General features: G+C 67.2%; 46 protein-coding genes and 5 pseudogenes (1 of these 51 running past the window's edge). 8 read left to right on the top strand and 43 right to left on the bottom strand.

Annotated features, from left to right (window positions below; translation table 11 throughout):
* Positions 1–2: 2 nt before the first annotated feature.
* The 18 genes and pseudogenes from HPA01S_RS03415 to HPA01S_RS03340 form a co-directional block, all read right to left on the bottom strand.
* Positions 3–736 (bottom strand): annotated as a pseudogene (locus HPA01S_RS03415) (tripartite tricarboxylate transporter substrate-binding protein).
* A gap of 419 nt (positions 737–1,155) precedes the next feature.
* Positions 1,156–2,055 carry a LysR family transcriptional regulator gene (locus HPA01S_RS03410; protein ID WP_066266657.1) on the bottom strand — a complete coding sequence of 300 codons (900 nt, stop codon included), beginning with the start codon at positions 2,053–2,055 and terminating at the stop codon, positions 1,156–1,158.
* An 804-nt stretch (positions 2,056–2,859) separates the two neighbouring features.
* The gene (locus HPA01S_RS23675; RefSeq protein WP_281192866.1) at positions 2,860–2,985 is read right to left on the bottom strand and encodes a hypothetical protein; all 126 of its coding nucleotides are present in this window, start codon (positions 2,983–2,985) and stop codon (positions 2,860–2,862) included.
* Positions 2,986–3,009: 24 nt separating this feature from the next.
* Positions 3,010–3,126: a transposase gene (locus HPA01S_RS22975; RefSeq protein WP_066266652.1), complete on the bottom strand. Its 117-nt coding sequence runs from the start codon at positions 3,124–3,126 to the stop codon at positions 3,010–3,012.
* 89 nt (positions 3,127–3,215) lie between these two features.
* A complete protein-coding gene (locus HPA01S_RS03395) occupies positions 3,216–4,229 on the bottom strand; it encodes a porin (protein ID WP_066266649.1) in 1,014 nt (337 codons plus the stop codon).
* A gap of 87 nt (positions 4,230–4,316) precedes the next feature.
* The gene (locus HPA01S_RS03390) at positions 4,317–5,210 is read right to left on the bottom strand and encodes a LysR family transcriptional regulator (RefSeq protein WP_066266646.1); all 894 of its coding nucleotides are present in this window, start codon (positions 5,208–5,210) and stop codon (positions 4,317–4,319) included.
* A complete protein-coding gene (locus HPA01S_RS03385) occupies positions 5,207–5,542 on the bottom strand; it encodes a hypothetical protein (protein WP_066266644.1) in 336 nt (111 codons plus the stop codon). The genes HPA01S_RS03390 and HPA01S_RS03385 overlap by 4 nt, the downstream gene beginning before the upstream one ends.
* A 51-nt stretch (positions 5,543–5,593) precedes the next feature.
* Positions 5,594–6,340 carry an enoyl-CoA hydratase/isomerase family protein gene (locus HPA01S_RS03380; RefSeq protein ID WP_066266642.1) on the bottom strand — a complete coding sequence of 249 codons (747 nt, stop codon included), beginning with the start codon at positions 6,338–6,340 and terminating at the stop codon, positions 5,594–5,596.
* Positions 6,333–6,482, bottom strand: a complete 150-nt coding sequence (locus HPA01S_RS22970) for a hypothetical protein (protein WP_169801490.1) — start codon at positions 6,480–6,482, stop codon at positions 6,333–6,335. The genes HPA01S_RS03380 and HPA01S_RS22970 overlap by 8 nt, the downstream gene beginning before the upstream one ends.
* Positions 6,479–7,021, bottom strand: coding sequence for an FAD binding domain-containing protein (locus tag HPA01S_RS03375; protein ID WP_084360431.1), 543 nt, complete (start codon positions 7,019–7,021; stop codon positions 6,479–6,481). Before HPA01S_RS03375 ends, HPA01S_RS22970 begins: the two co-directional genes overlap by 4 nt.
* Positions 7,022–7,026: 5 nt before the next feature.
* Positions 7,027–8,373, bottom strand: a complete 1,347-nt coding sequence (fahA, locus tag HPA01S_RS03370; protein ID WP_066266638.1) for a fumarylacetoacetase — start codon at positions 8,371–8,373, stop codon at positions 7,027–7,029.
* Positions 8,370–8,903, bottom strand: a complete 534-nt coding sequence (locus HPA01S_RS03365; protein WP_066266633.1) for a VOC family protein — start codon at positions 8,901–8,903, stop codon at positions 8,370–8,372. Before HPA01S_RS03365 ends, fahA begins: the two co-directional genes overlap by 4 nt.
* Positions 8,900–10,087 (bottom strand): FAD-dependent monooxygenase, encoded by a 1,188-nt coding sequence (locus HPA01S_RS03360; RefSeq protein ID WP_066266629.1) that lies wholly within the window; start codon positions 10,085–10,087, stop codon positions 8,900–8,902. Before HPA01S_RS03360 ends, HPA01S_RS03365 begins: the two co-directional genes overlap by 4 nt.
* A gap of 149 nt (positions 10,088–10,236) precedes the next feature.
* Positions 10,237–10,582 (bottom strand): annotated as a pseudogene (locus tag HPA01S_RS23305) (IS3 family transposase); the annotation flags it as partial.
* 79 nt (positions 10,583–10,661) lie between these two features.
* Positions 10,662–11,588 carry a LysR family transcriptional regulator gene (locus tag HPA01S_RS03355; RefSeq protein WP_245638559.1) on the bottom strand — a complete coding sequence of 309 codons (927 nt, stop codon included), beginning with the start codon at positions 11,586–11,588 and terminating at the stop codon, positions 10,662–10,664.
* Positions 11,589–11,620: 32 nt separating this feature from the next.
* The gene (locus tag HPA01S_RS03350; RefSeq protein ID WP_066266624.1) at positions 11,621–12,604 is read right to left on the bottom strand and encodes a Bug family tripartite tricarboxylate transporter substrate binding protein; all 984 of its coding nucleotides are present in this window, start codon (positions 12,602–12,604) and stop codon (positions 11,621–11,623) included.
* Between the two features lie 65 nt (positions 12,605–12,669).
* The gene (locus HPA01S_RS03345) at positions 12,670–14,820 is read right to left on the bottom strand and encodes an acetate--CoA ligase family protein (RefSeq protein WP_218005317.1); all 2,151 of its coding nucleotides are present in this window, start codon (positions 14,818–14,820) and stop codon (positions 12,670–12,672) included.
* Positions 14,817–15,653, bottom strand: a complete 837-nt coding sequence (locus tag HPA01S_RS03340) for a p-hydroxycinnamoyl CoA hydratase/lyase (protein WP_066266771.1) — start codon at positions 15,651–15,653, stop codon at positions 14,817–14,819. The genes HPA01S_RS03345 and HPA01S_RS03340 overlap by 4 nt, the downstream gene beginning before the upstream one ends.
* 165 nt (positions 15,654–15,818) lie before the next feature.
* On the opposite strand from HPA01S_RS03340, the gene HPA01S_RS03335 reads away from it, so the two are divergent.
* The 5 genes from HPA01S_RS03335 (at position 15,819) to HPA01S_RS03315 (ending at position 21,026) form a co-directional block, all read left to right on the top strand.
* Positions 15,819–16,655: an alpha/beta fold hydrolase gene (locus HPA01S_RS03335; RefSeq protein WP_169801496.1), complete on the top strand. Its 837-nt coding sequence runs from the start codon at positions 15,819–15,821 to the stop codon at positions 16,653–16,655.
* On the top strand, positions 16,636–18,081 hold the full coding sequence (locus HPA01S_RS03330) for an NAD-dependent succinate-semialdehyde dehydrogenase (RefSeq protein ID WP_066266620.1): 1,446 nt from the start codon (positions 16,636–16,638) through the stop codon (positions 18,079–18,081). The genes HPA01S_RS03335 and HPA01S_RS03330 overlap by 20 nt, the downstream gene beginning before the upstream one ends.
* A gap of 29 nt (positions 18,082–18,110) precedes the next feature.
* Positions 18,111–18,650, top strand: a complete 540-nt coding sequence (locus HPA01S_RS03325) for a MarR family winged helix-turn-helix transcriptional regulator (RefSeq protein ID WP_169801495.1) — start codon at positions 18,111–18,113, stop codon at positions 18,648–18,650.
* A 77-nt stretch (positions 18,651–18,727) separates the two neighbouring features.
* Positions 18,728–19,930: an acyl-CoA dehydrogenase family protein gene (locus tag HPA01S_RS03320; RefSeq protein WP_066266613.1), complete on the top strand. Its 1,203-nt coding sequence runs from the start codon at positions 18,728–18,730 to the stop codon at positions 19,928–19,930.
* Positions 19,920–21,026: an acyl-CoA dehydrogenase family protein gene (locus HPA01S_RS03315; protein ID WP_066266606.1), complete on the top strand. Its 1,107-nt coding sequence runs from the start codon at positions 19,920–19,922 to the stop codon at positions 21,024–21,026. Before HPA01S_RS03320 ends, HPA01S_RS03315 begins: the two co-directional genes overlap by 11 nt.
* A 54-nt stretch (positions 21,027–21,080) precedes the next feature.
* Here HPA01S_RS03315 and HPA01S_RS03310 read toward each other — a convergent pair whose 3' ends face one another.
* From HPA01S_RS03310 to HPA01S_RS03275, 10 genes and pseudogenes are all read right to left on the bottom strand, one after another.
* Positions 21,081–22,070: a Bug family tripartite tricarboxylate transporter substrate binding protein gene (locus HPA01S_RS03310; RefSeq protein WP_084360428.1), complete on the bottom strand. Its 990-nt coding sequence runs from the start codon at positions 22,068–22,070 to the stop codon at positions 21,081–21,083.
* A gap of 28 nt (positions 22,071–22,098) precedes the next feature.
* Entirely contained in the window at positions 22,099–22,851 is a 753-nt protein-coding gene (locus HPA01S_RS03305) for an enoyl-CoA hydratase/isomerase family protein (protein ID WP_066266598.1), read from the bottom strand.
* Between the two features lie 16 nt (positions 22,852–22,867).
* Entirely contained in the window at positions 22,868–25,237 is a 2,370-nt protein-coding gene (locus HPA01S_RS03300; RefSeq protein ID WP_066266595.1) for a xanthine dehydrogenase family protein molybdopterin-binding subunit, read from the bottom strand.
* Entirely contained in the window at positions 25,234–25,722 is a 489-nt protein-coding gene (locus HPA01S_RS23440; protein ID WP_066266768.1) for a (2Fe-2S)-binding protein, read from the bottom strand. The genes HPA01S_RS03300 and HPA01S_RS23440 overlap by 4 nt, the downstream gene beginning before the upstream one ends.
* A gap of 114 nt (positions 25,723–25,836) precedes the next feature.
* A pseudogene (locus tag HPA01S_RS23495) lies at positions 25,837–26,256 on the bottom strand (SRPBCC family protein); the annotation flags it as partial.
* 2 nt (positions 26,257–26,258) lie between these two features.
* Positions 26,259–27,086 carry an FAD binding domain-containing protein gene (locus tag HPA01S_RS03290; RefSeq protein ID WP_066266593.1) on the bottom strand — a complete coding sequence of 276 codons (828 nt, stop codon included), beginning with the start codon at positions 27,084–27,086 and terminating at the stop codon, positions 26,259–26,261.
* A 9-nt stretch (positions 27,087–27,095) separates the two neighbouring features.
* Complete coding sequence (locus HPA01S_RS03285) at positions 27,096–27,851, bottom strand: alpha/beta fold hydrolase (RefSeq protein ID WP_066266589.1); 756 nt, start codon at positions 27,849–27,851, stop codon at positions 27,096–27,098.
* Entirely contained in the window at positions 27,848–29,038 is a 1,191-nt protein-coding gene (locus tag HPA01S_RS03280; protein WP_066266587.1) for an FAD-dependent monooxygenase, read from the bottom strand. The genes HPA01S_RS03285 and HPA01S_RS03280 overlap by 4 nt, the downstream gene beginning before the upstream one ends.
* Positions 29,039–29,223: 185 nt before the next feature.
* A pseudogene (locus HPA01S_RS23490) lies at positions 29,224–29,553 on the bottom strand (IS3 family transposase); the annotation flags it as partial.
* Between the two features lie 49 nt (positions 29,554–29,602).
* The gene (locus HPA01S_RS03275) at positions 29,603–29,878 is read right to left on the bottom strand and encodes a 2Fe-2S iron-sulfur cluster-binding protein (RefSeq protein WP_066266583.1); all 276 of its coding nucleotides are present in this window, start codon (positions 29,876–29,878) and stop codon (positions 29,603–29,605) included.
* A gap of 39 nt (positions 29,879–29,917) precedes the next feature.
* Here HPA01S_RS03275 and HPA01S_RS03270 point away from each other — a divergent pair, with 39 nt between their 5' ends.
* Positions 29,918–30,265 (top strand): hypothetical protein, encoded by a 348-nt coding sequence (locus HPA01S_RS03270; protein ID WP_066266581.1) that lies wholly within the window; start codon positions 29,918–29,920, stop codon positions 30,263–30,265.
* Between the two features lie 24 nt (positions 30,266–30,289).
* Here HPA01S_RS03270 and HPA01S_RS03265 read toward each other — a convergent pair whose 3' ends face one another.
* The 10 genes from HPA01S_RS03265 to HPA01S_RS03220 form a co-directional block, all read right to left on the bottom strand.
* Positions 30,290–30,760 (bottom strand): hypothetical protein, encoded by a 471-nt coding sequence (locus tag HPA01S_RS03265; protein WP_066266578.1) that lies wholly within the window; start codon positions 30,758–30,760, stop codon positions 30,290–30,292.
* 62 nt (positions 30,761–30,822) lie between these two features.
* Positions 30,823–31,134 carry a hypothetical protein gene (locus HPA01S_RS03260; protein ID WP_066266576.1) on the bottom strand — a complete coding sequence of 104 codons (312 nt, stop codon included), beginning with the start codon at positions 31,132–31,134 and terminating at the stop codon, positions 30,823–30,825.
* A 37-nt stretch (positions 31,135–31,171) separates the two neighbouring features.
* Positions 31,172–31,708 carry a YbjN domain-containing protein gene (locus HPA01S_RS03255; RefSeq protein WP_066266575.1) on the bottom strand — a complete coding sequence of 179 codons (537 nt, stop codon included), beginning with the start codon at positions 31,706–31,708 and terminating at the stop codon, positions 31,172–31,174.
* A 45-nt stretch (positions 31,709–31,753) separates the two neighbouring features.
* Positions 31,754–32,680: a peptidylprolyl isomerase gene (locus tag HPA01S_RS03250; protein WP_066266767.1), complete on the bottom strand. Its 927-nt coding sequence runs from the start codon at positions 32,678–32,680 to the stop codon at positions 31,754–31,756.
* Between the two features lie 5 nt (positions 32,681–32,685).
* Entirely contained in the window at positions 32,686–33,408 is a 723-nt protein-coding gene (locus HPA01S_RS03245) for a hypothetical protein (RefSeq protein ID WP_066266573.1), read from the bottom strand.
* Positions 33,409–33,418: 10 nt separating this feature from the next.
* Complete coding sequence (locus HPA01S_RS03240) at positions 33,419–35,197, bottom strand: putative porin (RefSeq protein WP_066266570.1); 1,779 nt, start codon at positions 35,195–35,197, stop codon at positions 33,419–33,421.
* Between the two features lie 47 nt (positions 35,198–35,244).
* The gene (locus HPA01S_RS03235; protein ID WP_245638558.1) at positions 35,245–35,967 is read right to left on the bottom strand and encodes a hypothetical protein; all 723 of its coding nucleotides are present in this window, start codon (positions 35,965–35,967) and stop codon (positions 35,245–35,247) included.
* A 10-nt stretch (positions 35,968–35,977) separates the two neighbouring features.
* On the bottom strand, positions 35,978–36,394 hold the full coding sequence (locus HPA01S_RS03230) for an ExbD/TolR family protein (RefSeq protein WP_066266568.1): 417 nt from the start codon (positions 36,392–36,394) through the stop codon (positions 35,978–35,980).
* A gap of 3 nt (positions 36,395–36,397) precedes the next feature.
* Positions 36,398–38,164 carry a DUF2341 domain-containing protein gene (locus tag HPA01S_RS03225; RefSeq protein ID WP_066266565.1) on the bottom strand — a complete coding sequence of 589 codons (1,767 nt, stop codon included), beginning with the start codon at positions 38,162–38,164 and terminating at the stop codon, positions 36,398–36,400.
* A 65-nt stretch (positions 38,165–38,229) separates the two neighbouring features.
* Positions 38,230–39,810, bottom strand: a complete 1,581-nt coding sequence (locus HPA01S_RS03220; RefSeq protein WP_245638557.1) for a ShlB/FhaC/HecB family hemolysin secretion/activation protein — start codon at positions 39,808–39,810, stop codon at positions 38,230–38,232.
* A 302-nt stretch (positions 39,811–40,112) separates the two neighbouring features.
* On the opposite strand from HPA01S_RS03220, the gene HPA01S_RS03215 reads away from it, so the two are divergent.
* The gene (locus tag HPA01S_RS03215) at positions 40,113–40,550 is read left to right on the top strand and encodes a hypothetical protein (RefSeq protein WP_066266564.1); all 438 of its coding nucleotides are present in this window, start codon (positions 40,113–40,115) and stop codon (positions 40,548–40,550) included.
* 42 nt (positions 40,551–40,592) lie between these two features.
* Here HPA01S_RS03215 and HPA01S_RS03210 read toward each other — a convergent pair whose 3' ends face one another.
* The 4 genes from HPA01S_RS03210 to HPA01S_RS03195 all read right to left on the bottom strand — a co-directional run bounded on the left by HPA01S_RS03210 (position 40,593) and on the right by HPA01S_RS03195 (position 56,751).
* On the bottom strand, positions 40,593–54,176 hold the full coding sequence (locus tag HPA01S_RS03210; protein ID WP_066266562.1) for a filamentous hemagglutinin family protein: 13,584 nt from the start codon (positions 54,174–54,176) through the stop codon (positions 40,593–40,595).
* A gap of 192 nt (positions 54,177–54,368) precedes the next feature.
* Positions 54,369–55,367: a FecR family protein gene (locus HPA01S_RS03205; RefSeq protein WP_066266558.1), complete on the bottom strand. Its 999-nt coding sequence runs from the start codon at positions 55,365–55,367 to the stop codon at positions 54,369–54,371.
* A 97-nt stretch (positions 55,368–55,464) separates the two neighbouring features.
* Positions 55,465–56,004, bottom strand: coding sequence for an RNA polymerase sigma factor (locus tag HPA01S_RS03200; protein ID WP_066266556.1), 540 nt, complete (start codon positions 56,002–56,004; stop codon positions 55,465–55,467).
* 18 nt (positions 56,005–56,022) lie between these two features.
* Entirely contained in the window at positions 56,023–56,751 is a 729-nt protein-coding gene (locus HPA01S_RS03195; RefSeq protein ID WP_157084883.1) for an STN domain-containing protein, read from the bottom strand.
* A 411-nt stretch (positions 56,752–57,162) separates the two neighbouring features.
* Between HPA01S_RS03195 and HPA01S_RS22530 the strand changes: the two are divergent.
* Positions 57,163–57,429, top strand: a pseudogene (locus tag HPA01S_RS22530) (transposase); the annotation flags it as partial.
* Between the two features lie 48 nt (positions 57,430–57,477).
* On the opposite strand, the gene HPA01S_RS03190 reads toward HPA01S_RS22530, so the two are convergent.
* Positions 57,478–57,489: the 3' portion of an enoyl-CoA hydratase-related protein gene (locus HPA01S_RS03190; protein WP_066266552.1), read on the bottom strand. Its footprint extends 810 nt past the window's final position; the window shows 12 of its 822 coding nt (coding positions 811–822); its start codon lies off the right edge, out of view; the stop codon is at positions 57,478–57,480.

Genomic DNA, 57,489 nt, shown 5'->3' with positions numbered 1-57,489 from the left:
GGTCATTCCATGTTGACGTAGGCGCTCTTGATGACCGTGGCCCACTTCACGATGTCCGCTTCGATCTGTGCACCCAGCTGCTGAGGCGTGGACGGGATGCCCTCGAGACCGAAGTCCGCCAGACGCTTCAGCACCTTGGGCGACGCCAGCACCTTCTTCATCGCCGTGTTCCAGCGCATGACGATCGCATCCAGTGTGCCCTTGGGCAGGAACAGGGCTTCCCACAGCGTGGCATAGAAGCCATTCACGCCGGCCTCGGCCACACTGGGCAGTTGGGGCACCGTGGCGTTGCGCGCCTTACTGGTCACGGCCACCATGCGCACGCGGCCGCCCTCTGCGAAGGGCTTGACGCCCGAGATGGTTTCGAAACCGACCTGAATGTCGCCCGCCACGAGGGCCGCCAGCAAGGGGCCGCCGCCGCGGTACGGCACGTGGCGCATCTCCAGGCCGGCAGCGCCGTTGAGCAGCTCGCCGACCAGGTGCGTGGAGGAGCCAATGCCGGCCGAGCCGTAGAGCACCTTGTCCGGGTTCGCCTTCACGTTGGCCAGCAATTCGGGCAGCGTCTGAGCGGGCACGTTGGGCTAACGACGATCACGTAGGGGCCGGTGGCCACCATGCCGACTGGCACGAGATCGCGGCGGACGTCGTAACCTGGCTGCTTGAGGGGGCTCGGATCCAGGGCGACCACGCCCGTGTGCAAGAGCACAGTGTGACCATCGGGCTCCGCACGTGCCACGGCCTGTGCGCCGATGGCACCGGTCGCACCGGTCGCACCGGTCTCCGGTCTTTTTCTCGATCACGACGGACTGGCCGAGCTCGCGGGCCAGCATGGGCGCGATGACGCGCGCCACCGGGTCCACCACACCGCCAGGCGGGTAGGGAACGACCATGGTGATCGGCCTTGAGGGAAACGGGGCTTGGGCCCAGGCCGGCACGGTGCCCACGAGAAAGGATGCGGCGGCCGTGCATGCGGCGCCAATGAAGGTCTTTCGGTCCAAGGCTTGTCTCCTGATTCGGCGTATGAGAAGGGCGTTCAGCCCCGCGCGGTGCAAAGCGCTGTACCGGATCGCAGGGACGCCTTTTCGGCCTGCGTTTGAAGAGATGGAATCGGACCCTTGCGCATGCCGCGCCGGGCGCCTGCCAGTCTCAAGGTCTTCAGGTGCCGCCGCCTTCGGAGCGCAGATACTCCAGCAGCTCGCTCACGGGCTGACTCATATTGAGCGCGTCACGCACGCACACATAAAACTGGCGCTCGGCCCAATCGTCCTTCAAGCGCAGCAGCACGAGGCCCATGTCGGTCAGGTAGCGTCCCGCGATCAGCCCAGGCACGATGGCGATGCCCAACCCTTCGCGGATCATCACGCAGCGCGTCTCGAAGTTGGACACCTGCATCTTCACGTTGGGCGGCCGCGTGATGGTTCGATCGACCAGATCGAGGAACGAATCGAGCGAGTGGCGCGGGAAGTAGCCGAGGAAGTCGTAGTCCAGCGCCTCCTCGAGAAAAAGCTCTTTGCGGTCGGCCAACGCATGGCCACGTGGCACCACGAGGCCGACGCGGTCGGTTCGGTAGCGGTACGACACGACACCGGGTGCGAGATAGGCTGCGTGGTAGATGCCGATGTCGGCGTCGCCGTCTACGATCATGCGCGGCACGTCGTAGCTGTGGCTCTCCAGCAGGTCCACGCGCACATCCGGCCGCGTGGCGAGGTAGCGCGCTAGCGGCACCGGCAGAAACTGCAGGATGGTGGACGGATTGGACGCCAGGCGGATCTTGGGCAGGCCACCCGCATCGAAGCCGGCGATCGACTCCTCCACCATCTGCGCCGTGCGCAGCAGCGCCTTGGCCTGGCGGTAGAGCAGTGAGCCGGCCGGCGTAGGCTCGACGCCGCGGCCATGCCGGTACAGTAGCGTCTTGCCGAAGCGACGTTCAAGTTCGGCGATGCGTTTGCTCACCGCGGAGGTGACTAGGTCATTGCGCTCGGCGGCTTTGGAAAAGCTGGTTTCTTCGACGGCCGAGACGAATATTTCGAGGTCGACGGTGTTGATGCGTTTCATGCGTCTTGTCTCAGGCTTGCTGCGATGTTGCAGTGACGGTCAGTGGCCTCAGGAGACGCCCCCCCAGCCAAGAAAACACATTCTCCACGATGTCGATGTAGTACCCTTAAAAATGCCCTCGCTGGAGAAACTCTGGTGCGGGGTAAGCACAACGTTCGGCAACCTGTTTGACTGCTTCTTTATTGAATTTCGGTGTGAATCTCTGGGTGCTCATCGCACTGTAGCCCCCTCGATTTCCTGAGCCAGTCAGAAGTAGAGGTTGGGGAACAGTTTGACACGGTGCTCGACCGGCGGGATGCGACCGGGGGCTTCATGGGGTCAATGGTGTTGTAGCGGTGCAGCCAATCGACTGTCATGTCACACACGTCCTGTCGGTTGTCGAACACGTAGCTGTCCAGCCGCTCGGCGTAGTGGTCTTTTTGGACCATTCAACATAGGCGTTCCGCGTGGGCTTTCCAAACTCGGATGCGATGGAGGATGATGCCCTTGCTCTGAGGTCACTGGACCAGTGCGCGGAGGCCGTTTCTTGCCGCACCGAGGCAGGTTCAGCTGCTGTTCGCAGTACACGCGCCAGAGCACTGTCTTGCCCCAGGTCTTGCCTTGGTGGCGAGCGCTGTCGTACAGCAGCCCGAAGCCGTGGCGCGGGTTCAGTGCCATATGGGCTTGCGAAGATGATGACCCCGGAGTCGTCGCGTTCAACGGGACGATAGCGCAGGGCGATGCCACTGGCCTGGCAGGCACGGCGCTCGCTCATGCGGTGCTCGGTCATGAGGGCTTGAACGACCATCTCGCGACGCTCCGGGGTCAGAGCTTTCGGTCGACGACCTCCTTGAACGCGTGGTGCATCAGCACCAGATCGGCATACATGCACTTGAGCTTGGCGTTCTCGTCCTGCAGTTGCCGCAGATGGGACAGGTGCGAGACCGTCATGCCAGCGAACTGGCCAGTCCACTTCTAGCACGCCGGCTCGCTGATGCCGTGCTTCCTGCACGTCTCAGCGACCTCCGCACCCGCTTCGACTTCCTTGAGGATGCCGACCATCTGGCTTTCACGGAACCTGGACTTCTTCATGCAGAGACTCCTGCTGGCGGAACTCTCTGCATCCGGGTGGTTCAGGTTCTCGCGGGGACTTCACCCGGAATCATCACCCTGCATTTCAGTCAGAACGCATGGTTCAAACCAACCGAGACACCGGTCTGGCTGGTCTGCCCATTGACGATCGCGGTGCCGCTAAGCCGAGTGCGATCTGCCTCCAAGTACAGATTGGTGCGCCTGGAAAGCGCATACGTTCCACCGACCATCAACAGCTTCCTGCCATTGGACAAACCATTTGCGGAGCCCTTGGTGTGGTAGAACGCGCCGGTCACAACCAGCGCGGGTAAAACGTCATACGACGCGCCGAGCCAGGTGTTTTTTGTGACCCTGTCCACCGTGGCGGTTTGTACCTTGTCATCGATGATCCCGAACGACAGACGCATCGGCCCGCTGGTGTAAGTACCGCCCAGGGTCGCTTGAGTTCTATCGAAGCCCGCCCCACCCCCGTCGTTCCACTTTGTGTAGGCGGCACCTACGCTGAATGGACCGTTCGCGTACGTACCGCCGAAACCGGTCGCGCTGTTTGTAGCGGTGCTGCCCGCTGATTCGCCGAACGCTCGTTCAGCACGGACGGTCAGAGGTCCGAACCTGCCCGTGTACTGGATATCGTTGTCGAAGCGGGCTTGCGATGACCCGATGATCGTCCTGGCAAGAGGAACGATGCTGAGATACTTGAACCTGAACGGGTCGTACCCCAAAACCGTTCTCGCGTTGACCGAGAACTGACGCCCTGCGTCGATGGAACCCCAAGGGCCACTCAGGCCCACCGTCGCTTCCCGGTTCCAATACTGAGCGGCAACGGCCTGCATTCCGGTGCCACCGAAGAAGCCGGTCTCAAGCATGAATCTGGCCTTCAAGCCACCACCCAGATCCTCGCTTCCCCTGAAGCCCAGGCGGTTGGAGTTGTACGTGCCGCTTGAATTCATGGTGGTCCTGCTGTTTCCTGCAGCATTCACATTGGTCAATGTGCGCAAGCCGCCATCCATAGAGCCGTATACCTGAACGGAATCCCCTGCGAAGGCGTGGCTCTGACACGCAGCGCCCAACACAATCGCAGTTGCAAATTTATTCATCGTCATCTCTTTGTCTCCTCTAGGGGGGGTGAATTGGAGCTTCCTGCTGCTGCAGCAGCAATTGGCCCCAGCTATGAGCACATGGCTTGCGAGCTATATGCCGTGCAACCTTTGAATCAAAAGTTGCGTCATTCCGTCGAGGGCTGCGCTCGTGTCCTTGCCAGCCTTCGTGATCCGGAAGTAATCGATGCTGACCGCGGGATAAATCTCGCTGGTTCGCACGCCGTAGCGCCGCCAGGCGGCTTGGGCGAACGACGGGAACACGGCTACACCGAATCCCTTCTCCACCATGCCGAGCGCGGTCTCCAGGTGATTGACCACCATCGGTGTACGGATCTCTGTTTCATGCTGACGCGCGATCTTGGTGACCAGCTGCGCAATCGGGCTGCGGGGGGTCAGCGAGATGAGGGGATAGTCGAACACCTGCGGCCAGGCGATGCGTTTGCCAATCGCCGAGAACTGGCCGGAGCACACCAGCATCAGCGTGGCAGGCGCGATCTGCAACTGCGACAGACCCGAGCGCTTCTGCGCGAAGGCGCCGAACGCGGCGTCAAGCTGGTCCGCTTCCACTTTTTCGAGCAGCTCGCCCGGGCCCGCATCCACCAGGTCGACCTGCACCATCGGGAACTGCCGCTGGAACTCACCGAGCAATTCGGGCACCACGTTGGACGCCAGGATTGGCGTGAACCCGAGGCGCAGTCGCGTCACGCCGCACCGCTCCAAGTGTTGCAGCTCGCTTGCCACGCCGTCCATGGAATCGACCACCTGCTGGGCCACCGGCAGCAACTTGCGCCCCGCGTCCGTGAGTTGAACGCTGCGTGTGGTGCGCTCGAAGAGTCGGCAACGCAGTTGCCCTTCGAGCTCGCGGATGCTGGCGGACAGCGCTGCCTGGCTCAGGTGCAGTTTCTGTGCGGCCTTGGTGAAGTTGCTGGTTTCAACAACGCCGAGGAAGGCCTTGAGTTGTCGCAGGTTCAGATTGAGGTTCATCGACCCCGCGCCCCCTCACTCGGCCGGCGCGGTGTGGTGCCGAAGGCCAGGGCCTGGCGCTCTTGACTGCCCATCACGTTGCCCATGAGCCCGGGGCCTGCACCGCCGGGTTCCGAAAAGCAATGCGCCTGGGTCGCGCCATCGAGCATCGCCGCGATGTCGCACAGCTGCGTTGAACAGCCGTCGAACATGCGCAGCGGATTGTCCGACCAATCACCGGCACGCACAGCCTGCGCACGGACACCGACCGGGAGCAGCGCGTCTACGCTGGCGGCAGCAGCCGGCCCAAGCAAATGGCTGCTGGGGAATCCCGCGTGGTTGAAATGGCTCATGCGTGTGTCCAGTGGTCTTGTGGCCGGGGTCGAAGCCGCATGTCGAGGTGCTCAGTAGCGGGCCGACAGTGCAGTGCCGGCCAGGTGGCTCGCGAACGCGCTGGCGGCTTGCGGGCTCATCGTCGGGGCATGTGTGAGGTACTGCTTGCAAGCGCGCACCGCGACGGACGAGCAGCCCGCGAGCGTTGCAATGAGCGCTTCGGCCTCCGCCTCCAATTGCGCCGCCGGCACCGTCCAGCTCACCAGACCGGCAGCCTGCGCTTCGCGGCCGGTCCACTCGCGGCGGCTTAAGACGAGGTAGTTCAAGGCCTTGAGCGGAACGCGGTCGCACAGCGCCGACATGACCAGCGTCGGCGGAATGTCGCGCTCCATCTCCGGGATCTGGAAGCGGCTGTCATCGGTGGCGAGCGTGATGTCACACACTGCGGCGAGCGCGGTACCGACGCCGGTCGCGCAGCCCTGCACGATGGCCAGCGTGGGCACCGGCGCGGCCTTGATGGCGTCGTAGAGATCGAGCGCGGGCTGGGCCACCAGCTGACGCAGCCGCTCGGCCGACGGTGGCGGCGCGCCCTTGGCCGGCGTGGGCGACACGCGCCCGGCGCAGAAGTCGGCGCCAGCGCCGCGCAGGCAGACGACGCGCACCTGCGGATCCAGGCCGGCCAGCGCGCCGATCACGGCCGTGCCCATCGCGGCGCTCACCAGGTTGCCGTTGTCCGGCGTGTTGAGCGTGATGTGCAGGACGGGCCCGTCGTGCCGCACGATCACCGCGTCTTGCGTGGCGTTGGGTTGGTCATTCATGGATGGCGTGCTCCGTGCGTTGAATCAGCAGCCACAGTGCGAGCGCCGTGGCGGACAGGGGAATCTCGTCCCGCGTGTGCGCCGACAGCGCATCGGCCGGGGCATTGAAGGTCGCGTTGATCGCGGCGGTTGCGGGCGTCATGCGGCCTTCGCCACCAACCTTGACGCCCGGCGGGTTGCCATGCGGTCGCGCCACCACTTGCGGTGGAGGATGAGTCCGCTCGCGTGGCGCTCCAGTCGATCGGAATCGACCTCCAGCAATTGCGCGGAAGCCTGCACCAGCAGCGTGCCGCCCAGGCCCACCACCGCGGACCGATAGTCGGCCGCCGGATCGTTGTTGACGATCGAACCGCCGAGGGTGTCGCGCTGGCGCACCTGTTGGTCGCCGATCATTCCGGCCAGTCCCGCCAGCGCCGGGATCGCCTGACGCACAACGCGGGAGGCGGCAATCTGCGCATGCGGCATGGCGGCACCGAGGTGCAACACACCGGCCCTGAAGTCGATGCCTTGCAGCGCCACAAGGCGCGACCGGTCGACCAGATGCGAAGGCCGCGCAAGCCGGTACCTGAGCGCTGGCACCAGAGTCATGCCTCCGGACAAGGTCCGTGCCTGCGGATGCGCCTGCATCAGGCTCACGGCTTCCTGCACGTCGCGCCGTCGTTCATAGCGAAACGGGTACATCGCGATCAGCCCTTCGGCAAGGGATAGGGCACGGCCGGCAGCACGCGGGCGCTGCAAGGCCCGAAGCCGATCGGCACGCGGCCGTCGGCGCTAGCGCGCGCACGGAAGCTCACCTCGTCACCGTCGTGCAGCCAGCGGCGCTCTTCGCCGTTTTGCAAGCGCAACGGCTCGCGCGCGGCGCTGGTGATTTCCGTCAAGCAGGCGCGCTCATCGGGCCGCTCGCCCGATACGGTTCCGCTCCCCATCAGGTCGCCCGGCCGCAGGTCGCAGCCGTTCGAGCAGTGGTGCGCCAGCATCTGGCCGAAGGTCCAGGAGAGATTGGAAAGGTGCGTGGCGCACAGGCGCTGCGGACCGGCACCGGCCTCTCGCATGGCCGATGTCGAGAGCCAGGCTTCCATCGCGATGTCGAGGCCGCCGTGTGCGCGGTCCCGCGCGGCGTTCAGGTAGGCCATCAACGGCGGCGAGCCGGGCCGACGGGTCGGCGCGCGGGTCGCGAACGGCGCCAGCGCCTGCGCCGTGATGACCCAGGGCGAGATGCTGCTCATGAAACTCTTGCCGAGGAACGGGCCGAGCATTTGCTCCCACCACTGCACCGACTTGGCGGACCAGTCGTTGAGCAGCACGTAACCGAAGATGTGGTCAGGCGCTTCGTCCAGCGACACCGGCTGGCCCAACGCCGTACCCGCGCCGACGATGGCCGCCAGCTCCAACTCGAAGTCCATCGCTTCGACGGCACCGAATTGCACGCTATCGTCCGCCGCCTTCCACTGGCCGTTGGGACGGCGCACCGGCGTGCCGGCGACGCGGATCGAGGACGCGCGACCGTGGTAAGCCACCGGCAGCGAATGGAACACCGGCGTCACCGGGACGGCCAGGCCTTTGAACTTGCCGTGCCGCTCGGTATGGGGGTAGGACGTGAGGAAGTCGGTGTAGTCGCCAATCTGGCAGGGCATGTGCATGCGCACTGCCACCTGTGGATGCAGGAGACCCGTACTTTGGCGCAGGCCGGCGGCTCCGCCCTCGCGCAGCAGGTCTGAGAGTTGCTCACGCAGGGCCGATGCCGGGCGGTGTCCCAGCGCCATCATGGCGTTCAAGCCCGCTTGGCCCGGTGCGACGGCACGCACCGCGCGTGCCGCGTCGCCCTGCAGCAAGCCTGCGGCATCCAGCGCGCGCAGGTCCACCACCTGATCACCGATGGCGACGCCGGGGCGCGGCGTCGCGCCGTCCGGGTCCGTCGCCAGCGTGAACATGCCGAACGGTAGGTTCTGGATGGGGAAGTCGCAGCCGACTTCGTTGGCCGAGGCCAGCCAGCTTCTGCGCGCGGCATCATGCGTGGCGTTGATACCGATCATGCCGGCACCTCCGCACGCGCGCCATTCCGGCGGAAGGTGCTCCATGCATCCAGACCCGCGCGGGCGCTCTCACGGTGGGCACGCGCCTCGTCTTCGGTCTGCGTCGCCACGGCAAATTCAAGCCGCAGACCGTTGGGATCGAAGAAGTAGATCGACTTGCACATCTTGTGGTCTGTCACGCCGAGCACGTTCACGCCATGAGCGATGAGTTTCTGGCGCATGGCTTCGAGCTCCTCGAGCGTGTCCATGCGCATGGCGATGTGGTTGACCCAATCTGGCGTGTTGGGAGAAGGCGCGGCAGCCTGGCCGTCACCGAGATCAAAGAAGGCGATGCAGGAGCCGTCGGTCATTTCGAAGAAGATGTGGACATAAGGGCAGTACTCGCCCGTGCTGGGCACGCGGTCCAGGCGGATGAGGTGGACCAGCGGCAGACCCAGCAGGTCTTCATAGAAATGGCGGGTTTCTTCGGCATCGCGGCAACGCCAGGCGAAGTGATGCAGGCCGCGGGCAGGGTTGGCAACGTTCGTCATAGTGGAACCGTGTCGGCCTTGTATTCGAAGAGCCATTCGTAGCGCTCTTTCACGCGCTCCTCGCTCCATTGCTCGTCGACATAGCGCGCGGCACCATCGGCATTCGCGAGCTGCGGGTTGTGGAAGCGTTTGGCGTTGGCCGCGGATCCGTTGACGACGCGGCTGGTGCGATCGATGCGTGCCCGCTCGAAGTGCTGCAGCCCGAGTTCGGGATCGCTTTTCCACGCTTCGAGGCAGCGCGCCAGCACCAGGCCATCTTCGAGGGCCATCACCGCGCCCTGCGCGAGGAACGGCAACGTAGGGTGGCAAGCGTCCCCCAGCAGCGCGATGCGGCCGTAGCTCCAGCGCGGCAGTGTTTCCCGGCCCATCAGCGCCCAGCGGTAAGGCGTGTCCAGCGAACGGATCAGCGTCTGCACGTCCTCGTGCCAGCCCTTGAAATCGGACAGGCATTCTTCGACGCTGCCCACTTCGGACCAGGACTCCACTTCCCAGCCCTGCTGCTCCACGGCGGCGACGAAGTTCACGAGTTCGCCGCGGCGCATCGGGTAGTGGATGACGTGGGCGCCCGGGCCCACCCAGTTGTAGCCGTAAGGCTGGCGCAGGTGCTCGGGCAACCGGCTGGCGTCGATCACGCCACGCCAGGCGATGATGCCGGAGAAGCCCGGGCGGTCCTCGCCGATCAGGCACTGGCGCACCTGCGAGTGCACGCCATCGGCCCCCACCACCACATCCGCCACGGCGGCTGTCGTGTCACCGCTGCGAACGATCACCTCGGCGCCGCGTTGTTCGACATGGTCGATCCGCACGCCGGTCTTGATGGCGTCGGGTTTCATGGCCTTTACGCCATCGATCAACACACGGTGCAGATCGGCCCGGTGCACCGTCATGTAGGGAAAGCCGTAGCGCTCGCGCGAAGTCGCACCGAGGTCGAACAGGTTCCAAGTCTGGCCGGTGTTCCACAGCCGCACCTTCTTGCCCGCAGGTTCGGCCGCGATGCGCGACAGGGCCGGCGTCAGCCCCAGCGCGTCGAGCACACGGTTGCCGTTGGGGCTGATCTGCAGACCTGCGCCGACTTCGCGCAGCTCGCGTGCCTGCTCCAGCACCTGGACATCAAAGCCTCGGCGCATGAGCGCGAGCGCGGCCGTGAGCCCCCCAATTCCCGCACCAACTACAACAACCCGCATGACTGCTCCTGTCTGAAAACAGTCGGCACTGTATGTGGGTAGCGCGCTGAGGGGAAACTCGAAATTTCGTTCAACTCATCGACTGCGGTTGTGAATGTTCCGCCGTGTGAGTTCGGGCCACGCACGCTGTGCGTGCCGCAGCGCAGATGTCGGCCAAAACGGCCAACGGCGGCCCTTCTGGCCCCAGGAAGGGCCGCGCAAAACCAGATGGTCAGCGTCGCCCCTGCCGGGGTAGTTCACGCCCTCACGGCGGCAGCGATGCAGCAATCGTGAGTAAGGTCGTGCTCTCCGGACGCCGATTTTTTTCTCCTGCGAGAACTTGGGCTCCCGGCCCGCATAGCCCACTGGCAAGTCGAGCGTCTGCTGGTATTCGGTGTACCTGCCCTTCAATGCGTTCTTTGTTGGAGAACCCTGCTGGGGGATGCTGGGTATGACGCGTTTTCCCAGCCCGATGTAGAGCTCAACGGCTCGAATCCGATCTTCGCAGGAAGACATGAACTACCTCCTGGTAGTCCAAGTTTTCGTCCGCGGCCTACACCCCCATGGGGTCAGGTTTCAGTGGCAGAAAACACCATCAGCTCTCATGTACCCGCGCCCGCACCATCCACGGTGTTTCTGTCTCGCGAAGACGATCGATCACAAGATTGGTGAAGTACTCCAAATTCTCGTTCGGGGGTCTTCCCATCTTTACGATTCGGCAATAGTTGAAGCGGACGGGAGGCTGCAGACGCGCGACATTCACTTTGAACCGTCGGCAGACGGCGGTCGCAAATGAAGGGATCACGGTCACCCCTATGCCACGCTCTGCCAGAGCCACTGCAGTTTCGAGGTGACTCACCGTCATGGCACACCTGACCTTGACGTTGTGTCGCTTGACGGCGGACTGCACCAACTGCTGCACGGGAGACACATCCGACAGCGCGATCAGAGCGTGGTCTTCCAGCACGCTCCATTCCACGCTAGAGCCGACGGTGTCGTCCTGGTTGGAGTGAACGAGCACCAGGGAGGAGGGAGAGACAGGCAGCTGTTCGATGCCTGAAGCCTTCTGGAAGAAGGCCCCAAAGGCGGCGTCGACGCTGCCGCCCTCCACAAGTTCCTGCAGGCGGCGTGGGGCCTCGTCCACCACATCGATATGAACCTGCGGATGCGCCCTCTGGAACAACTCCAGCATTTCGGGGAAGGCGTGTGCGGCCAGGGTGGGCGTGAAGCCCACCCGCAACCGAGAGCAGCGCACGCGGTGGGTCTCTTTCAACTGCTGGGAAGACCATTCCAGTTCCTCGACGACGCGCGCGGCCGTGGGCAGGAACTGATGCCCCGCTTCGGTCAACTCCACGTTGCGGGTGGTGCGCTCGAACAGGTTGCAGTCGAGCTGATTCTCCAGCTCCCGGATGCTCGAACTCAGTGCCGCCTGGCTCATGTGGAGCTTCTGGGCTGTCCTGGTGAAGTTGCTTGTTTCGGCGACCCCCAGGAATGCCTTCAACTGTCGAAGATGAAGATTCACGGCGTGCGGATGGCAGCGTGCTCTACGCCGCGCTATTGGATCTTGATGTTGGCGGATTTGATGATCTCGCCCCAACGCGCGTGGTCAGCCTGGATCAACTGGCCCAACTGTTGAGGCGTACTTGGAGAGGGCTCCGCACCAGATGCCATGATGGTGTCCCGCGCCGACTTGGTGTTGAGTGCCGCGTTCAACGCGGCGTTGAGTTTTGCGACAATTTCCGGCGGTGTTCTGGCGGGCGCCATGATGCCGATCCAGCCCACGGACTCGTAACCTGCAAGCCCCTGCTCAACCAGGGTAGGCACGTTGGGCAAGGAGGGGCTCCGATTGGTGGAGGTGACGCCTACAGCCTGGAGGGTGCCTACCTTGATCTGCTGCATCGCCGTGCTGATGTCGCTCATGGCCAGCGGCAACTGGTTACCCAAAACGTCCTGGGTGGCGGGCGCTGTCCCCCGATACGGCACCGAAACGAGATCGGATTTCGACATCTGGCGAAGCAACTCAACAGAGAGATGCATCTGGGAACCATTACCGCCATGGCCGACGGACAAGCCACCCTTGGTCTCTTTGGCCTTGCTCACCAGATCGGCAACACTTTTGATCCCCGATGCATTGCTGGCGACCACCACGAAAGGAATGGTGACCATCATGCCCACCGGCACAAAGTCCTTCAGTGCGTCGTACGGCTGCGACTGCCCCATCAACTTGGCCAGGCCAAGCCCCCCGATGGTGCCGACGGCCAGGGTATAGCCGTCCGGGGCCGAACGTGCGACGGCGTCCAGCGCAATCGCACCGCCGGCGCCCGGGCGGTTTTCGATCACAACGGGTTGGCCCAGTCTTTCGGCCATCAAGGGGCCAAGGACACGGGCCGTCTGGTCACTGCTGCCGCCAGGCGGGAACGGCAGCAGAAGCCGGATGGGCTTGTCGGGGAACTGCGCGACAGTTTGCCCTTGTGCCCAGGACGGGGATGTGCCCAGGGCACTCGCGATGAAAGCCAACAGAAGTCTGCGATTGATCATGTTTGTCTCCTATCTATGTTGTTTTTCAGACCGGGCTCCCTGCGGGAGCGTTGCAAAAGCCCCCGCTAATCGGAAGCAACGAAAACGGCGTCCAGGGCAACGACCCCTTGCCCCCGTGGAAGGGCGATCAGGGGGTTGATATCCACCTCTACGACTTCGGGATGGGCCAGGACCCATTGCGCGAGCGCGCTGACGGCTTCGCTGACCGCGGCGACATCGACGGGTGGCGAGCCACGGAGACCATCCAGCAAGGCGGCCCCCTTGAGGCGTTTCATCTCTTCGGCAATCTGCGCCGGAGTCATGTCGGCTGGCAGCAGCAGCACGTCGTTCAAGGCCTCGACCCAGACACCGCCCAGGCCGAGCATCATCACCACGCCCCACTGCGGGTCCCGCTTGGCGCCCAGGAGCAGCTCGACGCCCTTCGGTGCCAGGGACTCGACGAGGATGCCGTCCAGCGCCATCCCGCCGGTGCCCTTGGAGACACTGGCCTGCATGTGCGCCCAGGCTTCCCGCAATGCCTCCGCGGATGGGATGCCCACCGCAACGCCACCCACGTCGCTCTTGTGCATGAGCTGGTCTGCCTGGGCTTTGAGAACGACGGGGTAGCCCAGCGAATCGGCAATGTCCACCGCGTGCTCGACGCTGCGGCCCAGCGATCCGGCCGGCGTGGCAATGCCGATCGACTGCAACAGCTGCTTGCCCTTGTACTCGGCCAGCGGCCCCGCCGGCAACCGGGCACCCGCGTTGGCACCGCTGGCACGCGCCCGTTCGTTCGAGCGTTCCAGTGCGCGCGCGCGGTGGTGCACATGCGCCATGGCGCGCAGCGCACGATCGGGCGAGCGGAAGAAGGGCACGTGACTTTCCTTCACCAGACGGACAAAGCGCTCATCCAGCGGGGCCTCGTCACCCATGATGACAAACGCAACCGGCTTGTCGAATTTCTCGACCACAGGCAGTATCGAATGGGCCTTGGCCACCTGGGCATCGCCCAGCCCGCCCATGAGCGCGATCACCAGGCTGCCCACCTTGTCGTCAGACAGCACCAGGCGCGCGCTTTCACCAAACAGCGCCGGCGATTGCATGCCGGCCGTAGTGATGTCGAGCGGGTTGTCGGGCGTGACGAACGCGGGCAGGGCTTCGGCCAGGGAGGCCAGGGTGTTCGTGCCCAGCTTCGCCAGGGGAACACCCAGGTCGGCATTCACGTCGATGGCAATGCCGCGCAAGGCGCCCGAGTTGGAAATCACGGCCGACTGATGCGAGGACGGTGGCTCTGGATAGCGCGCGAGCAATGCTGTCACGTCGAACAGCTCGTCCAGTGTGTCCACGATGGCGACACCCTCGCGGCGGACCAACGCGCGCATGACCTCATGATCCCCTGCCAACGCACCAGTGTGCGATTTGGCCGCGTCCCGCGCCTCCTGGCTCCGCCCCGGGTGGAGCATGACTATCGGCTTGCCCAACTGCCTGGCCCGGGCTGCGCACTCCAGAAACATCTGCGGGTAACGCAGCGTTTCCGCGAACACCGTCAACATGTCCACCTCCTCGCGCTCGACGAGATGGGCCATCAATTGCTCGAGGTGCACGACCGCTTCGTTGCCGGTCGATACCGAGTGCGTCACCCGCAAACCACGCGCCAGCAGGGCCAGGCGGGTGTTCGATGTCATCGCCCCACTCTGTCCCACGATGGCGACCCGAGGCCCCCCGAGCGGGATCTCGGGATCGAACTCCTCGAAGGAAAGAGGCACGCCATCGTGGAAGTTGATCAACCCCATGCAGTTGGGGCCCAACAAAGCAATGCCATGTTCGTTGGCGATGCGCGCGATGTTCGCCTGCAGCGCCATGCCCGCGTCGCCGCCTTCGGCGAAACCCGAGGCGAAGACGGCGGCGGCACCCACGCCACGGCGCGCGCAAGCCTGGATCGACTCTTCAACAGCGGCCTGCGGAACCACCAGCACCGCCGCATCCACACCCATGGGCAACTCATCGAGGGACTTCAGACAACGCTCGCCGTCCACCTCGTCGCGGGTGCGGCTCACCAGATGCACATCGCCGCGATACCCCATGAGCTTGAGGTTGCGCCGCACCCGGCCCGAGACGGAGTTGGGGTCGGGCGACGCGCCCACCACCGCCACGGAACGTGGGGCCAGCAGGCGGCGCAGGTCCATCGATTTGGTGGCCTTATCGCGGCTCATCAACATGTCTTTCTGCTGGCTCATCGGGCATAGGTCTCCAGGCCCGGACGGAAGGTTTTCTGATCCAGGAATTGCGACATGGCGGTAGCACGCCCCTTCTCAGGATCGTGCAGAACGGACTGGTCGTTCTTGGCCATGAGGTAGTCGTTGGCTTGCTCCCAGCTCATTTCCGCGGCATTCCGATACGCGATCTTCGCGGTGCGCAGGACCGTGGGGTTCTTCTTCTTGAGGACTTCCGCAAGTTCAGTCACGCGCGCACGCAGACGGTCGGCCGGAACAGACTCGTTGACCAGGCCCATGCGGGCTGCTTTTTGCCCATCGAACGGTTCGCCGGTCATCACGTAGTACATCGCATCGCGCTCGTTCATCACCTGGGCCACGGCGCGGTTCACCACGCCCGCGGGAATGATGCCCCAGTTGATTTCAGACAAGCCGAAGGTGGCATCGTCTGAGGCGATGGCCAGGTCGCAGGAGATGAGTGGCGTGAACGCGCCACCGAAGCAGTAGCCGTTGACCATGGCGATGGTCGGCTTGGCAAAGAAACGCAACTGCTTCCATTGCCACAGCGCGTTGGCGCGGAACAGCTTCATCTGCTCAGCGGGTTTGCCATCGGTCGCCCGAAAGTAGTCGCGCAGATCCATACCGGCACTGAACGCGTTGCCGGCACCGGTGAGCACCACCACCTTCACCGAATCATCAACCTCCAGCTCCGCCAACACCTCCACCATCCGGTAGACCAGGGGTGGGCTGATGGCATTGCGCTTGGCGGGACGGTTGAGAGTGATCCAGGCAATACCGTCCGAGCGCTCCAGAAGAACCGGGTCATTGCTCTCGGGAGTTGCGTTTTCTTGATTCATGTTGCTGAGTTCCTTGCAGTGTTGCATCATTGTTTGAATGTAAATATACTTTATATCAATGTGATTTACATAAGCATCAGGGTTATCACTTAGTCGATGTCAGAAAGACTTCAACTCCAGCGGCCCTGGCCATCACAAAGAGAGCAACTCCTGGACAAAAATTTTATGGAACACAACACCTGCTTGCGAAAGCTTCTTTCTCGCGCTCACAACGAGCAAGGGGTGGATGCCGACGGCATCGTCTGGCGGCGGTGGGGCCGCGGTCCTGCCATCGTCCTGCTGCACGGATCGGGCGGATCGTGGACCCATTGGGCGCGGAACATCGACGCGCTCAGCCAATCGCACACCGTGCTGGTGCCAGACCTTCCAGGGTACGGAGACTCCCGCGACCTGGGGGATCGCGCCTACATGGACATGGGGCAGCGGCTATCGGACAACATCGACCGCATCCTGGGCGGACGGCCGTATGTCCTGGCGGGGTTTTCGTTCGGCTCGCTGGTAGCCGAAGCCATGGCGCTGCTGCGCCCCGAGCAGGTGGCGCACCTCGTTCTCATCCGTGGCACGTTCACGGGGCAGGCGCCACCGTTTCCGGCTGGTCTCCGCAGCTGGAAGCACCTTCCGCCGGATCTCGAGCACGCCGCACACCGCCACAACCTGGGCGTCCTGATGCTCCACGACCCGGCGTCCATCGATGAACAGGCGGTGGATATCCACGCCCTCAATGCGCACAACGCCCGCGTTCGACCTACCGACTTTTCACTCGATGGCCTGGACACCTCGCTGGAACGGCTCACGGTGCCCGTGACCGCCGTGCGCGGCGAATTCGACGCGCTTGGCGGCGATGCCGAAGCACAACGCGAGGTGCTTCGCCAAAGGTGCCCCACCGCGCAGTTTCACGTCGTGCCCAACGTCGGCCACTGGGTCGCATACGAAGCCCCCGAATTCATCAACCAAACGCTCGACAAGCTCGGCCACACACTCCATGAAAACCACCTATCCTGAACTCCAGCTGTACATCGACGGCGAATGGCACGGCGTACAAGGCCGGCCACACGAGGCCGTGCTCAATCCGTCCACCGGCTTGGCATTGGGCGACTTGCCGCTCGCCACCGCCGACGATCTGGACAACGCCCTGTCCAGCGCCGACCGTGCATGGCAAACATGGCGTTCGACCACAGCCGCTTACCGCAGTGGCCTTCTGCGCCAGGCCGCCACCTTGCTGCGCTCCAGGGTCGAACCGCTCAGCGCGGCACTGGCCCTGGAGCAGGGCAAGACACTGCCGGAGGCGCGGCAGGAAGTACTGGGGTCGGCCGAGGTTTTCGAGTGGTGCGCGGACGAGGCGAGGCGACTGTATGGCCGCGTCATTCCCTCGCGCGATCCAGGGTGGCGCCAACTGGTGCTCAAGCAACCCGTGGGGGTGGTGGCGGCATTCACGCCATGGAACTTCCCGATGATGATTCCGGCGCGCAAGATCGCGGCCAGCCTTGCCGCAGGATGCACCTGCATCATCAAGCCGTCTGAAGAGACACCTGCCGGCGTGCTGGAAATCGCGCGGGCACTGCACGACGCGGGATTGCCCCGCGGTGTCCTCAACGTGGTGTTTGGCGTGCCAGCAGAGGTGTCCCGGCATCTGATCGCTTCTCCCCTGGTCCGCAAGGTGACCTTCACCGGCAGTGTGCCGGTGGGTCGAGTCATTGCATCGCTCGCCGCCGAACAGGCGAAGCCCGCGACAATGGAGCTGGGTGGCCACGCCCCCGTGCTGATCTTCGACGACGTGGATGTGGACCGTACGGCACGCACCTGTGCTATGGGCAAGTTCCGCAACGCGGGCCAGGTGTGCACTTCACCCACGCGCTTCTACGTGCAGCGATCTGCCTATGCCGCCTTCGTCGAATCGTTCGCACGCGCGGCGAGTGCGATAGCGGTCGGTGACTCCATCGACGGGAGCTCGGCCATGGGCCCCCTGGCGAGCGAACGGCGGGTCGCGGCCATGCAGTCGCTGGTGGACGATGCGATGTCCGTGGGTGCACGCCTGGCTTGCGGCGGCAAGCGCCTGCCCCGCGACGGTTTTTTCTTCGAGCCGACTGTGCTGCACGAATTTCCGGCGCACGCACGCGTGCTGTCGGATGAACCATTCGGACCGCTGGCACTGGTGCTGCCCTTCGACGATGAGGACGAGGCGATTGCCGCGGCCAACGCCCTGCCCTATGGGCTGGCGGCCTATGCCTTCACCAACGATGCCGGCCGCATCGTGCGCCTCTCCGAGCGCGTCGAGACCGGCATGCTCGGAATCAACACCCTTATACTCGCCGGAGCTGATACCCCTTTTGGCGGGGTCAAGGACAGCGGCTACGGCAGCGAAGGAGGGATAGAAGGCATGGAAGCCTATCTCGTCACCAAGTACGTTGCACAGGCTCCTGCACCATGAGCGATTCTTTCATAGGCCACCAAGCTTTCGTGAGCAACCTGCGCACCACCACTTCGCCGGGCCGCCCTGCCCTTGAGGATGACACGCCCTCGCAGAACATGCTGGAGTCAGAGGCGTTGCCGCCCACGAACATGCGATCCTCGTGGCTGCTGATGCACGCTTCGCAAGCAGTGCGCATGAAGATCGAGTCTGCGCTCAAGCCGTGCGGCCTCACCGGGCTTCAGATGACGGTGCTCAACATGATCAAGAACCGCGGCGGCTCGTCGTCCGCGGAACTGTCGCGGCGCTTTTTCAAGACGCCGCAAGCCATGGGGCAACTGCTCAATCCGCTGCTGGAGCAGGGTCTGCTCCAGCGCGCGGAAGATCCCGGCAACCGCCGAGTGCTGCGCCTGACCCTCACCGACTCGGGCCGCAAGGCCTATGCCACGGGCGACGCCGCCATGCGCCGCCTGGAGCGCGAAGTGTTCTCCCGCTTCGACGCCGACACGCTGGACGCCCTGCGCGCCACGCTGTACCAGATCAGCCATCTGTCGTCTCAAGACGCCGCGGCAAAACGCAAAGACGACTGATCCCCATCGGACAAAGGCGCTGCCACCCTGGCATGCACCTCGATGGCTTTTTCTTCCATTTCCTGTCTGGAGATCCCATGGATCTTGCCTATTCCCATGAAGAGGAACAGTTCCGGGCGTCTGTCGGCGCCTGGATCGTCGAACACCTCCCACACGACATCGCCTCTAAAGTCCGCGCGGGCCAGCGCCTGCACAAGGACGACTTCCAGCGCTGGGCGCGCCTGCTCGGCCAACGGGGCTGGCTGGGCTACGGTTGGCCACGCGCCTTCGGTGGCCCAGGCTGGAACGCCATCCAGAAACATCTGTTCGAGGAACAGTGCGCACTGGCCGGTGCACCACGTATCGTGCCCTTTGGACCGACCATGGTGGCGCCGATCATCATGTCCCACGGCACCCCGGAACAGCAGCAGCGTTTCCTGCCCGGCATCGCCAGCGGCGAGGTGTGGTGGAGCCAGGGTTACAGCGAACCGGGGGCCGGTTCCGACCTCGCCTCCCTGCGCACGCGCGCCGTGCGACAAGGCGACCGCTACGTGGTCAACGGCCAGAAGACCTGGACCACGATGGCGCAATGGGGCGACTGGATGTTCTGCCTGGTGCGCACCGGCACCGAAGGCAAGCCGCAGGCGGGCATCTCCTTCCTGCTCATCGACATGAAGTCCCCCGGGCTCACCATCCGGCCGATCAAGCTGCTGGATGGCGAACACGATGTGAACGACGTCTTCTTCGACAACGTGGAGGTGCCGGTCGAGAACCTGATCGGAGAAGAAAACAAGGGCTGGACCTACGCCAAGCAGCTGCTGTCGCATGAGCGGACAACGATCTCCGACATCAACCGCAGCAAGGCCGAACTGGAACGGCTCCGGCAATTGGTGCGGGACGCCGGCCTCACGGGCGACACGCGCCTGTGCGATGACATCGCCCGGCTGGAAGTCGACATCAAGGCCCTGGACATGATGGTGCTGCGAGTGCTGTCCCTGGAGAAGTCGGGGCGTAACCCGCTGGACATTGCGGCACTGCTCAAGATCAAGGGCAGCGAGATCACCCAGCGCTACACCGAACTGATGATGGCCGTGGCAGGGCCGTACGCCTTGCCGTGGATCGAAGACGCGATGGAAGCCGGCTGGCCCGGGGAATTCCCCGGCCCGGCCGCGGCGCATTCGACCCTGGCCATGGGATTCTTCAAGAACCGGAAAACCACCATCTACGGTGGCTCGAACGAAGTGCAGCGAAACATCGTGGCACAGACCGTACTGAATGCAGGAGGCAGAAATGGACTTTGATTTCCTGGACGAGCAGGTGGAGCTGCGCCATGCCGTCGCACGTTGGCTTCAGGGAGAGTACGGCGCCGAGCGCCGCCGCCGGACGATGGCCGGCGGCGGATGGGATCCGCAGGCGTGGCGCTCGTTCGCCGACCTGGGTCTGACCGGCCTGCCCATCGCCGAGGAACAAGGTGGCATGGGCATGGGCGCCATCGAGGCCATGATCGTCATGGAGGAATTCGGCCGCCACGCGGTGCTCGAACCCCTGGGCCTGGCCTGGCTGGGCTCGCAGCTGATCCAGCGCTTTGCCCCAGCGCACCTGGCGGGCGCGTGGTTGCCACGCATGGCCGCGGGCGAGGCCTGGGTGGCACTGGCGCATCAGGAGCGGGGCAGCCGCTACGCCGTCGACCGTTGCACCGCACGGGCCGTGCGCGATGGCGAGGGCAGGCTCCTCATCACGGGACAAAAAGACCTCGTGCCCTCCGGCGACCAGGCCCAGGCATTGATCGTGCCGGCCATGCTGGACGGCGTGCGGGCCCTGTTCCTCGTTCCCCTTCCGCAGGACGGGGTCACCCTCGAAAGCTATCGCACGCTGGATGGTCGGCGCGCCGCCACAGCGACCTTGCGCAACGCACAGGGCGAATGCCTCAGCACCGACGGCGACGGCGCCCTGGAATGGGGTATTGGCCTGGGCATCGCTCACCTGTGCGCGGAGGCGGTGGGCCTCATGGAGCACACGATGGCGCTCACGATAGAGCATCTGAACATGCGCCAGCAGTTCGGCCGGCCGCTGGCCGACTTCCAGGTACTGCGGCACCGCGTGGCCGACATGAAGATGGAGATCGAACTGTCCCGTTCCATGAGCTACTGCGCCAGCTTGCAGCTGCAGGCCGATGCCCCTGCGCGTCGGGTGGCGCTGTCGCAAGCCAAGTACCAGCTGTCGCAATCCATGAAGCGCGTGGGGCAGCAGGCGGTCCAGTTGCATGGCGCTATCGGCCTCACGGACGAATACGAACTGAGCGACTACTACAAGCGCCTGAACCAGCTCGAATACACCTTCGGTGACGGCGCGCACCACCTCGCGATCCTGAGCGAGGCCCAGTTCGCCGACGCCTGATGCAAAAAAGGCCGTGCAATGGCACGGCCTTTTTTTGCACAACGGCTGTGCGGATCACTCCGGGGTGATGCCCGCCATTTCCACCAGCTTGCCCCAAGCCTGGGTGTCGGTCTTAACACGTTGCAGCAGCTGGGCCGGCGTCGAGGTTTGCGGCTCGGCGCCAATGCCGCGCATGAACTCCACGTACTGCGGGTTGCGGCTGGCCGTCTGAATGAAGCCATTGAGCTTTTCAGCCGCCGCAGCCGGCACACGGGCCGGCATGAAAACCGCGAACCAGCCGCTGAGATCGTAGCCAGGCAAACCTGCTTCTGCCATCGTGGGCACATCGGGCAAGGCGGCCACGCGTTCGCCGCCGGTGACCGCCAGCGCCCGCACATTGCCACCCTTGGCCTGCGGAATGGCCAGGGTGGCATCCGCGAACACCATGTGAATGCGCCCACCCATCAGATCGTTCATGGCTGGCGGAACGCCCTTGTAAGGCACGCTGAGTATGTCGACGTTCGCCATCGTTTTGAACATGGAGCCGGCCACCAGCCCGGTGGCGTTGCCACTGCCAAAGTGGTAACGCGTGGGGTCCTTGCGAATGCTCACCAACAGCTCGCCCACACTCTTCTCCGGCGTGAGCTTCGGGTTGGTCACCATCACGAAGGCCACGGTGGCCACGCTGCTCACGGGGGTGAAGTCGGCCACCGGGTCAAAAGGCAGTTTCTTGAACAGGTGGGTGTTGGCCGCATGGGTCGAGTTCGGCGTGAACAGGATGGTGTACGGATCGCCAGCAGCAGCCGCGACGGCGGACGCCGCGAGGTTGCCCAATGCCCCGGGCCGGTTGTCCACAACCACGGGCTGTCCGGCCAGCACTTCAATCTGGCGAGCCATTTGCCGCGCGGCGGCATCGATGCCGCTGCCAGCGGGATAGCCCAGCATCATGCGGATGGGCCTGCTCGGATAGTTGTCCTGTGCCAAGGCCGGTGCGGCCCAGGCGCACCCGAGTGCGACGGCGCAGGCCAGGGCTGCGCGGCGAGGCAGGCATTGCAACGTTGTCATGATGTGTCTCCTGAGGTCGGGGAAAAATTCAGTATCTGGCCGACAGGGCCGTGCCGATCACGTGGCTGGCAAATGCACTGGCACCGGTGGCCGACATGGAAGGCGCATGGGTCAGGTATTGCTTGCAGGCCCGCAATGCCACCGTGCTGTTGCCTGCGAAGCTAGCCAGCCAGCGCGCGGTGGTGGATTCAAGGTCTTCCGCGGACACCACATAGCTGATGAGCCCGGCGCCAAGGGCATCCGCGGCAGAGAGCTCCTCACGCGTGTAGACCAGCATTGCCAGCGTCTTCAGCGGAACGCGGTCGTGCAGCGCCGCCATCACCAGCGCCGGCGGAATGTCTCGCTCCAGTTCCGGAATGGCAAAGCGCGCTCCGGCTTGCGCGAGCGTGATGTCGCACACGCAGGCCAGGGCAGCGCCCACGCCGAGTGCGCGGCCCTGCACCACCGCCAGGGTGGGCACGGGTGCGAACTTGATGGCGTCGTACAGCGCCAGCGCAGGCTCTGCCACCAGGTGCCGCAACTTCTCCGCGGAAGGCACGGCGCCGCCCTTCGGTGGCGTGGGCGACTTCCTGCCGGCGCAGAAGTCATCGCCCGCACCCCGCAGGCAGATGGCCTTCACGTCATCACCGATCGTCTGTATGGCCTGAACGATGGCATTCGACATGGCGGCATCGACCAGATTGCCGGTGCCGGGATCGTTCAGCGTGAGGGTCAGCACACCGTCACGCAGGTCGATCAGCACCCCGGCTTCGGGGGAGGCTTGGTGGTGGGTGGCCGTCATGTGTGTCGTCCTCTCTTCAATGGGCAGTCCGGGCCGAGCGGCCCTGGTGAATCACCTCCCACACCGCCAGCGGCGTGGCGGGCATGGGCAGCTCTTCGTCGGTGTAGGCCGCCAGCGCGTGCGCCAGGGCGTTGAAGGTGCAGGCGGTGGCGGGTGTGATGCCGCTTTCACCACCGCCCTTCACGCCCAGCGGGTTGCCGTGCGTGGGGTCGTTGGTCAGCTCGACGCTCAGCGGCGGCATGAGCTCTGCGTGCGGCATGCCGTAGTCCATGTAGGAACCGGACAGGACCTGCCCGCTCTGGCGGTCCACCTGGTAGCCCTCGGTCAATGCCTGGCCCAGGCCCTGGGCCAGACCACCATGCACCTGGCCTTCGACGATGAGCGGGTTGATCGCCTGCCCGACGTCGTCCACCGCGCTGTAGCGCACCACGTCGATCTCTCCGGTGTCGGGGTCGATCTCCACCTCGCACACGGCCGCGCCCGTGGGGTACGCGGGCATGCGGCCGTTGAACTCCGCCTCGGCGCCCAGTTCACGCATGTCCGGCTGCCCCGGCATGCCATGGCGTTGCACGTGCTGGGCCAGTTGAGCCAGCGTGATCCGCCGCTTGCGCAGACCCCACCAGACTCTGACGGTGAAGCCGGCGCCTTCCCGGGTGAGGCGCTGTGCATCCACTCCCAGGCAATGTGCGGCCACCGCACGGGCCTTGTCGATCAGGTCCTTGCTGGCATCGATGAGCAGCTTGCCACCCAGTCGCATGGAGCGGTCGGAGTGCGTGCCGCCGCCCCATTTGACGAAGGCCGTGTCGCCCGTGCGCAAGCGGATCGACTCGAACGGCACGCCAAGATGGTCCGCAACGACCTGCGCGAACGTGGTCTCGTGGCCCTGCCCGGTCGATTGCGTGCCCGACACGATGTCCGTGCTGCCGTCGGGCAGCACGCGCAGTTCGATGCGTTCACGCGGCGCGCCCACAGGCGACTCGATGTAGTTGGACAGGCCGATGCCGCGCAGCTTTCCTCGCTGCCTTGCCTCCTGCTGCCTTGTCTCGAAGCCCTGCCAGTCGGCCAGCTCGATCACCCGTTCCATGTTGGCGGGGAAGTTCCCGCTGTCGTAGGGCAGCCCCATGGGACTGACACGCGGCAGGGTCTCGCGCCGGATCATGTTGATGCGGCGGATGTCGAGTCGGTCGATACCCAGGCGGGATGCGGCCAGGTCCAGCAGCCGCTCGAAGGCGTGCATGCTCTCCGGGCGCCCCGCACCCCGGTACGGACCGGTCGGCACGGTGTTGGTGACGACGCCCGTGACGTGGATGGCAGCGACCGGCACGTCGTACACGCTGGTGGTCACGCGCATCGCGTTGGCCATGGGCACGTATGAAATCGTGTGGGCGCCCACGTTGCCGATCAGTTCGTTGTCCACCGCGAGGATGCGGCCCTGCGCATCGAAGGCCATGGCGGTGCGGAAGGTCATGCCGCGGCCCTGGTAGTCGCTGACGAAGGCTTCGCTGCGGTCACCCGTCCACTTCACCGGCCGCCCCACCCGGCGCGCGGCCCAGAGCACGCAGACCGGCTCCATGTTGAGCGAGGTGCGCGGGCCGAAGCCACCGCCCACGTCGGGGCACACCACGCGCACGCGCGTGGCCGGCACCTTGAATGCATCGGCCAGGCCCAGCTGCTGCCGCACCACTCCCTGGCTGCCGGACGTGAGCAGGTAGGTGTCTGCGGCCGGATCGTATTCGCCGATGGCCGAGCGTGGCTCCATCTGCGCGTTGACGATGCGGCTGTTCTTGAACTCGCGGCGCAGCACCAGGGCGGCCTTGTCGAACGCGGCGCGCGCGGCCTCGCGGTCACCGATCTGCGTGCTGAAGCAGCAATTGCGGGGCAGATCGTCGTACAGCTGGGATGCACCCTCGGCCAGCGCGTCGTCGGCGTCCACCACCGCCGGCAACACCTCGTATTCCACCTGAACGGCTTCCACACCATCGCGTGCCTGGTGCGGCGTTTCGGCCACGACCATGACCAGCGCCTCGCCGACGTGGCGCACCTTGTCCACGCTCAAGGGCCACTGGCGCCGGTTGTAGATGGCACCCGTCTCGGAGGTGAGGAACGCCTTTTCCTTCGGGTTCACCGCGGCAATGGGATTGGGCACGTGATCGATGCCCTCGAACCCGTCGGCCAGATAGTCCGCGCCGGTGAGCACGGCCAGCACGCCGGGCAGAGCCTGCGCGGCAGAGGTGTCGATGCGAACGATGCGCGCATGCGCATGGGGCGACCGCAGAAACGCGGCCCAGGCCTGGCCCGGTTTGGCGATGTCGTCGGTGTAGCACCCCTTGCCCACCACCAGGCGGCGGTCTTCGTTGCGTGGCTGCGCCTTGCCAATCCAGCTCATCGTGCCCCCTCCGTATCCGCGCGGGCATTGCAGGGCAGGCCCATCTCCGTGGCGGCCTGCTCCACCGCCCGGATGATGTTGACGTAGCCCGTGCAGCGGCAGATGTTGCCCTCGAGCGCAGTGCAGATCGATGCATGGTCGATCTGCTGTCCCGAGCGCAGCAAACCATCGGAAGACATGATCATTCCGGGCGTGCAGAAGCCGCACTGCAGCCCGTGGCACTGCACAAAAGCCTTCTGCAGCGGATGCATGCTGTCCTTCTTTGCCAGCCCCTCGATGGTGACCACCTCGCCGCCACTGGCCTGCACGGCCAGCACGGTGCACGATTTCACCGCCACCCCATCGAGCCGGACAGTGCAGGCGCCACATTGCGACGTGTCGCAACCCACGTGGGTGCCGGTCAGGCCAAGATCGCGCCGCAGCAGCTCGACCAGCAGGGTGCGGTCGTCCACATGGCGGCGCACCGGTTGACCATTCACCGTCAGTTCGACGTTGGCCTGGCCGGCGCCGCTGTTGGTCCAGGCGGTGCTGCCCGGTCCCTCCGCCGCCGTGGCCGTGGGCCGCTGGCCTTCGCCACCGCCTTCGGTCAACACCTCGTTGAAGCGTGCGAAGAAGCGGTCTGCCATCTTGGCGCCCACCGATCCCACCAGCCGGGAACCGATCTGCGCCAGCTTGCCACCCACATGGGCCTCGGCCGCATAGACCAGCAACGTGTCCGCGCCTTCGTCTTCCAGCGTGACCACCGCAGTCATCTCACCAAAGCCGGCCATGCCGCCTTCGCCCTGCCCCCGGAGCCGATAGCCCTTGAGCGGCTCCCGGTCCTGCACCGTCAAGGCACCCTTGAAACGCGCCTTGACCGGCCCGACCGATGCCCGCACCACCACCTGCCACTCACTGTCGTTGACCGCGGTGAAGGATTCGCAGCCGTCGATGCATTGCTCCAGCACGGCGGGGTTATTGAGTGCCGTCCATACGGTTTCTCGGCTGGCGCGGATGACCTGCCGTCCCTTGAATTCCATGATCAGTTCACCTTTGCTTCGAGGGTGCGCAGGGTCGACAGCGCGCGCCCGGCGAGCACGCCAACCAGATGCGCCCGGTATGCCGGTGTCGCCGTGGCGTCCGCGTTGAATGCCGATGACTCGGGCTCCAGGCCCACCAGCGTGTCGGGGGCCCAGGTTTCGGTTGCACTCGCGGCCAGACGTTGCTCGGCCGCCGTCCACCGGAACGCAAACGGCGCAGCGCCCGTCACGGCAACGCGGGCATCGCCCCCATGGTCCGCGATGAAGACTCCTGCCACCGCATAACCGGAGGCCGCGTGCCGGTGCTTCACATAAGCCGCGCGATCGGGCACCCGGAACTCCACCGCGGTGACGATCTCCGTGGGTTCCAGCGCGGTCTCGAACATGCCCAGGAAGAAGGCATCGCCGTCAATGCGGCGCCGGTCGGTGACCACCGTCGCCTTGAGCGCCAGCACGGCCGAAGGGTAATCGGCGGCAGGGTCGCTGTTGGCGATCGAGCCACCCAGGGTGCCGCGGTTGCGCACCTGCTGATCGCCGATGAGACCGGCGAGATCCGACAACGCGGGAATGCAACGCCGAACCACATCCGACTGCGCCACCGCCGCATGGCGCGTGGCGGCGCCGATGCGCAGGACACCACCCTCTTGCGAAATGCCCTGAAGCGCCGGCAAGCGGCTCAGGTCCACGAGGTGGCTGGGCGCGCTCAGGCGCTGCTTGAGCGTGGGCAACAGCGTCATGCCGCCGGCCAGCGGCCGGGCATCGGGGAATCGGGAAAGACAGTCCACAGCCTCCTGAACGGAAGCCGGTCTGACATAGGAAAAGGGATACATCGCCTCAACTCACCAAAGCCACGCGCCTGCCCGGGCCGCCACGAAAGCGGGCAATTCCTGCATCGGGTAGTGCCCCGTCTGCGGGACCATTTCAATCTCGGCGTGCGGGTGGTGCAGCAGCCAGGCATCGCGGGCCCGTTCAAAGCTGATGCCAGGATCGAATTCACCCGCCAGCACCTTCACGGGAACGTCCAGCCCGGCCACCTGATCGGCGAACCCCTGGCCCGCCCAACCGTCCAGGTACGCACGCATGGCCGCGGGGCTGTTCTCCGTGGAGTCGGCGGCCATGTTTCGGCACCAAGCCGCCGTCAGTCGTTGGCCGGTCGACATGTGAAAGATCTGCTGGCGCGCAGCCACATCGTCCACGGCCGACTCGAAGAAGGCCCGGCGGGCGGCATCCATGCCGGAACCCGCGGCGGAAACCGGCGCAATGCCCAGCAGACGCTCCACCCGATCAGGGGCCCGCAAGGCCACGCGTTGCATCGCCATGCCACCCATGGAGTGGCCCACGATGGAAAAGCTCGACCAGCCCAACCCATCGGCCAGCGCCAGCACGTCCGACGCCGCCTCTTCAAACTGGAACAGGCCGGGCTCGGACCGGCGCGAACCGTAGCCGCGGTACTCGAAAACCGCGCATTCGAACCGATCCGGGTCCATGGCCTCCAGCATGGGTTGCCAGTGCCTGGACAGCCCCAGCCAGCCATTCATCACAATGACCTTCCGGGGGCCTCCACCACAGGTGTGCGAAGCCAGATGCTCCTTCATAGCGCGAGGGTCTCCACGTTGTACTCAAACAGCCATTCATACCGTTGCCGGACGCGCTCTTCCGTCCATTCGCGGTCCACATAGGCCGCGGCGCCTTCGGCATGGGCCAGCTGTGGATTGTGGAAGCGCGTGGCGTTTTCGTTAGCGCCCTGCACGATCTTCGCGGTGCGCTGCACACGCGCGGCCTCGTAGGCAGCCGTGCCACGTGCGATGTCGCCACCGTGTTCGTGCAGCGCCCGGGCGAGCAGGTAGCCATCTTCCAGCGCCATCACCGCGCCCTGCGCCAGGAACGGCAGCGTCGGGTGGCAGGCATCGCCCAGCAGCGTCACACGCCCCTTGGTCCACGACGACATCGGGTCTCGCACCATGAGCGCCCATTTGTACGGCGTCTCCACCGCACGGATCAGGTGGTGGACGTCTTCGTGCCAGCCCGCGAAGTCGCGCTCGAAATCTTCCCGAGAGCCCTTCTGGGACCAGGACTCGAGCTCCCAACGCTGAGACTGCTCAACCACCGCCACCAGGTTCACCAGCTTCCCGGACCGCACGGGATAGTGGATAACGTGCTTTCCAGGCCCGAGCCAGTTGTAGCCATAGGGTTGCCGCAGATGCGCGGGCAATGTCTCTGCATCGATCACGCCCCGCCAGGCCACGATGCCCGAGAAGCGGGCCTCGTCATCGCCAAACAGGCGTTGGCGCACCTGCGAATGCACACCATCGGCGCCCACCACGAAATCGGCACTGGCGACCTCCTGGCCTGAAGCGAACATGCGCACCACATCAGCGTCCTGGCGAATGTCGGTGATACGGGTGTCGAGACGGATGGCATTGGGGCTCAAGGCACGAAGCCCCTTGACCAGCACCTGGTGCAAGTCGCCACGGTGCATGGTCAGGTACGGGAAACCGTAACGCTGTCGTGAGACCGAACCCAGATCGAACAGCTTCCACTCCTGCCCGGTCGACCACAGCCGCACACACTTGCCCGCCGGTTCGGACGCGACGGCCTCGATGTCGTTCATGAGCCCGAGACTCGCCAGAACCCTGACGCCATTCGGGCTGATCTGCACGCCGGCGCCGATTTCCCCCAGCTCCCTGGCCTGCTCGAACACCTCCACTTCAAAACCTCGTTTGAGCAGGGCGATGGCCGCCGTGAGCCCTCCGATCCCGGCACCGATGACTGCTATGCGCATGAACGTCCTTTGCCCCGCCCCTTCGCAGGAACTCATTGATTGGTAAGGGCGCCACTCTAAGTTGAGTCAGGACAAAAGTTAATCACGATTATTCGATTATGCGATCGTGAAATCAAAACAACGCTCCCCATGGCGCGCACCTTGTCAGGATGGACTGCTCCCGGTCTGATAGACAAGCTCCAGCCTCAAGCCGAAGCCCGTTCAAACGCTTCGGGGCTGATGCCACCGAGATGGCGGTGGCGGCGGGTTCGGTTGTAAAACGCTTGGATGTGGCCGAAGACATCGGCGTGCGCGAACTCCCGGGTCTTGCAAATGCGCTTTTTGGATGCGTTCCTTTTTCAGGCTGCTGAAGAAGACTCGGCGACAGCATTGTCCCGGCAGTTGTCCCGCCTGCTCATGCCGGGTTCGAGGTTGCGGGTTGCGCAGAATCGGTTGAACTCTTCGCTTCCTTATTGGCTGCCTTGGTCGCCATGGATCACGATGTGTTGCTGAGGCTTGCGCCTCCACACGGCCATCCGCGCACACGAGCTGCTTGCCTTCAAGCCCACCTCGAAGGCCGAACCTTCAAGCCTGTTGGGCGATGACGATATCTGCCATGGGCCGGGCAATGCAGGGCAGGCAATAGCCCTCTTCCTTTTCGTCGGCGCTCAGGCCGGGCCAGGCAATGTCGTAGCGCACTTGCCCCTGCAGCAAGAGACCCATGCAGGTGCGGCAGGTGCCGTTGCGGCAGGACACCCGCCATTCAATGCCCGTGCGCGCCATCGCGGCGAACAAACTGGTCTCGCTGTCGGCTTCGGCGTCAGCCGCCTGGCCTTCAACCCGGATACGGAAGGTCTTCATGTGCGTGGGATCGGGGTGGCTTGGGCTTAGACTTTTCGCATGACTCTGGAATATTGGAAGTATGACGCGGGCAGCGACTCCGTCGCCTCGCTGGTGATCCCCGCGGCGCTGGGCCGCCAGCGCACCTTCGACCTGGATGCCACGCTGCTGGTGCATGTGCCGGCGGAGGCCGTCGGGAGCTGGCTGGAACTGGCCGTGGAGGTGGATGGAAAACGCTTGTGGGCTCGGCGCATACCGAGCGACAACCCGGGCGAGACCGACGGACTGGAGTACCACTACCGCCTGGCGGTCGAGGCCGATGCCGATTGCCGCCTGCGCGCCAAGGCGAGTTGCAAAGGCTGCCGGGTTGTGTCGCTGGTGCTGGAAGCCCGCGAGACGGTTTACTGAGGCGGCATCAACCGCCACGCCCGCTCACTCAAAGTGAGGCGCACCCAGGGCCAACTGCAACACCATCGGCTGCAACATGTCTTGCGGCGGCGGCTTCGCCAGGGGTTCGGCCGTGATCAGGCTGCGCAAGTCGCCATCGGCCAACAGATTCCCCAGCGAATCGAAGGCCAGCCGTGCCACTTCACCCGTGGGGGCGATCCAGACCCGCAGCACCAACGAGGGCTCGCGGGCAGCTTGCGGCTGCAACGGCACGCCGGCCTGCATCCATCCGTGCAGGCGCAGCACGGCCTCGTTGTTCGGGTCGCTCAGGCGGGCCTGGAACTGTTGGCTCACCCACTCCGCATACCGACTCCAGTGCAGCGGTACCGAAGGAACGGCCTCGCCCTGCGCCAGTGCCGGCGCGGCCGACACCGTGAGACCCAGGCCCAGGCGGCCGATGGCGCGGCGCATCGGTGCCCACAGGGATTCGCGGCGCGTGATCACGGGTGGTGGCATCGTGCGGCTCTCTTCAGGTCTTTGGAATCGGTTTGCGAGATGCCCGCCCGCGGCGTCACGGCTCATGGTGCAGGCGTTGCGTCGGCCTGCCCCGGTGCCACCTCGGCGGTATGCACCGCGGCGCCTGGCGGCACCATGCGGGCACTGCGTGTGGCGGCGATCTCGCGGCGCGCGATCGATATCTCGGCCGGCGAGATGTCGAACTGCTCCATCGTCTCGGCCAGCAAGCGCACAAAGTCCACGCGCTGGCGTTCCCAGATCAGGGCCGCCCGCGCCATGCGATCGCGTTGCCGGCGCACCGCAATGCGCGTCTGCTGGCGGCCCGTGGCGGGTGGCACCACGGGGTCGAGGCCCGGATCAAGCGCGCTGGCCAAGGCCCGGGCTCCCTGCGAATGGCGACTGGTCCACGCGTCAGGCGGCAACGGGCTCGCTCAACGCGCCGGCTTGCGCAGGCAATTCGGCCGCCGCCTCGCCATCCACCGGCGTGTCGGCCGGCTTGAAGTTGCGCAGGTGCACGAAGAACTGGCCCATCATCTGGCTCCAGAGCTGCATCATCATGGCCAGGTGGTTCGGGCTGATGCCGCCGGCGGCCAGCACGTCCATCTCCAGCACAACAAAGTCACCGTGCAGGGCGACGCGGGCGAAGCGCTTGCTGCGGTGCCAGTCGGCCAGCACGCTCTCCGGCAGCACACCGCCCTGCACGCGCAGCGGGCAGCTCAGGGTGAGGTCCAGGTACTCGCCGGTGGCGCTGGCGTTGCCCCACAGCACCTGAAAGCCGATGCCCTGGCTGGCGCTGTGCAGGCGCACCACGCCATCCTGCTCGATGGCCGTCACCGCGCAGCCCGAGGATTTGATGGCGTCGGCCACCTGGTCGGGCGTCATGGCGAAAAGCAAAGCAGTGGCCGTGGCCGGCGTTGCAACGGTGTGGTCGGTGGTGTTCTGGCTCATGTGGAAGTCCTGTGGTTCAAAAGAAAAAGAAATGGAATGGGTCGCTCAGGGGCGTTGCTGCAGCGCCGCGTCCAGCGCGGCGGCGTCGATGCTGACGCTGGCGGCCGGCGCCATGCGGGTGAGGTACTCGCTCACCAGCGCCTGCTGGCGCTGCTCACGCAGGGCGGCCTGCAGCCGTGGCCGGGCTTCCTCCAGCGTGGCCAGGCGGGCCGGCTGGATGGCCAGCAGCTTCAGCACATGGAAGCCGCTCGGCGACTGCACCGGCTCGCTGACCTGGTTGGGCTGCAGGCGCGCCACGGGCTCGCGGATCTCCGGCAGCATCAGCGCCAAGGGCAGCAGGCCGACCTCTCCACCCTGGGCGGCGCTGCGTGCGTCCTGAGACCTGGCCTTGGCCAGCGCCGCAAAGTCGCCCTTGCGGGCTTGCGCCGCGAGCTTGACGGCTTCGGCGCGCACCTGTGCCGTGGTGGTGGCATCCGCCTGCGGTGGTGTGGGCAGGTAGATCTGCGCCACGCGGTAGCTGGCGGGCACGTTGAGGCCGGGCTTGGCCTGCTCGTAGGCCGCGGCCAGTTCTGCATCGTTCGGGTAGTCCGCAGGCAATGCGGTCACCGAGGCCAGGTAGCTGCTGCTGACGATGCGGTCGGTGATCTCCCGCACCGCCGCGTCCACACGCGCCTTCACCTCGGGGCGTTCCTGCCATTGCTGCTGGCGCGCCTCGCGCAGCAGCTGCTCGCTCGCCAGGCGCTGGCGCAGCCAGTTCTCAAGGCCGGAACGGTCGGTCTTCAACTGCGCGCGCTCGGCCTCCGGCATGGCCTGCAGCAGGCGCTCCACCTCGTTGGCCGAAATCGACACGGCACCCAGGCGGGCCACTGGCGGGCTGGCCGTGGCCGGGGTCTGTGCCAGCGCGGGGATCACAAACGCGGCAAGCGCGAGGCCGAGCGCGCTGCGCGCGGCCTGTCGGTGAAGGGTCTTCATGGCGGTCATGGTGTGGTGGCGGCCTGGTCTGCCGGGGCATTGACGGCGCGCACGTCGAACCGGCTCTGGTACAGCTTGTCGCCGTACTGCTGCGCGATCTCTTCCAGCTTCACGCGGCGGCTGGTGGCGAACGGCTGGCGCGACGAGAGCACGGTGTTCAGGTCGAGCTTCTCGTAGGCGTTCACCACTTCCATGCCGACCGCGTACAGCTGCTGGTTCTTCACCTCGCATTGCGCCACCGCGGCCTTCTGCAAAGCCACCTCCTGGCCCAGGCGCTGACGTTCGGCCTCCGAGGCGCGTGCCATCTTGAGCAGTTCGTCGTAGGCGCCACGGAACTGCGCCACCTGTGCACCCGCCTTGTCCACCGCCTCACGCGCCTGCTGCTGGGCCGCCGTGCGTTCGCTGTCCTGGCGCGCACGCGCCTCGCGTTCGCGCGCGAGTTGTGCGCGGCTCTGGGCCAGCTCGGCACGCAGCGCCTCGGTGTCGGGTGCAGGTGCCCGGGTGGCGGCGCCCGGTGCGCTCGCTGCACCACCGGCCTTCATCTGCGCCAGTTCGTTCTGCGTCTGCTGCAGTTGCCCGGTCACCAGGCGCAACTGGGCGCGCAGCCGCTCTTCCATGGACGAGTCCTGTGCCTGCGCGGCGCCCGCCAGGCCCAGCGCGGCACCGGCGAGGGCCGAGGCGAGCAATGTCCTGTGCAGCAGGCCGCGTGTGTGTTCAAACCGTGTCATGCCTGCTCCTTCAGAAACGCGCGTTCAGCTCAAGCTGCAGCGTGTCGATCTGGTACGGCGCCCCGTACACCTCGCGCGTCGCAGACCAGCGGCCCGAGAGCCAGGTGTTCTTGTCGATCGCGTAAGAGCCGCCGATGAAGTACCCACGGGCATTGGTGCCGCCGTGGTGGAAGGTCGAGTCGTTGTAGCCGTCGGGCATGGCATCGGGTTCGATGCGCTTGTAGCCGGCCAGGACGTTCCAGTCGCCGCGTTGCGACGGGCTGGGTTTGCCGAAGGTGGCCTGGAACATGTAGGCGTTGCCACCGCTCTTGAAGTCGGCCTGCGTGGGCACCAGCGGCGCGTTGGCGCCGTAGTTGTTCACGATGCCGCCACGCGCGCGCCGGAACATCTCGGCCTTGTCGTAGGCCAGGTTGCGCACATAGTTGGCGTCCAGGCGCAGGCCGTAGCCGTTGGCCACCTGGGTGTCCCAGCGGAAGTTCACGTCCAGCAACTGGAATTTGGACGCCAGCCCGAAGTACTGCGGCTGCGCGGTGTCCGCGGGGTTGGCCGGGTTCAGCGTGATGTCACGCAGCATCATCAGCGTGTTGCCCTTCTGCATGAAGGCCGGGCGCGACCAGTCGCTGTCGCAGGATTTGGCGCCGGCGTACAACGCGCAAGGGCTGGAGACCTTGCCGGTCACGTTGCGGAAGTCGTAGTAGGCCAGTGCGCCACGCAGGCGGTTGGTGCTGTCGAGTTTCCAGTTGGCACCCGCCTGCACGCCGAACAGCCATTTGTTCTGGCTCGTGGCCTTGTCCTGGCTGTACTGCGGGAAATTGTCCGACGAGTACTCAAGCGGAATCACGCCGACGGTGCCGAAGATCTCCAGGTCCTTGTTGCTGGCCAATGCCTTCTGGTACTGCACGGCCACGCCGTCGAAGTTCAGGTCGCTGGAGAACAGCGTGTCGCTCGACACGAAGGGGTTGCCGAACCGGCCACCGGTGAGGGTGAGGCCTTCCATCGGCTTGTGGGACAACCAGGCCTGGTCGAGCCACAGGCTCTTCTTGCCCAGCCCGCCACCCAGGGTCTGGGTGGTGGACACCGGGCTGTCGTCGCCGCCGGTGGCCAGGCGCACGCCGGCGTGTGTGTTGTCGGAGATCTCTGCCGCCAGGCCGATGCGGGCGCGCGCGCGCCAGAGCAGCTTGCGGTCCTGGCGCGTATTGAGCAGCGGGGGCAGGCCGGCCGTGGTGTTGAGGTTGACGTCGTAACCGCTGCCCTTGTTGATGGCCGCGTAGTCAACGACTTCGTTGCTGTTGCCGGCGGAGAACAGGCGCGATTCGTTGCGCACCCGCACGTCCCCTTCAAAGCGGATGCGTTGTGTCCACTCCGGCGTTTCGTTGGGCGCGGCCCAGCCCTCGGATTTGGCCTGCGCCATCACCTCGCCCTTGATGTCGTCGCGGATCTGGTCGCGCACGGTCTGCGGGATGTAGGGCACGCGCACGTCGCCCGCTTCCGGGCGCAGGCCCGTGGCAGGCGCCGCCACGGCAGCGGCCACCTGGCGCTGCGTGGTCTGTGCGGCCATGGCTTCGGTCTGCGCCTGTGCCAGCAGGGCTTCACCGACGTCCTTGGCCAGTGCGCCGCTCTGGATCAGGCCACGGATGAGCCGCACCATGGCGCTTTCGGCCGGCGCCGCGGCAGCGGCCGGTGCCTGGGCGCTGGCGGCCAGGGAGGTCAGTGCCAGTGCGGCCGCGACGGCGATGGTCTGGGCCCGGCGACGCACGGCGTGCGCGGGGAGGTGTGTGTGTTGGGTCATGGTTGATTCGGGGATGGTTCAAAAGGGGAAGCCGGGCGCCCGCGCGCTCAGGGGCGACGACCGTTCATGGAGACACGCATCGGGAAACGCATCGATTGCGGGGGCCGCTCGTCCACTCGGTCGATCTCGCGCAGCATCGCCAGCACCACCTCGTCGGTGCGCGCGTTGCCGCTGCCCTGCACCAGCTGGAAGCGGGTGGTGCGGCCGTCGGCGGCGAGCCAGAGGTCGATGCGCAGATCGCTGAACACCAGGTTGCGGGTGCGTGGATCACGCGCCAGGGCCTGCTGCAGTTGCGCCGACAGGTAACGCTGGTAGGAACCGGCGCCCAGGCCACCGCCGCCCGCCGTGCGGCCACCGCCGCCGCCCACGGCAATGCCGCCTTCGCCCGCCTGGGCCTCGGCGTTCATGGTCAGCGGGTCGCCCATGTCCTGCGAGGGGCTGGGGGCGGCGTCGTCCATCGGTTTGTCGACCGACTCCACCGGCGTGGGCTCCACCTCGGTGATCTTCGGTTCCACCGGCGTCGGTTCGGGCTCCGGCAGTTTCTCGGGTTCGGGTGGTGGCGGCGGGGGCGGCGGCAGCATCAGCATCGAGGTGCTGGCCACCTCGCGCTTGGTGCTCGCCGTGCCGGCCAGCAGGTACCACAGCAGCGCCAGCAGCAGCGCGGCCGCCAGCACGCCGAAGGCCGTGCCACCCCAGCGGCGCCACCAGGCGCGCGGTGTCATCGGCGTGGCCGGCGCGGTGGCGCTGGCGTGGGAGTTGCGCGTGTTCAACTTGCGCTCCTCACGCGGCCGGCTTGCCGGTCACGAGGCCAATCTGGTTGAGCTCGATGCGGCGCAACAGATCGAGCACCTCGACCACCTTGGCGTACTGGACCGCCGAGTCACCGCGCACGATGACCGGGAAGTCGGGCGTCAAGGCCTTCTCGGTGCGCAGGCGTTGCTCCAGCTCGGCCAGCGTCACCGGATACGCGTCCAGGAACACGCGGCCATCGTTGTCGATGGTGATGGCCTTGGTCTTGGGCTTCTCCAGCGCAACAGCCGAACTCGCCTTGGGCAGATCCACCTTGATGCCGGGGATGCTGGCGTTGCTGGTCAGGATGAAGATCACCAGCACCACCAGCAGCACATCCACGAACGGCGTGATGTTGATGCCGCCGGTGCGCTTTTTCGTGCCGAACTTGGCTGCAGCGTTGGCCATGGATCAGGCCCCCCGCAGCATCTGGCCGCGGCCCTCGCCCTGCTCTTCGGCCAGGCGGGTGGAGAACTCGTCAACGAAGACGGCCATGTCGGCGCCGATGGCGTCCGAACGCGATGCGAGCCAGTTGTAGCCGAACAGCGCGGGAATGGCGACGCCCAGGCCGGCGGCCGTGCACAACAAGGCTGCGGCCATGCCGGGTGCGACCGAGTTGATGTCCACCGCACCGGCCATCGCCGCGACCACGAACACCAGCATGATGCCGATCACGGTGCCGAACAGGCCCACGTAAGGCGCGCCTTCGATGGTGGTCGAGAGCCAGTTCATGCGCTTGGACATGCGCTCGTTCTCGCGCACCATCACGCCGTCCATGGCGGCACGGATGGCGCCGATGGTCGCCACCGACACCGCGTTCAGGTCGTAGCCCCGGGCCTGGCGGCGGCGCATTTCATCCACCGCCACTTCGTACAGGCGCCAGAGCGAAGAATCGGCCTGCACCTCGGCCGGCACCTTGTTGCCCCTGGCCAGCGAATCCAGCGGCGCGCCGGCGGTCTCGCGGAAGTAGCCCATGAAGGCCGCATTGGCGCGCGACATGGCACCGTAGCTGCGGCCCTTGCCGATCATGATCGCCCACGACACCACCATCATCAGGCCGAGGATCGCGACCACGATCCAGGCGTCCAGCGGCATGGCGGCCAGGATGTAGCCGAAGTGGCTCTTGCCGGCCTGCTGCTCGTCCGGGCCAAACACCGTCAGGCGCGATTCGGCGCCCTGGGAGACCGCGTCGGCCAGCATCAGGGCATCGCGGCGCGCCACCTTGGAGATGCGCACTTCGTCGATGGCGCCCACGAAGGGAGCCAGTGCCTGGCCGTCGGCCGCGGCGCCCACGGCGGCGGGCGTGTTGAGCGCGGGCAGTGCCACGGCCAGCGTGGCGGCGGTGCGCCCACCCACCAGCAGGTTCACGGCCTGGCCGTCGGCGGTGACCGCGAGGTGCGACCACTGGCCGGCCTGGATCGGCTGGCCCGGCTTGCTGCGCTGGCCATTGACCTGCACGAAGGGCACGCCCTGGTCGATGCCCAGCGTGAGTTCACCCGCACCGTCGCGGCGCGAGTACACCACCTGGCTGGCGCCCAGCGTTTCAGGGCGCACCCAGACGCTGAAGGTGAACGAACCACCAGCCGCCACCGCCAGCGATGGCGAGGCCGGCAGCATCAGCGGCGCGTTGCCCAGCATGGCGCCACGCCCGATCACCGTGCCTTCGGCCGTCACCGTGGTGGTCTGCGCGTGGTTGCCGTAGGCGGTGGTGTCGCGCGCCGGGGCACCGGTTTCGGCGAAGTGGTAGACCAGCGTGTAGTCGGGGTCGAAGCTGAGCTGGCCGTTGCCGGACGCCGGTGCCTTCGGGTTGCCGTAGTACATCCAGATCTGCTGCGGCGCGGCCTCCGACAGCGCCGGCATGTCGACCCAGACCAGCGCCATGCCCAGCAGCGGATCGAACTGTTCGATCTGGTGGTTGAGCACGGTCTTGTCGTCGGCGGCGACGAAGCGCAGGTCGGCACCGGTGTCGCTCACGCCCTCGAAGCTGAAGTTGCCGGTGTGCAGGCGCACCAGCACCGGCGTGCGGCCGGCGTCACCACCGATGGCCGCAGCCTGCGGACCGGCGTCGATGGTGATGGGCTTGCGGTATGCCCAGTCGGGTTGCCACCAGGCGGCCTGCGCCAGGTTGGGCAGGAGCGCGCTCAGCGCCGTGAACAGTAGAAAGAGGATGCGTCGCATGACAAAGGTTCTCCGAAGACTCGTAGGAATGAAGTGCGCAGGGGCGGTAAGGGTCGGCGCCGCGCTCAGTAGCTGGCGGTGAGGTTGAAGGTGAGGCGCGGCTTGTGCCGTTCGGTGCGTGCACCGGCCTTGAGCGGGTAGCCCAGATCGAGCCGCGCGCTCAGGTGCTGGCCGACGCGGAAATTCGTGCCCACGCCCACCGAGGCGAGCGTGAAGCGGTCCTGCTGCTCCGGCAGCGGATCGCGCAGGCGCAGGTGGCCGGCGTCGATGAAGGCGTAGGCGCGCCAGTCCTCGAACAGGTTGGACAGTTGCGTGAGCGGTCGGGTGCGCCACTCGACCGAGCCCACCAGCCCGACGTCGCCGGTGGCTTCGGCCGCCAGATAACCGCGCACCGAGTTGGCGCCGCCGGCCGCGATCTGCTCGCCGGAGATCAGGGGCGCGTCGGTCAGCTGGCCTGCAAGACGCCAGCCCAGTTGGGACGCATTGGCCAGCGCACGGGTGCCGTTGAAGTCGGCCTTGACCACATGGAAGCTGGGCGAGGCCTTGTAGCGCTTGTAGCTGAACCCGCGCCAGTCGCTGCCCCAGCCGAGGAAGGTGCGCGTGCCCACCACCAATGACAGGCCCAGCCCGTACTGCAGCTTCTCGCCCTGGTAGTAGCCCGAGTAGGCCAGCGTGATGGGCGCATAGCGCAGCGGCACTTCGTCGCTGGTGTTGCCGAACTTCAGCGCCTCTTCGTTGTTCTTGAAGTCCACACCGGCGCTGAAGCTGTGCCACCAGGCGCCGCTGTCGGGCACGGTGTAGCTGGCCTTGAGGCCGAGCGAATAGCCCTTGCCGATCACGCTGGTGCCACCCACCGAGGCCACGTTGCTGTCGGACACATAACCCGAGGCGTCCAGGCTCCAGTTGGTGCCGCGCAGTGGCGCGGAGTAGGAGCCCGACCACACCTGGGTCTGGTCCATGTCCTGCGGCGTGGCGAACACGCTGAGCGAGGCGCTGTGGCCGAGTTGCCAGAGGTTGTCGTGGCCGACCGAGGCCGTCATGCGCAGAGCCCGGGTGTCGGCGCTGCGGTCGTTGTTGAGGCCGACGCTGCCGCGCCACGGGCTGCTGTCGTCCACCTTCAGGTCCACGTCCATGGTGCCCGGCAAGGCGCCCTGCCGCACCAGCGGCATCACCTGCCGCTTGCCGCCGCGGTTGAGCGCCGTGAGTTCCACCTGGGCCTGGTTGAAGTCGGGCACCGCGCCTTCGCGCAGCGCCGGCACCTGTTCACGCACCGCCACCGGCGAGTTGAATTCGGCGCCGACCACACGCACGCGGCCGACCCGGGTTTCGTTGACCTGCAGGAACACCAGCCCGTCGGTGACCTGCTGTTCCGGCAGGTCCACATACACCGACTGGTAACCCTTGGCCTGGTAGGCCGCGAGCAAGGCGTCGCGCGCGTTTTCGATGTCCTTCACCGTCTTGCGCGGGCCGAGAAAAGGCGTCACCGTGCGTTCGATGGTGCGGGCATCGAGCACCGTGTTGCCACGCACGATGTACTCCAGCACATCCATTTCCTGCGCCTGCTCCGCCGACACCGGGGCGGCCGCGCCGGCCTCGGTCTGCGCCGCGACCACGCCGCTGCACAGGGCCAGGGAGGCGAGGCACACAGCCCGCCATCGCGGGCCGGCGCCGCTCTTCTTCATTTCATGCATGGGATGAACTCGATTTCCGATATCTGGTGTGCGAATACGCCGGGAGCCCACCATCGTGAAGCGTTCCGATGACAGTGCCGGCGTCCTGATACATAGACGGCTGGCACCGGCAGAAACCGCGATTTGTCACGAAAACTTCATAAAGAAAAACCGACGCGGCACCCCGCGCCCGACCGTCTTGCGCGGCCGGGCGGCCCGGTCATGCGGCTGCATTTTTCGTTGTCTAGAATCGCGGGCCTTCAACAGGAGCACCGCCGATGCGCGCCAGCACGACCGCCCGACCACAGCCCGCAGACGCGCTCATGGACGCCGCGAAGCCACGCCGGGCCGGCGTCGCCACGCTGGCATTGCTGTTGCTGGCGCCGTGGCTGTGCCATGCGCAGGCACAGGAACAGGCGCCCGGCGATGGCGCGGCCGCCTGCATCGAGGTGGAGGTGGACGGGCAGCGTTCACCGCCCTCTTTCGAATGCCTCACGCAGAGGCTCGCACCAGCAGGCCAAGGTGCCCGGTCTTCGCAGGCCGCGCCACGGCTGGCGTCGGAGGCCATCGTGCTGCGACCGTCGAACCAGCTGGGCCTGTTCAACCGCGCCGCCACCGGCCACCGCATGGGCAACCAGTTCGGTATTTCGGCCTTCCCACAGCGGCCGGGCGACGCGCCCGAACGCACGCCCATCCCGGCCGTGCCGCGGCCCTGAAGGGCAAGCCCCGCCGGCCGGGGCCTGCCCGGCCGGTGAAGCTCAGCCGCCGGACGTCATGGCGCGGCGTTCGCGTTCGGTGAGCTGTTGCAGCTGCTCGGCGGTGAGCGCGCCGTGTCCCACGAACTGGAACGGACTGTTGCTGTCGTAGCTGGTGCGCTCGGCAGGCACCGGCGCACGGCCTGCCGGTTCGGGTGCCGCGCCTTCCGCCGGCTGGTCGCCGAAGCCGAGCACGCGCACCGTGAACACCGAAGGCAGTGCCTGGCGCGCCGCCGCGCGTTCGCGCTGCACCACGTCCTGCGCCGCTGTCGTGGCCTGCGCGGCGGCCGCGCTGGCGTTGGTCAGCGCGCCGATGTTCACCGAGGCCACCATCGGGATGCCCACTGCCTCGCCCTGCACCTGGATGTTCTCGGCGTTGAGCACCTGCAGGGCCGCCAGGTTGACGTTGCCCGAGACGCGGATGCCGGCTTCACCCGCGTCGATCGTGCCCAGCGGCGCGATCAGGTCGATGTCGCCCGGGGGCACCTCGGGGATCGGGTTGAGCGTGGCGATGCCGGCCCCGGTGTTCGGCGTCGAAGGCGACAGCGCCACGTTGCCCATGGAGTCGTAGAGCCGGCGCTGCGGCGTGGCCACCACCGTGGTCTTGGAGCCGCGGCCGGCGTTGATGTCGCCCGCGGCCGACCAGGCCAGGATGTTGCCGCCGAAGGTGGTGAAGATGCGGCTCTGGCCCATCAGGATGTCGCCCTGCGAGAAGATGTTGATGTCGCCCTCGCCTTGCGTCAGGATGCCCGAGCCCGCACCGGGCGAGAAGCCACCGTCCACACCCACCAGGGTGCGGCCACCCGGCACCAGCAGGCTGACGTCGCCACCGAAATCGGTGTGGATGCCGGCGTCGTTGACCTTGTAGTACGGCACGCTGTAGCTCGGCCGGCCCATGGCCTGCCATTCGGTTTCGCTCACATAGTTCAGCCCGGGCGCGGGGCGGCGCAGCGGCGGGTTCTCGGTCACGAACTGGTCGTAGTAGAGCGCGCTGCTGAACATGGTGAGGTCGCCCTGGTAGGTGATTGCCTCGCCCTGCGCGTCGCGCGATGGCAGCAGGGTGGCGATGGCTTCGCGGCCACGCAGGTAGCTGCCTTCGCGTGGTCCGTCCACCGCGTTGTACTCGCGGCCGGCGGCCTTGAGTTCGGCGTAGTAGACGTTGCGCAGGAAGGCGCTTTGCTGGGCCGGTGGCAGCGCATCGAAGAAGGCGCGCGCGTCCATCGTGGCAGCATCAAAGTGCAGGCCGCTGCCGTTGGCGCCGCCAAAGCGGTTGCCGAGCCAGTTGACGAGGTGCAGCTGGCTCTCCAGCTTGTACTCGCGCGCCAGGTGGCGGTTGCTCGCGGTGCCGCCCTGGGCCAGGGCCTGCTGGCGGGTCTGGTCCAGCTGCAGTTGCTGTGCCGCCAGGAAGGCGTCGGCCCCGGCCTCGTCACCGGCGTAGCCGAACTCGGCCGCCAGCCATTGCGCCAGCGTGATGCCGCCGCCGTAGGTGCGCACCACCTTGCCCGGCTGATCGGCCAGCGGCAGGCCTTCGGTGGCGAGGTTCGCCGCGTCGAGGTAACGGGCGGCAAAGGCCGACCAGTCGGCACCCAGGCGGCCCATGCCCGCGGCCACCGCGATGCCGGCGCCGCTGCTGCGGTCGCCCGGCGTCACGTTGGCCACCGCGCCGATGCTGCGCAGTTCACCCTTGTCGGCCATGTAGACATCGCGGCCCGCGCTGATGTCCAGCAACCCGGGGCCTGCAATGTAGAACGAGCTGTGGCGCAGATCGCGGCCGGCCTGCACCACCGACACGTCGTCGGCGCTGGTGTGCACGATCAGGTTGCCGCGGCCGGTGCTGGCCCCGATGGCGTCGGGCCGGTGCGGTGCGGTGAGGTCGATGCGGTTTTCCACCGTGGTCCAGCCGTTCGTGCCGGGGCGCAGCCCGGTGAACGTGCTCAGGCCGTCGTAGCTGCCCAGCGTGGTGCCCGAGTTGACGATGTCCCGGCCGGCGCGGATGGCCACGGCGCCGCCGCCGTCGTACCAGTTCTCGTACAGCGTCGTCACGCCGGTGATGCTGCCGCGGTAGATGATGGTGCCCGTGCGCGCGCCGACGATGTCGCCCTGCACCGCGTAGTAGCGCGACGGCGCCTTGCCCACGTTCACATGGCCCGACGCCGTGGGTGGCGCAAACGGGAACAGCGTGTAGCCGCCGTCGTTGTACGAGCTGTCTCCACTGGTCAGGCTGCCAAAGATGCCGGGCGCCACCGCGTTCTGGCTCACGTTGTGGAGCAGCTCGCGGCCATACCAGACCCGGTTGCCGTAACCGACGAAGGCCGGGCGCAAGGGGTCGGGCAGTGCCGTCGGATCGGCGCCGGAGGTGGAGAAGTTGGCGCCCGCTGCGTACAGCGAGCCGGCCGCCAGCAGTTCGAGCTGGCCGGTGCCGCTGGCCACGAACTGGTCGCTCACGGGCGATGGCGCCAGGGTGACGCCGGTCAGCGCGCCGCCCGGGTTGCCGTAGAAGATGCTGCCGCTGGCCGCCGCCGCGCGCAGCACCGAGGGGTACATCGCGTTGTTGTCGGTCGCTCGCGCGTCGGAGAGGTTGCTCGAGTCCACGGGGTTGAGCGTGGGCGTGAGGTGGCCGCCGGCGGCCAGCAGGTCCACGGCGGTGGACGGGGTCCACAACGAGAACCAGCTGTAGCCGCCGCTGGCGTGGCGTTGCCCGCCGAACTGGAACGGCGTGCCGCCGTGCAGCTGCGCGGCACGGCCGGGGTCGGCCACGCTGCCCAGCACCAGGTCGCCACGTGCATCCAGGCGCGCCGCGGCATCGCCCAGCACCAGCACCGGCCCGCCAGCCGACGCCGCCGAGGTGGCGTTGAACACGTCGTTCGGGCGCGAGTCCTTCGGGTCCTGCCGGCCGAACTTCAGTTCGACGGTGCCCACGTTGCCGGCCTCCAGCCTGAGCGCGCCGCGCAGGTTGGTGATGCTGCCGTTGAGGTCGAGGCGGTGGCGGTCGCGTGGCGGAATGACGTTGGCCACGGGCTCGATGTTGGAGCCCGTGAACGCGTTGCGCGCCGGGTCTGCGTTGAGGCCACCGCCCAGGCGGATGTCCAGGTCGCCGCCGCCGGTGAGCACCAGGCTGCCGTCGGCCGCCACGCGGCCGGTGCTGGCCACTGCGAGGTTCACCCCCGAGCTGCGGAACAGGTAAAAACCGCCGTGATCGCCGCGGCCTTGCAGCATGCCCGCGTCGCCGCCGGCCTCGAACACCAGGTTGCCGCCGCCCAGCGTGCCGAAACCGGTGAAGCCCACCTGGCGCGGCATCTCGACGAAGTTGTCGTAGAAGTTGTCGGTCTCGGGCGGCAGCACGTAGGTGCCGAAGTTGATCCACCAGGCGGTGGGCACGCCGTCGGCGCCGGTCTGCACGCTGCCCGTGCCCTGGCGCCACAGCCAGTTGCCGACCGATGAGGTGGGCGCGATCATGCCCGTGGGCAGGCCCATGCTTTCAAAGCGCAAGGTGCCGCCGCCGCCGCTCAGGCTGTCGCCGATCACATCACCACCGGCACGCAGCAGCAGGTTGCCACCGGCTTCGGGGTACCAGGCCTGGTAGAGGCTGTCGGCACCACCGTTGACCAGTGGCTCGAAAGGCAGGCCATGCCCGCCCAGCACCGAGCCGTTCGGCCGGCTGCGCGGCAGGTTGTGGCGGTCGTTGTTGCCGGGCTCCAGCGCAGCCGACGGCGTGCCGGCCGTGTAGATGCCGTAGAGCGAGGTGGTGGCGATGTCGCCGCCCGAAACCAGGCGCAGGTCGCCGGTGCCGGTGCGCACCACGCTGGAGAGCTGCTCGCGCACGCCCGGCAGACTGACGAACTCCTTGTCCGCCGGCACCGCCGGGGCATGCAGCGCCGTGATGTCGCCGAAGCCGAAGGTGTTCAGGTCTTCGGGCGTACCCAGCCAGGCGGCGAGTTCGTCTATCTGGTCCTGCGTGATGATCTCGCCGACCACCGGCACGAAGCTCAGCGCGTATTCGCCGTACCACTCGAGCATCACCTGCTCGAGCAGCGTGGGGTCAACCCACCTGAAGGTCTCGGGCGAGCCGGTGCCGGGCACGTCGCGCACACCCCCGGCCTTGCCGTAGTGCATGTCGGAGAAACGCAGGCGCGCGCCGCTCTCGTGCAGCGTGGTGAGGCGGTCGGCCGCCGCGGTGTCGGCACCGGCCACCAGCGTGAGGTCCCACGACTGCGAGCCACCCGGCAGCATGGGGGCCACCGCCCAGACGCGGCCCTGGTGGCCGTCGCTGTCGCGTGGCCGCAGGTCCACGGTGGTGGCGCCACCCGCCAGCATCACCGTGGTTTCGCTCGGAATGAACGCACCCTTGCCCAGCACCAGCGCGGTGGACAACACCACCGCGGTGTTGGAAGGCTGCGAGGGCAGCGGCACACCGGCGGGCCAGGTCATCGCCGCCATCCGGGCGTTCGAGGACAGGCGGAAACCGGCGTCGAAGCGGGTCCCGGCGGGCAGGCTGATGGCGTCTGCCAGCACGGTGCCGGCCGCGTACAACACGTTGCCCGCCGCGTCGCGCACGTTTGCGCTCAGCACGCTGCCGCGCGCCAGCGCCAGCGGCTGCGCCAGCGAGGCCTCGGCGGGCAGCAGGGTGCCGGTGGCGATGAGCATGGGGCCAATGGGCAGGTCGTAGTTCAGCACGCGGCCGGACTGGAAGCCGGTGCCCGCGGCCAGCGTGACCGTGCCGCCATGCGGCACCACCACGTCGGAGCCCCAGAGCTGGCGGCCGTGGGTCAGCACCCAGCCACCGCTGTCGAAGTTGCTTTGCAGGCGGCTGCCGTCGAAGCCGTCGCTGATGCTGCCGAACACCTCCAGGTCGCCCTGCGCGCGCAGCACCAGTGCGCCGGCCTCGCCCGAGCCGTAGGCCAGTGCGTTGCGTGGCGTGCGCGGGTTGACGCTGGCGTAGCGATGGCCGGAGAGGTCGATGTCGCCGTCCACATGCAGGTTGCCATCGGTGTTGACGGACAGGTCCGCCACCACCTCCACGCCGGGGCGCAGGTGGAACTGGTCGCGGTAGCCGCGCAGGCCGGCGAGCTTGCGCTCCATCAGGTCGGCGTTGGTGAGCGCCGCGTTGATGAAGGTATTGCTCTCGCCGTGCAGGCGGTCCAGGTAGGCCTGGTCGATGACCTGGTAGGTCTGGCCGCTGGTGGTGGCCTCGGTGCCCGCATCGGCGCCGTGGTCGGTGATGAAGGCATTGACGTGGATGGCCTTGGCGCCGTCGATGGTCACCGTGCCGGCGGCGTCGATGGCGACATCGTTGCCGCCCACGCGCGGCGCGTTGAGCGCCACGGTGCCGTGCACGCCGGTGGCGCCGGCCACGCGCAGGTCCATGCGCGCACCGCTGGCGATGGCCAGTGTGCCGCTGCCGGCATCGATCTCGATCACGGCGCGGTTGGGCGCGTCGATGGTCTTGCCGCGGCTGTCCACGCGCAGCACGCTGGCACTGGCATCGAGCACCGCGGTGCCGGCCAGGGTCACGCCGTCCCTGGCAGCCAGGCGGATGCTGCCGGCCTGTTCGCCGCTGGCGTCGATGGTGCCGTTCACCGTGAGGTGGCCGGCGTCGAGCGACACGTTCACTTCACGCGCCTTCACCTCGTTGCCGATGGCGAGGTCGCCCTCGCCCAGGCGGAAGCTGCGGCCACCGGTAACGCCGGCTTCGTTCAGGCGCGCATTGAGGCCCGCGAAGTCGGCGATGGTGCGGCCGTGCACGTCGATGCGGCCGGCGAGGTAAGGCACCTGGGTACCACCGGCGTCGTAGTGGCCGCTGCTGCTGCCGTCGATCGCGCCGGCCAGGGCCACCGCGCCCTGCGCCGCGGCCACGCCGAGCTTGCCAGCGCGGTTGTGTTCGGCCGAGAGGTCGATCCGCGAGCCTGCGGCCTGCTGCACACCACCGCTGCGGCTGTGGATCAGCACGTCGCCACCCCAGCTGTACTTGCGGGTGTCGAAGAAGTCGATCTTGCGCCCGGCGAGGTCCAGCCGTGCGCCGTCGGCCAGCGTCACCGGGCCCAGTGCCGCCAGGCTCAGCTTGCCGCTGGGCAGCAGCACGGCGGTGTCGAGCACCAGCTGGCCGCCGCGGCTGTCGAGCGCGATCTCGGCACCGAGCGCGCCCACGAGCGCCGCGTTGTCGGCCGCCGCTGCGCTGGCCGCGCCGCTCACGCGGATGTCGCCGCCGGCGGTGATGCGGTTCACCGAGCCGGCGTTGCCGGTCATGAGCGGTGTGCTGATGAAGAGGTTGCCGCCGCTGCGGTCGTAAGCCTTGTCCGTGGCGTTCCAGGCACCCTGGCTCTGGTAGACCGCGAGCGTGCCCTGGTGGGTTGCCGTCACGCGTTCGCTGGCGTTGAGGCGCACGTTGGAGAAGCCCAGCGCCAGCCGGTCCTGCTCGCGCACGGTGTCGGGCCGGCTGCGCGGGCCGTAGCCGAACACGATCTCGCGCGCATCGACCACCAGCTCGCCCTGCCCGGTGCCCGGGCCGCCGGCGATCACACCGGCCGGTGGCGTGAGCGCGCCGGTCCAGATCAGCGTGTCGGTGTGGATGCGGGCCACCGAGCCGGCATCACCATGGCCGTAGATGGCGGGCGTGCCGAGCACCAGCTGCTTCAGCGCCGACTTGCCATCGGCACCGTAGGTGGAGAGCGTGACGTCGCCGAAGAAATTGATGGCGTCGCGCACGGTGAACGACAAGGCTTCCAGCGCGGGCGCGCCGGTGCTGGTGTCGCCCAGCAGCAGGCGGTCGATCAGGTCCTGGTTGAGCGTCATGCCGGCAGGCAGTGCGCCCCGCGCATCGACCTCGGCCAGCGCCGCGCCGTTGCCCACGTTGACGCCACCCAGCGCCAGCGACAGGTTGCGCGTGCCGTAGCGCACGGTGTCGCCCAGCACGAAGCGGTTGTCGGTGGCGGTGGCAATGGTGCCCTCGGCATAAAGCCGGGTGTCGCCCGTGCAGGCGCTGCCCACGGCGCAGAGGCCGATCTCGATGGCGCTGGCACCGGCGGTCGGCGTCTGCGGGTTGGGTGCGGACGGCGCCAGCAGGTCGATCTGGCCGTTGGAGAGCGCCAGCATGGCGTTCAGGCCGGGCTGGTAGATGTAGCCCTGCGACGCTTCGTAGGCCGAGGCGCCCCGGCCCAGCGTGTTGATGCTCGCGCCGTTCTCCACGGTGATGCTGCCGTCGGTGCGGCCGGACATCAGGAACACGTCGGCCGCCTGCAGCACCGCACCTTCGCGCAGCACGATGTGGCGGCTGGTGTTGCTGCTCACCGTGATGACGTTCGCGTTCTTCAGCGAGCCGTTGTGGTCCGTGTAGGTGCTGCGCAGCATGCTGCCGATCTCCAGCCGCGACGCACCGGTGGCGTTGAGGTCACTGGCGTGCACCGACACACCGCCGAAACCGGCCGTGCGTTCGCGGCCATCGGCCAGCAGCTCGTACTCGCCGGCGTTCATGAGCCTGGTGACCGTGCCATTGCCGCCCTGGGCCGGCGCGCTCAGGATGGCGCCATCGACGACGAACTGCGGCAGGCCGAAGGAGCCGGGGGTGGACGGCTCGCTGAGCATCAGGTTCAGCGCCTTGCCGTCGCGTTCGAGCAGCGGACGCGGCACGCCTTCGCGGGCGGCCTGCTGCAGGGCGAACCCGGCGTAGCTGGTTTCGTTGTAGCGCGAGTAAGCGCGCAGCGTGTCGGCCGGCGTGAAGATGGCCTGGGTCGAGAGCACGTCGAGCATGTCGGTGTTGGCGATGCCCAGGCGCGCAGCGGTGTTGTAGGAGCCGTTGCGCATGGCGCTGGTGGCGCCGAACTGCGTGCCGCTGCCCGCCAGGCCGTTGAGCTCCACCCGGAAAGCCCCGGGCAGCAGCGCGTAGGTGGACGGCAGCAGCGTGTAGGTGCCGGCGGGCAGGCCCGGCACACCGGCGCCGATGGTGATCTGGCGATTGAGCAGCGGGTCGCCGGCGCCTTTCTCGGCACCCAGCGGCGCGGCGCCGGGCTGCACGCCCGGCACGATGGCATAGACCGGGTTGGTGGACAGGCCCGGCAGCGTGAAGCCGCTGCCATCGGCCCGCAGTTGCACCAGCGGGTGCAGGCGCGCATCGGTGGAGCCGCCGCGGCCTTCGAGGAAAGCCGCACCGGTGAGTTCACCACCACCGGAGAGGTCCACCACGGCACCGCTGTGCACGTTCACCGCATGCGACCTGAAGTCCACCTTGGGCTCCCAGCCCACGCCCTGGTGCACCACGTCAACGCCGTTGTAGGTGTAGGTCAGGCCATCGACGGTGCCGCCGTAAGGCATGACCAGGCCTTTGGCGCTGACCGAGGTGATGCTGCCCGGCAGCAGGTTGACGGCGCCGGTGTAGCCCGAGCCATCGGCCAGCCCGAAGGTGATGCTGCCCAAGGGCGCGCGCAGCACGCCGCCGTGGTTGACCGTGGCGGCGGCGAAGGTCATGGCGCCGAACACGTCGTAGGGCAACGGCGGCAGGGCCGAGCCCATGCGCTCGATGGTGAGCACGCGGTCCGGATCGAAGCTGCGGGTGACCGAGCCCCACGCGGTGCGCTCACCGACCGCGCCCACCACGATGGCGCCGCTGCCGTAGATCTGCGCGGCGGCCAGCGTGGTGTCGCCGGGCGAGAAGAAGCGGCCGTCGCGCAGGCGCAGGTCGCCCGTGCTTTCGATGCGGACACGGCCGAAGGCATCGCGCTCCACCGAGAGCGGCGTGACGGCGTTGAGGATGATGGTGCCGCGCGCGCCCACGCCCAATTCACCCACGATGTCGACCAGGCTGCCCGAGATGTTGAGGCTGGCGGCATCGGCCACCAGCGGCACACCCAGCGTGCCGCCGCCGGCACCGGCGTTCTGCGAACCGAACACCGGGTTGGGCATGATGGTGTTGTCGCGCTGGCGGCCCGTCGAGCCTGCCAGCCGCAGGTAAGGCGCGGCCAGGTGCACCTGGCTGTCGCGCGGCGCGGCGGTGGACAAGCCCATGGCGCTGGCCGTGAGGTAGAGCCCCTGTGCCATGCGCAGGTTGATGTCGCCGTCGAAGCTCAGCAGGCCGTTGACCGAGAGGGCCGCCGTGTCGAAGCCACCCGCGTGGATGGCGTCCACGCCGTAGCGGGCGTGCCCGTAAGCCAGGCTCGCATGCATCTGGCCAACCTGCACGTCCTGGCCGAGTCCGCTGCCGCCATACACCTGTTCGATCACCAGCTCGCGCGGCACGCGCACCGCGTCGTCCACGGCCAGGCCTTTGTAGCCGAACCGGTCCACCGGGCCGTAGACCGGCGTGTCGAGGTTGAGCACCAGCGTGCCGCCCATGGCGCCGGCACCACCGGCCGCGGCCTTCAGGTCGCCGTCGATGAACAGGCCGTTGCCCGAGCTCAGCGAGATCGCGCCACCGTGGCTGGCCAGCGCGGTTTCGCCGAGGTCCGGCAGATCCAGCACCGCCTGTGCGCCCGAGGCGTCGAGCACGGCGCCTTCGCGCACCACGACGAAAGCGGCGATGGCGCCCTTGCCGACCGCCTGCAGGTCGTGCCGGCCGCCGATCTCGATGGTGCCGCCGTCCAGCACCCGGCCATAACGGCGGCCGTTGCCATCCACCCCGGTGAAGGCCTGGCCCGAGACGTCGAGCACCGCGGACTCGCCGACCCACAGCGAGCGCGCGTTCGGCGTGCCCACGGGCAGGTTGCTGCTGCCCACGCTGGGCGCGTCACCGGAGAGCACCGAGATGCGGCCGCCATGGGCCTGCAGCGTGCCGTCGAGCGTGATCTGGCCGTTGCCCATGAGCGTGATGGACTGGCCCGGATCCACCGTGATGCGGCTGCCCGCCTCCAGGTTCAGGTTGCCATTGCCCTGCACATCACCCGCGGTGAGGGCCAGGCTCGCGCCCTGGCGCAGCGTGAGCTGCCCACGCGCGGGCTGGTCCTGCTGCAGCGAAGGCAGCCACTCGGTCAGCACCGACGACGGGTCCTCGCCGCTGGCGAGCAGTCGCGCCGCCGCCGCATCGGCCTGCAGCACCGGCATGGCCACGTCGAGCTGGGCGCCGGGCACCACGATCAGGCCGTCGCGCCCGGTGACGCTGTAGCTCTTGAAGCCGGACTGGAACACCCCGCCATCCAGCGCCAGGAAAGACTGCACGGCCACCGGCTGCTGCCACGCCGTGCCGGCCGGCATGCGCGTGCCGCGCGGCACCACCAGCGCCACCGGCGTGGTGGTGCCCGCGGTGTACCTCAGGGTCTGCTCCTGAATGGGCAGGCCGTTGGGGAACACATCCGCCGGCACCACGAAGCCGGCATCCAGTTCGGTGATGGTGGACAGCACCGTGCCGGCCGGCAGGGTGGTGCCGGCGTAGCGCACCGGCCCGTTGGCGATCTGCACCGTGACGGGCAGCGTCCAGGGGCCCTGCAGGGTCACGGGGTTGGCCGAAGTCACCATCGGCCGCATGCGCGAGGGCATGGGCTCCCCGCCCTGCACACGCGTCAACACGACCACGAAGCTCACCGGGATCATGTCGCCCGCCGCCAGCACGACATCGGCCGCCAGGCGCAGCGGCAGATCACTCACCTCGCCCACCGCCAGTTCACTGACGGCCTGCGGCAGCTCGCCGCCGATGCTCACGAGCGTGCCGTTCTCGATGTTGAGCGCACCACCCCCTTTCACGCCATGGCCGCGGATCTTGCCGTCCAGCGCCACCACGCCACTGCCGCCGTACTGGGCCGAGGCGAGCGTGACGCTGCCGCCCTTGCCGCCGGCGATGCGGTTGTCCACGCCCCAGGTAGCGCCGGAGGAGACATCGATCAGGCTGCCCGCGGAGAGCGTGACGCTGCCGGAGCTGCGCAGCATGACGCTGCCGCCGTCGATGAAGGGCAGGCCACGGATGTCACCGTCCAGCGCCTGGTTGTTCCAGACGCCGCGCGCGTCCAGCGTCACACCGTTGCCGACGACCACCTGGCGCTCGTAGCCGGTCGAGGTCAGGTGGCCGATCGGCGTGTCCTGCCAGGGGTCGCTGCTGGGAACGTTCAACACCACCATGTCGCCCAGGCGGATGCTGCCGCCCCGCGCGGTGAGGTCGGCGTTGACGTTCACGTCGCTCGCATGCAGCGCGATGTGGCCGCCGTGCGCGACGGAAATCGCTTCGTTCACCGTGACACGGCCTTGTGCGTACACCTCCAGCGAACCGAGTTGCTGGGCGTCGAGCCAGCCGGCGTCGAGCGCCATGTGGCCGGCCTGCGGCGTGCCGCCCGCGGCCACGTCGCCGATGGCCACTTCCTTGACCACCGCCCCGGCGCCATGGCGCAGCAGGCCGGTGTTCTTGTCGTACACCGGCTGGTAGGTGCCGATGATCAGTTGCCCGCGCTGCGCCAGCGCCGTCTGCGCCTGCTGGTAGCCGTCCAGCGAGAGGTCGCGCTTGCGGGTCTGCTGCATGCCCTGGTAAACCGCCGTGTCGATGGCGCCTTCCAGCGTCGCGCCCTGCGTGGACACGATGAGCCGGCCCGCGTCGCGGCCCACGGTGTAGCCGTTCTCCAGCCGCTGGCCGGGGGCGATCAGCGGGTTGGCGAAACTCTCGGTCACGCCCCAGCGTTTGTGGTTGAGCTCGTAGCCGCGGTAGAGGCCGGTGTAGAGCAGGTCACCCGGCGCGCTGGAGGCGGCGTAGATGCGCCCGTCCGAGCCCTTCAGGTAGGTCTGGCTCACGTAACCGGTCTGCACGTCCAGCGCACCGCCGGCCAGGTTGATCAGGCTGCCGGCGCGCGTGGCCACCTCGCCGCCGGAGAACTGCACCGTGCCACCCTGCGCCATCCACTCGCCGACACCATGGCCGGTAACGCCCAGGTAGCCCCCCACTTCCAGCAGGCCGCCGGCGGTGTACCAGCGGTCGGTGGCATATCCGTTGGTGCCGGCGGGCACGAACACCAGCTGGCGCCGGTCGACCCAGATGTTCTTGTTGTTCAGGCTCTTGTCGTCGCGGTTGATGGGCGCGTCGCGCTGCTCGTTGCCCTGCACGTTGACGAGCACGTTGTTGGCTTCCATCGCCACGCGCACACCCACCGCGCCCGAGACGTCGATGACCGCGCCACTGGCCACGGCGGCGCGCGCGGCCTTCACCATCACCTGGCCACCCGTGGCCAGGGTGAGCGATTCACCGAGGAAGTCCACCGCACCGGCGCTGTCGATCAGCACCAGCGACTGGTCGCGCCGGTGTGCCACACCGTCACCGACCTTGTCCGAATCCTTGATGAGCGCATCGCGCTGGGTGTCCAGCGCGGTCGCGACCGTCTCGTCCAGCACCACCGCGGTGACGCTGCCCGCGCCCAGCGTGACACGGCCGGCGGCGTCGCCCGCGGCGTTGTTCAGGTGCACCGTGCCGCGCGTGTGCACGCTGGTGGTGGCCACCGCCACGCCCTGCTGGCGCACGTCCTGGCCGGTGAGCGTGATGTCTCCGGTGACGGCCTGGATCAGGCCGGTGTTGCTCACCAGGCCCGCCGACGAACCGGCCTGCTGCAGCGTGCTGACCACGTTGCCACGCGTGGTCGAGGTCTGGTTCGCGTCGCTGGCCATGCCGCGGCGGATCACGAAGGCATCGCCCGCGGCCAGCACGGCCTGCCCCGATGGCGTGACGATCTCGCCGGCGTTGTGGGCCTCGCGCCCGGCCAGCAACACATAACCACCGCCTTCGGTGACGCTGGTCGGCTTGTGGGTCTGGATGCGTGCGCCGGCCTGCACCACCACGTCGCCCGTGGCCGCGGCGTGGGTGAAGCTGGTGGCGGTGGAGCTGAGGTCGTTCGCCAGGGTCGGGATGTGCGCCGCGCCCTGCGCTTCGCTGAACAGGCCCTTCTTGAACTGCGCGTCGCTCATGCCGACGGCGGTGGCCACCAGGTTGCGCGTATTGACCTGGCTGGAGCCGCTGAAGACGATGCCGTTGCGGTTGACCACCAGCACCGTGCCGTTGGCCTGGATCTGGCCCTGGATCTGGCTGGGCCGCGCCTGCGGATCGTTGACGCGGTTGAGCGCCGACCAGTTGGCCTGCTGCTGGAAATCGACCGTGGTGTTCTTGCCGACGTTGAAGGTTTCCCAGTTCAGGATCGCCTTGTCCGCGGTCTGCTCGATACGCACCGTGGTGCGGCCATCGGCCACGCTTTGTGTCGGCTGGTTGGCGTTGACCCAGCCCGCCGTGAGGCTGCTGGTGTCCACGTTCAGGCCGTCGGTGCCGAGGCCATCGGGCACCGCCGAAGCGGCCTTCTGCGCGGCCGCTCGCGCTGCGGCCTGTGCGCCCTGCAAGGCCGCGATGCTTTGCGCCGTGCGCCCCAGGCTGGCGAGCGAACGCGCCAGCTCCGCGCGCGCTGCCTCGCTCTGTCCGGCGGGTGTGAGGCTGGCGCTGGCCGGCATGCCGTTGGGCAGCTTGCCGGTCTGCAGCGCGCTGTTCTGCACCGCACCCTTGGCCGCAAACCACGCCGGGCTGAACGCCTGCTGCGCCTGCACGGCACCTGCCGAGGAGGCCAGCAGCAAGGCCACGGCATGCGCGAGTGGCGAAAAACGCGGAGCGAAGGAGCGCAGGAAACGGTGGTGGTCGCGCGGCGATTGGGTCATCTGGTGTCCAGCAAGGGTTCGTTTGGTTCCACAAGCATCGGCGCGCCACCACACGGGTGTCAGCGCCTCTGCCTCATGCTGAGAAGACTGATCCGGATGACAAAAACCACTAGACTTTCTTCTGTCACAAAAGCACCGCCCGATGCACTGCCCGATGCACCACCCGGCACGCCGTGCGCACGCTTCAACACATCAGCGCAGCACGACCACGCCACCGGGCAGGCTGCGCGCCTGCAGCTCGTAGGAACGCTCGATCTGCAGCAGCACGGTGTCCAGTGTGGAGACCGAGAAACGGCCACTGACCTCGCGCTCACGCAGGTGTGAGGCCCACAACAACACCTTGCCGGGACGGTAGCGGTTGATCTCTTCGATCACCTGCTCCAGCGGCGCGGCACGGAACACCAGCACGCCCCGGCGCCAGGCCGACCATTCCGCCACCTCCACACGTTGCGTGGGCTGCAGGCCGTGTGCGTCGTAACGCAGCTGCTGCCCGGCCTGCAGCTCGCGCGCACCGTCGGGATGCCAGACGCGCACCGCACCGTCGATGCAGGTGACCCAGGTGACGTCGGCCAGGTGCCTCACCTCCAGTTGCGCGCCCTGGGCCAGCACACGGCCGGCCCCGGCCGCCACCTCGAATGCGGTGCTGCCGGCGTGCCCCAGGTCAACGGCGATCTCGCCATTCACCAGCCGCACGCCCGGGCCCTGCCCTTCGCCACGCAGGCGGCTCAACGCGGTTTGTGTGTTGAGCTGCAGCGAAACGCCGCCGGCCAGATCGAGTTCGCGCTGCTCGCCGGTGGCGGTGCGGTAGTCCGCCTGCAACTCGCCGATGGAAGGCCACAGCGCCAGCGGCGGATGCACCGCCACCGCGGCCGCCGCGGCACCGGCCACGCCCACGGCACCGCCCAGCAGCACCATGCGGCGCGGCAGGCCGCGCGCACGCGGGCGCCTGGCGGCGGCAGAGGCCGTGTCCCGGCCCGCCATCGGCGCCATCGCCTGCGGCATCAGCGCCCACACGCGGCGCGCTTCCTGCAAAGCCTGGCCATGCGCCGGATGGGCGTCGCGCCAGCGGCGGAAACCCTGCACGTCGCGTTGTGTGGCCGAGCCGGAATTCAGACGGCGCAACCAGGCCCCCGCCTCACGCTGGATGCGTGCGGCGTCGTCCCGGGAGCTTGCCGAACCGGCACTGCTCATGAAAGAAAACCCTGGGTCATTCTGGTGCGGGCCATGCGGCGGCCATTGCTCTGTGAAGAGATGACGGATCTCGCGCCACAAAACCACATCACAACGCTCATGGCCGGCCGTTTTCGGTGCCGTCCTGGCGCTGCAGCCGGGCCATGCAGAAGTCGTGCGCCTTCTTCAGGTCCTGCTCCACCGTGCGCAGGGACACGCCGAGCCGGATGGCCACCTCACGCTGCGGCAACTGCTCCCAGCGAACCATCATCAGGATGCGGCGCCGCCGTTCGGGCAACTGCTCCATGGCCGCCTGCAGGGCCACCAGCTCCGAGCGGTCTTCTGCGGTCTGCGCCGGCCCGGGCGTCGGGTCCGACTGCTCGTTCAACAGCTCCTCGATCTCGTCCGCGCTCACCAGCCGGCTCTGGCTGCGCTGCTGGTCATAGGCCACGTTCACCGCGGTGCGCAGCAGGTACGAGAAGGGATCGCGCACACCCTCGATGTCGTCCCGGCTCTCCAGCCGCAGCCAGGTGTCCTGCAGCGCCTCACCTGCCAGGTCGGCGCTGCCCAGCCGCCGCGCCAGGGTGCGCTTCAGGTCGGCATACCGCGTGACGAGGTAGTCGCGCAGGGCGGGAATGGCGGTGTCGGTGTCGTGCACGCGGTTGTCCTGGGCCGGCTACGGCCCGGTGGCGCAAAGACCGCCGGCACGCGGCTGGATCAGCAGCGTCACCGGTTGTGCCATGGTCGGCGGAGGCGCCCAGTCCAGCTGCATGCCCTCCAGCCCGGCGGTGATGGCGGCATCGCGCACCCGGTCGCCACTGCTGTCGAGCAGGCGCACACCCTGCACGCGGCCCATCACATCCACATGGAACTGCACCGCCGTGCGGTAGGAGCCGCGCGACAACAAGGGGTGGTTGCAGAAAGCCTCGCGCACGCGGGTCTGCATCAAACCGTCGTAGCGCCGGTGCATCACGTTGCCCGGCGCAGCAGCCGGCAACGCTGGCTCCGTTGCCTCGGGCAGCTCGGCGGGCTGCGGCGGTTGCGGAAGCACCACCACGGCATCGCTGCGGCCCGGGCGCGCGTACTGCGCCACCAGGCCGGAGCCTTCCAGCAGCAAGCGAAGCGCGTGCATGGCCGCGTGCGGGCCGTGCACCGGCGCCGAGCGGCGGCCTTGCACCAGGGCAGCGTCGAAGATCACCGGCAGGCCAGCCTGCGCGCCGAACTGCTCCAGCGCATCGGCCAGGGGTTGTGCAGGCAAGTCGAAGGCCAGTGAATGGTTCGCAATGACGGGTGACGGCATTTGAATGAGCTGCGAAGCAGCGTTGTCTGCCGCCTGCGCTGGCAGACATGCCACACCAGCCGTCAGCGCGAGCAGCACGCCCATCGACTGCAGTGGGTGAGCCATGAAAGAAGGTCCGCGATGCCCCATCACCGGCATGGCATCGGGCTTAGTGAAACCGGATGTTAGGCAAGCTGCGTGACCATTCCATGACACGCTGACGGGGGAAGATCAACGGGCCTTCAGCCGATGCCGGCCGCGCAATGTTCAGGGCCAGCGGCAAGAGGCGCGTGCGATGCCGAACAGACTTTCGGGGCGGTGGCACCCAGACTGCAAGCAACGCGTGACCTCAGGCCACGCGTTCGCTGCAGATTCAAACCTGCTGTCTTTCCACTCCAGATCAAAGGAGAACCCCCCAATGAACTACGAAGAACGCGACTCCCTCGGCATCTATGTCCGCGGCCATGTTCTCGAAGGCAAGGTCCCGTGAATCGCCCCGGGTTTTGAGGAGGCTCAACACTCCGAGAGGATTGAGCCATGAAGAAGTCGAACAAGTTCTCCCCCGAGGTCCGTGAGAGAGCGGTGAGGATGGTGCAGGAGCACCGTGGGGAGTTCCCGTCGCTGTGGGCGGCCATCGAGTCCATCGCGCCGAAAATTGGATGCGTGCCGCAGACGCTGCACGAATGGGTCAAGCGCGTCGAGGTCGACACGGGCGTGCGCGGAGGCGTCACGACCAGCGAGGCCCAGCAGGTCAAGGAGCTGGAACGCGAGAACAAAGAGCGGCGCCGGGCCAACGAGATATTACTGCCGGCAACTCACCGTGCCGTCACGCTGATCTCACTGCGGTGCATTTCAAAGTTGGCT

The sequence above is a fragment of the Hydrogenophaga palleronii NBRC 102513 genome (genome assembly GCF_001571225.1).
In the GTDB taxonomy this organism is placed as follows: Bacteria; Pseudomonadota; Gammaproteobacteria; order Burkholderiales; family Burkholderiaceae_C; genus Hydrogenophaga; species Hydrogenophaga palleronii.
The sequence above is the reverse complement of the archived record's forward strand: the minus strand, read 5'-3'. Positions and strand labels throughout refer to the sequence as shown.

Bases quoted from the DNA above. Each gene is read 5' to 3' on its own strand.
- HPA01S_RS03360 (WP_066266629.1), bottom strand. From the start codon at position 10,087: ATGCGGGTTGTTGTAGTTGGTGCGGGAATTGGGGGGCTCACGGCCGCG.
- fahA (WP_066266638.1), bottom strand. From the start codon at position 8,373: ATGATCGGTATCAACGCCACGCATGATGCCGCGCGCAGAAGCTGGCTG.
- HPA01S_RS03375 (WP_084360431.1), bottom strand. From the start codon at position 7,021: ATGTACCCGTTTCGCTATGAACGACGGCGCGACGTGCAGGAAGCCGTG.
- HPA01S_RS03395 (WP_066266649.1), bottom strand. From the start codon at position 4,229: ATGACGATGAATAAATTTGCAACTGCGATTGTGTTGGGCGCTGCGTGT.
- HPA01S_RS03275 (WP_066266583.1), bottom strand. From the start codon at position 29,878: ATGAAGACCTTCCGTATCCGGGTTGAAGGCCAGGCGGCTGACGCCGAA.
- HPA01S_RS03230 (WP_066266568.1), bottom strand. From the start codon at position 36,394: ATGGCCAACGCTGCAGCCAAGTTCGGCACGAAAAAGCGCACCGGCGGC.
- HPA01S_RS03210 (WP_066266562.1), bottom strand. From the start codon at position 54,176: ATGACCCAATCGCCGCGCGACCACCACCGTTTCCTGCGCTCCTTCGCT.
- HPA01S_RS03195 (WP_157084883.1), bottom strand. From the start codon at position 56,751: ATGGCTCACCCACTGCAGTCGATGGGCGTGCTGCTCGCGCTGACGGCT.
- HPA01S_RS03390 (WP_066266646.1), bottom strand. From the start codon at position 5,210: ATGAACCTCAATCTGAACCTGCGACAACTCAAGGCCTTCCTCGGCGTT.
- HPA01S_RS03300 (WP_066266595.1), bottom strand. From the start codon at position 25,237: ATGAGCTGGATTGGCAAGGCGCAGCCACGCAACGAAGACCGCCGCCTG.
- HPA01S_RS03250 (WP_066266767.1), bottom strand. From the start codon at position 32,680: ATGAAGACCCTTCACCGACAGGCCGCGCGCAGCGCGCTCGGCCTCGCG.
- HPA01S_RS03340 (WP_066266771.1), bottom strand. From the start codon at position 15,653: ATGAATCAAGAAAACGCAACTCCCGAGAGCAATGACCCGGTTCTTCTG.
- HPA01S_RS22975 (WP_066266652.1), bottom strand. From the start codon at position 3,126: ATGAAGAAGTCCAGGTTCCGTGAAAGCCAGATGGTCGGCATCCTCAAG.
- HPA01S_RS03290 (WP_066266593.1), bottom strand. From the start codon at position 27,086: ATGTATCCCTTTTCCTATGTCAGACCGGCTTCCGTTCAGGAGGCTGTG.
- HPA01S_RS03270 (WP_066266581.1), top strand. From the start codon at position 29,918: ATGACTCTGGAATATTGGAAGTATGACGCGGGCAGCGACTCCGTCGCC.
- HPA01S_RS03380 (WP_066266642.1), bottom strand. From the start codon at position 6,340: ATGAATGACCAACCCAACGCCACGCAAGACGCGGTGATCGTGCGGCAC.
- HPA01S_RS03310 (WP_084360428.1), bottom strand. From the start codon at position 22,070: ATGACAACGTTGCAATGCCTGCCTCGCCGCGCAGCCCTGGCCTGCGCC.
- HPA01S_RS22970 (WP_169801490.1), bottom strand. From the start codon at position 6,482: ATGACGCCCGCAACCGCCGCGATCAACGCGACCTTCAATGCCCCGGCC.
- HPA01S_RS03365 (WP_066266633.1), bottom strand. From the start codon at position 8,903: ATGACGAACGTTGCCAACCCTGCCCGCGGCCTGCATCACTTCGCCTGG.
- HPA01S_RS03315 (WP_066266606.1), top strand. From the start codon at position 19,920: ATGGACTTTGATTTCCTGGACGAGCAGGTGGAGCTGCGCCATGCCGTC.
- HPA01S_RS03225 (WP_066266565.1), bottom strand. From the start codon at position 38,164: ATGCGACGCATCCTCTTTCTACTGTTCACGGCGCTGAGCGCGCTCCTG.
- HPA01S_RS03265 (WP_066266578.1), bottom strand. From the start codon at position 30,760: ATGCCACCACCCGTGATCACGCGCCGCGAATCCCTGTGGGCACCGATG.
- HPA01S_RS03280 (WP_066266587.1), bottom strand. From the start codon at position 29,038: ATGCGCATAGCAGTCATCGGTGCCGGGATCGGAGGGCTCACGGCGGCC.
- HPA01S_RS03255 (WP_066266575.1), bottom strand. From the start codon at position 31,708: ATGAGCCAGAACACCACCGACCACACCGTTGCAACGCCGGCCACGGCC.
- HPA01S_RS03410 (WP_066266657.1), bottom strand. From the start codon at position 2,055: ATGAAACGCATCAACACCGTCGACCTCGAAATATTCGTCTCGGCCGTC.
- HPA01S_RS03350 (WP_066266624.1), bottom strand. From the start codon at position 12,604: ATGATCAATCGCAGACTTCTGTTGGCTTTCATCGCGAGTGCCCTGGGC.
- HPA01S_RS03245 (WP_066266573.1), bottom strand. From the start codon at position 33,408: ATGACACGGTTTGAACACACACGCGGCCTGCTGCACAGGACATTGCTC.
- HPA01S_RS03345 (WP_218005317.1), bottom strand. From the start codon at position 14,820: ATGAGCCAGCAGAAAGACATGTTGATGAGCCGCGATAAGGCCACCAAA.
- HPA01S_RS23675 (WP_281192866.1), bottom strand. From the start codon at position 2,985: ATGACGGTCTCGCACCTGTCCCATCTGCGGCAACTGCAGGACGAGAAC.
- HPA01S_RS03205 (WP_066266558.1), bottom strand. From the start codon at position 55,367: ATGAGCAGTGCCGGTTCGGCAAGCTCCCGGGACGACGCCGCACGCATC.
- HPA01S_RS03385 (WP_066266644.1), bottom strand. From the start codon at position 5,542: ATGAGCCATTTCAACCACGCGGGATTCCCCAGCAGCCATTTGCTTGGG.
- HPA01S_RS03335 (WP_169801496.1), top strand. From the start codon at position 15,819: ATGGAACACAACACCTGCTTGCGAAAGCTTCTTTCTCGCGCTCACAAC.
- HPA01S_RS03240 (WP_066266570.1), bottom strand. From the start codon at position 35,197: ATGACCCAACACACACACCTCCCCGCGCACGCCGTGCGTCGCCGGGCC.
- HPA01S_RS03320 (WP_066266613.1), top strand. From the start codon at position 18,728: ATGGATCTTGCCTATTCCCATGAAGAGGAACAGTTCCGGGCGTCTGTC.
- HPA01S_RS03330 (WP_066266620.1), top strand. From the start codon at position 16,636: ATGAAAACCACCTATCCTGAACTCCAGCTGTACATCGACGGCGAATGG.
- HPA01S_RS03305 (WP_066266598.1), bottom strand. From the start codon at position 22,851: ATGACGGCCACCCACCACCAAGCCTCCCCCGAAGCCGGGGTGCTGATC.
- HPA01S_RS03285 (WP_066266589.1), bottom strand. From the start codon at position 27,851: ATGAAGGAGCATCTGGCTTCGCACACCTGTGGTGGAGGCCCCCGGAAG.
- HPA01S_RS03215 (WP_066266564.1), top strand. From the start codon at position 40,113: ATGCGCGCCAGCACGACCGCCCGACCACAGCCCGCAGACGCGCTCATG.